Source organism: Ruegeria sp. AB11 (assembly GCF_056536325.1).
Map to the genome: position 1 here is coordinate 2273575 of NZ_JBQFJO010000001.1, position 54498 is coordinate 2328072.

At 57.1% G+C, this 54498-nt stretch carries 56 protein-coding genes (2 of these 56 cut by a window edge); 29 read left to right on the forward strand and 27 right to left on the reverse strand.

Going from position 1 to position 54498, the window contains the following annotated elements:
• The 5 genes from ihfA to ACR3EJ_RS11470 form a co-directional block, all read right to left on the reverse strand.
• A protein-coding gene (gene ihfA, locus ACR3EJ_RS11450) for an integration host factor subunit alpha (RefSeq protein WP_008755922.1) crosses the window boundary here: on the reverse strand, window positions 1-110 show its 5' end (the start). 193 nt of this gene lie to the left of the window's left edge; only the first 110 of its 303 coding nucleotides appear in the window; its start codon is at window positions 108-110; the stop codon falls past the left edge of the window.
• A gap of 96 nt (window positions 111-206) precedes the next feature.
• Window positions 207-1178 carry a beta-ketoacyl-ACP synthase III gene (locus ACR3EJ_RS11455; RefSeq protein WP_170470817.1) on the reverse strand — a complete coding sequence of 324 codons (972 nt, stop codon included), beginning with the start codon at window positions 1176-1178 and terminating at the stop codon, window positions 207-209.
• Between the two features lie 24 nt (window positions 1179-1202).
• The gene (plsX, locus tag ACR3EJ_RS11460) at window positions 1203-2288 is read right to left on the reverse strand and encodes a phosphate acyltransferase PlsX (protein WP_010440567.1); all 1086 of its coding nucleotides are present in this window, start codon (window positions 2286-2288) and stop codon (window positions 1203-1205) included.
• A 24-nt stretch (window positions 2289-2312) separates the two neighbouring features.
• Complete coding sequence (rpmF, locus tag ACR3EJ_RS11465; RefSeq protein ID WP_008756996.1) at window positions 2313-2519, reverse strand: 50S ribosomal protein L32; 207 nt, start codon at window positions 2517-2519, stop codon at window positions 2313-2315.
• Between the two features lie 205 nt (window positions 2520-2724).
• On the reverse strand, window positions 2725-3261 hold the full coding sequence (locus ACR3EJ_RS11470; RefSeq protein WP_170540305.1) for a YceD family protein: 537 nt from the start codon (window positions 3259-3261) through the stop codon (window positions 2725-2727).
• A gap of 84 nt (window positions 3262-3345) precedes the next feature.
• Between ACR3EJ_RS11470 and ACR3EJ_RS11475 the strand changes: the two genes are divergently transcribed.
• The 3 genes from ACR3EJ_RS11475 to ACR3EJ_RS11485 all read left to right on the forward strand — a co-directional run bounded on the left by ACR3EJ_RS11475 (window position 3346) and on the right by ACR3EJ_RS11485 (window position 6535).
• On the forward strand, window positions 3346-3822 hold the full coding sequence (locus tag ACR3EJ_RS11475) for an outer membrane protein assembly factor BamE (RefSeq protein WP_170470812.1): 477 nt from the start codon (window positions 3346-3348) through the stop codon (window positions 3820-3822).
• 101 nt (window positions 3823-3923) lie between these two features.
• A complete protein-coding gene (locus ACR3EJ_RS11480) occupies window positions 3924-4658 on the forward strand; it encodes a GNAT family N-acyltransferase (RefSeq protein ID WP_170540302.1) in 735 nt (244 codons plus the stop codon).
• A gap of 68 nt (window positions 4659-4726) precedes the next feature.
• Window positions 4727-6535: an ABC-F family ATP-binding cassette domain-containing protein gene (locus ACR3EJ_RS11485; protein WP_260022558.1), complete on the forward strand. Its 1809-nt coding sequence runs from the start codon at window positions 4727-4729 to the stop codon at window positions 6533-6535.
• A 196-nt stretch (window positions 6536-6731) separates the two neighbouring features.
• On the opposite strand, the gene ACR3EJ_RS11490 is transcribed toward ACR3EJ_RS11485, so the two are convergent.
• Window positions 6732-7205: a cupin domain-containing protein gene (locus tag ACR3EJ_RS11490; RefSeq protein ID WP_260022557.1), complete on the reverse strand. Its 474-nt coding sequence runs from the start codon at window positions 7203-7205 to the stop codon at window positions 6732-6734.
• A 130-nt stretch (window positions 7206-7335) separates the two neighbouring features.
• Between ACR3EJ_RS11490 and ACR3EJ_RS11495 the strand changes: the two genes are divergently transcribed.
• Window positions 7336-7875 (forward strand): TetR/AcrR family transcriptional regulator, encoded by a 540-nt coding sequence (locus ACR3EJ_RS11495; protein WP_139056599.1) that lies wholly within the window; start codon window positions 7336-7338, stop codon window positions 7873-7875.
• Between the two features lie 189 nt (window positions 7876-8064).
• Here the strand turns inward: ACR3EJ_RS11495 and ACR3EJ_RS11500 are convergent, their stop codons facing one another.
• The 3 genes from ACR3EJ_RS11500 to ACR3EJ_RS11510 all read right to left on the reverse strand — a co-directional run bounded on the left by ACR3EJ_RS11500 (window position 8065) and on the right by ACR3EJ_RS11510 (window position 10397).
• Window positions 8065-8607, reverse strand: a complete 543-nt coding sequence (locus ACR3EJ_RS11500) for a sugar O-acetyltransferase (RefSeq protein WP_170540296.1) — start codon at window positions 8605-8607, stop codon at window positions 8065-8067.
• Between the two features lie 9 nt (window positions 8608-8616).
• Window positions 8617-9372 (reverse strand): SDR family NAD(P)-dependent oxidoreductase, encoded by a 756-nt coding sequence (locus ACR3EJ_RS11505; protein WP_170540291.1) that lies wholly within the window; start codon window positions 9370-9372, stop codon window positions 8617-8619.
• Between the two features lie 74 nt (window positions 9373-9446).
• Window positions 9447-10397 (reverse strand): GlxA family transcriptional regulator, encoded by a 951-nt coding sequence (locus tag ACR3EJ_RS11510; RefSeq protein WP_010440542.1) that lies wholly within the window; start codon window positions 10395-10397, stop codon window positions 9447-9449.
• 132 nt (window positions 10398-10529) lie between these two features.
• Here ACR3EJ_RS11510 and ACR3EJ_RS11515 point away from each other — a divergent pair, with 132 nt between their 5' ends.
• The 4 genes from ACR3EJ_RS11515 to ACR3EJ_RS11530 are packed head-to-tail and all read left to right on the forward strand — an operon-like array spanning window position 10530 to window position 15002.
• The gene (locus ACR3EJ_RS11515; protein WP_170540288.1) at window positions 10530-11240 is read left to right on the forward strand and encodes a GntR family transcriptional regulator; all 711 of its coding nucleotides are present in this window, start codon (window positions 10530-10532) and stop codon (window positions 11238-11240) included.
• Window positions 11241-11247: 7 nt separating this feature from the next.
• A complete protein-coding gene (locus tag ACR3EJ_RS11520) occupies window positions 11248-12165 on the forward strand; it encodes a dihydrodipicolinate synthase family protein (RefSeq protein ID WP_170540285.1) in 918 nt (305 codons plus the stop codon).
• 3 nt (window positions 12166-12168) lie between these two features.
• Window positions 12169-13665, forward strand: a complete 1497-nt coding sequence (locus ACR3EJ_RS11525) for an aldehyde dehydrogenase (RefSeq protein ID WP_170540282.1) — start codon at window positions 12169-12171, stop codon at window positions 13663-13665.
• Complete coding sequence (locus ACR3EJ_RS11530; protein ID WP_170540279.1) at window positions 13662-15002, forward strand: NAD(P)/FAD-dependent oxidoreductase; 1341 nt, start codon at window positions 13662-13664, stop codon at window positions 15000-15002. The genes ACR3EJ_RS11525 and ACR3EJ_RS11530 overlap by 4 nt, the downstream gene beginning before the upstream one ends.
• Before the next feature lie 12 nt (window positions 15003-15014).
• Here the strand turns inward: ACR3EJ_RS11530 and ACR3EJ_RS11535 are convergent, their stop codons facing one another.
• The 4 genes from ACR3EJ_RS11535 to ACR3EJ_RS11550 all read right to left on the reverse strand — a co-directional run bounded on the left by ACR3EJ_RS11535 (window position 15015) and on the right by ACR3EJ_RS11550 (window position 19222).
• Entirely contained in the window at window positions 15015-15749 is a 735-nt protein-coding gene (locus tag ACR3EJ_RS11535; protein ID WP_170540276.1) for an SDR family oxidoreductase, read from the reverse strand.
• Window positions 15746-16477 (reverse strand): SDR family oxidoreductase, encoded by a 732-nt coding sequence (locus tag ACR3EJ_RS11540; RefSeq protein WP_170540273.1) that lies wholly within the window; start codon window positions 16475-16477, stop codon window positions 15746-15748. The genes ACR3EJ_RS11535 and ACR3EJ_RS11540 overlap by 4 nt, the downstream gene beginning before the upstream one ends.
• 12 nt (window positions 16478-16489) lie before the next feature.
• Window positions 16490-17593 (reverse strand): mandelate racemase/muconate lactonizing enzyme family protein, encoded by a 1104-nt coding sequence (locus ACR3EJ_RS11545; RefSeq protein WP_170540269.1) that lies wholly within the window; start codon window positions 17591-17593, stop codon window positions 16490-16492.
• 78 nt (window positions 17594-17671) lie between these two features.
• Complete coding sequence (locus ACR3EJ_RS11550; RefSeq protein ID WP_170540266.1) at window positions 17672-19222, reverse strand: trimethylamine methyltransferase family protein; 1551 nt, start codon at window positions 19220-19222, stop codon at window positions 17672-17674.
• A 306-nt stretch (window positions 19223-19528) separates the two neighbouring features.
• On the opposite strand from ACR3EJ_RS11550, the gene ACR3EJ_RS11555 reads away from it, so the two are divergent.
• Complete coding sequence (locus tag ACR3EJ_RS11555; RefSeq protein WP_170540263.1) at window positions 19529-20839, forward strand: YfiM family lipoprotein; 1311 nt, start codon at window positions 19529-19531, stop codon at window positions 20837-20839.
• Window positions 20840-21224: 385 nt separating this feature from the next.
• On the opposite strand, the gene ACR3EJ_RS11560 is transcribed toward ACR3EJ_RS11555, so the two are convergent.
• The gene (locus ACR3EJ_RS11560) at window positions 21225-22310 is read right to left on the reverse strand and encodes a DUF2652 domain-containing protein (RefSeq protein WP_170540260.1); all 1086 of its coding nucleotides are present in this window, start codon (window positions 22308-22310) and stop codon (window positions 21225-21227) included.
• Window positions 22311-22564: 254 nt separating this feature from the next.
• A complete protein-coding gene (tyrS, locus tag ACR3EJ_RS11565) occupies window positions 22565-23815 on the reverse strand; it encodes a tyrosine--tRNA ligase (protein ID WP_170540257.1) in 1251 nt (416 codons plus the stop codon).
• A 231-nt stretch (window positions 23816-24046) separates the two neighbouring features.
• On the opposite strand from tyrS, the gene ACR3EJ_RS11570 reads away from it, so the two are divergent.
• Window positions 24047-25126, forward strand: coding sequence for an anhydro-N-acetylmuramic acid kinase (locus ACR3EJ_RS11570; protein WP_480422942.1), 1080 nt, complete (start codon window positions 24047-24049; stop codon window positions 25124-25126).
• A gap of 101 nt (window positions 25127-25227) precedes the next feature.
• Here the strand turns inward: ACR3EJ_RS11570 and ACR3EJ_RS11575 are convergent, their stop codons facing one another.
• The gene (locus ACR3EJ_RS11575) at window positions 25228-25647 is read right to left on the reverse strand and encodes a cupin domain-containing protein (RefSeq protein WP_170470781.1); all 420 of its coding nucleotides are present in this window, start codon (window positions 25645-25647) and stop codon (window positions 25228-25230) included.
• A gap of 87 nt (window positions 25648-25734) precedes the next feature.
• Here ACR3EJ_RS11575 and ACR3EJ_RS11580 point away from each other — a divergent pair, with 87 nt between their 5' ends.
• Window positions 25735-27153 (forward strand): protein adenylyltransferase SelO, encoded by a 1419-nt coding sequence (locus ACR3EJ_RS11580; RefSeq protein WP_170540436.1) that lies wholly within the window; start codon window positions 25735-25737, stop codon window positions 27151-27153.
• On the opposite strand, the gene ACR3EJ_RS11585 is transcribed toward ACR3EJ_RS11580, so the two are convergent.
• On the reverse strand, window positions 27129-27986 hold the full coding sequence (locus ACR3EJ_RS11585) for an adenylate/guanylate cyclase domain-containing protein (RefSeq protein ID WP_170470779.1): 858 nt from the start codon (window positions 27984-27986) through the stop codon (window positions 27129-27131). The two genes, ACR3EJ_RS11580 and ACR3EJ_RS11585, sit on opposite strands and share 25 nt — an antisense overlap.
• Before the next feature lie 269 nt (window positions 27987-28255).
• Between ACR3EJ_RS11585 and ACR3EJ_RS11590 the strand changes: the two genes are divergently transcribed.
• The 6 genes from ACR3EJ_RS11590 to ACR3EJ_RS11615 all read left to right on the forward strand — a co-directional run bounded on the left by ACR3EJ_RS11590 (window position 28256) and on the right by ACR3EJ_RS11615 (window position 32604).
• On the forward strand, window positions 28256-28960 hold the full coding sequence (locus ACR3EJ_RS11590) for an endonuclease/exonuclease/phosphatase family protein (protein WP_170540251.1): 705 nt from the start codon (window positions 28256-28258) through the stop codon (window positions 28958-28960).
• Between the two features lie 72 nt (window positions 28961-29032).
• Window positions 29033-29446, forward strand: a complete 414-nt coding sequence (locus ACR3EJ_RS11595; protein ID WP_010440496.1) for a Fur family transcriptional regulator — start codon at window positions 29033-29035, stop codon at window positions 29444-29446.
• Between the two features lie 136 nt (window positions 29447-29582).
• On the forward strand, window positions 29583-30461 hold the full coding sequence (locus tag ACR3EJ_RS11600; protein WP_170470777.1) for a DMT family transporter: 879 nt from the start codon (window positions 29583-29585) through the stop codon (window positions 30459-30461).
• Window positions 30462-30605: 144 nt separating this feature from the next.
• Entirely contained in the window at window positions 30606-31883 is a 1278-nt protein-coding gene (gene eno / locus ACR3EJ_RS11605; protein WP_170540248.1) for a phosphopyruvate hydratase, read from the forward strand.
• A 135-nt stretch (window positions 31884-32018) separates the two neighbouring features.
• Window positions 32019-32336 (forward strand): hypothetical protein, encoded by a 318-nt coding sequence (locus tag ACR3EJ_RS11610; protein ID WP_170540245.1) that lies wholly within the window; start codon window positions 32019-32021, stop codon window positions 32334-32336.
• Window positions 32337-32436: 100 nt separating this feature from the next.
• Window positions 32437-32604, forward strand: a complete 168-nt coding sequence (locus tag ACR3EJ_RS11615) for a hypothetical protein (protein WP_010440483.1) — start codon at window positions 32437-32439, stop codon at window positions 32602-32604.
• On the opposite strand, the gene ACR3EJ_RS11620 is transcribed toward ACR3EJ_RS11615, so the two are convergent.
• From ACR3EJ_RS11620 to mazG, 3 genes are all read right to left on the reverse strand, one after another.
• The gene (locus tag ACR3EJ_RS11620; RefSeq protein ID WP_170540242.1) at window positions 32601-33050 is read right to left on the reverse strand and encodes a GNAT family N-acetyltransferase; all 450 of its coding nucleotides are present in this window, start codon (window positions 33048-33050) and stop codon (window positions 32601-32603) included. The two genes, ACR3EJ_RS11615 and ACR3EJ_RS11620, sit on opposite strands and share 4 nt — an antisense overlap.
• Complete coding sequence (locus tag ACR3EJ_RS11625; protein ID WP_170540239.1) at window positions 33047-33985, reverse strand: nucleoside hydrolase; 939 nt, start codon at window positions 33983-33985, stop codon at window positions 33047-33049. Before ACR3EJ_RS11625 ends, ACR3EJ_RS11620 begins: the two co-directional genes overlap by 4 nt.
• 63 nt (window positions 33986-34048) lie before the next feature.
• Window positions 34049-34906: a nucleoside triphosphate pyrophosphohydrolase gene (mazG, locus tag ACR3EJ_RS11630; protein ID WP_170540236.1), complete on the reverse strand. Its 858-nt coding sequence runs from the start codon at window positions 34904-34906 to the stop codon at window positions 34049-34051.
• Between the two features lie 66 nt (window positions 34907-34972).
• Between mazG and ACR3EJ_RS11635 the strand changes: the two genes are divergently transcribed.
• The 4 genes from ACR3EJ_RS11635 to ACR3EJ_RS11650 are packed head-to-tail and all read left to right on the forward strand — an operon-like array spanning window position 34973 to window position 38581.
• Window positions 34973-36136, forward strand: coding sequence for a M20 aminoacylase family protein (locus ACR3EJ_RS11635; protein ID WP_170540233.1), 1164 nt, complete (start codon window positions 34973-34975; stop codon window positions 36134-36136).
• Window positions 36137-36148: 12 nt separating this feature from the next.
• The gene (speB, locus tag ACR3EJ_RS11640) at window positions 36149-37117 is read left to right on the forward strand and encodes an agmatinase (protein ID WP_170540230.1); all 969 of its coding nucleotides are present in this window, start codon (window positions 36149-36151) and stop codon (window positions 37115-37117) included.
• Window positions 37118-37176: 59 nt separating this feature from the next.
• Window positions 37177-38124, forward strand: coding sequence for an agmatinase (speB, locus tag ACR3EJ_RS11645; protein WP_170540227.1), 948 nt, complete (start codon window positions 37177-37179; stop codon window positions 38122-38124).
• 55 nt (window positions 38125-38179) lie between these two features.
• Window positions 38180-38581: a DUF1499 domain-containing protein gene (locus ACR3EJ_RS11650; RefSeq protein ID WP_170540224.1), complete on the forward strand. Its 402-nt coding sequence runs from the start codon at window positions 38180-38182 to the stop codon at window positions 38579-38581.
• Here ACR3EJ_RS11650 and ACR3EJ_RS11655 read toward each other — a convergent pair.
• Entirely contained in the window at window positions 38507-38809 is a 303-nt protein-coding gene (locus tag ACR3EJ_RS11655) for a hypothetical protein (RefSeq protein ID WP_170540221.1), read from the reverse strand. The two genes, ACR3EJ_RS11650 and ACR3EJ_RS11655, sit on opposite strands and share 75 nt — an antisense overlap.
• A gap of 62 nt (window positions 38810-38871) precedes the next feature.
• On the opposite strand from ACR3EJ_RS11655, the gene prfA reads away from it, so the two are divergent.
• The 3 genes from prfA (at window position 38872) to ACR3EJ_RS11670 (ending at window position 41588) form a co-directional block, all read left to right on the forward strand.
• A complete protein-coding gene (prfA, locus tag ACR3EJ_RS11660) occupies window positions 38872-39927 on the forward strand; it encodes a peptide chain release factor 1 (protein ID WP_170540433.1) in 1056 nt (351 codons plus the stop codon).
• Window positions 39924-40781: a peptide chain release factor N(5)-glutamine methyltransferase gene (gene prmC, locus ACR3EJ_RS11665; RefSeq protein ID WP_170540218.1), complete on the forward strand. Its 858-nt coding sequence runs from the start codon at window positions 39924-39926 to the stop codon at window positions 40779-40781. The genes prfA and prmC overlap by 4 nt, the downstream gene beginning before the upstream one ends.
• A 228-nt stretch (window positions 40782-41009) precedes the next feature.
• The gene (locus ACR3EJ_RS11670) at window positions 41010-41588 is read left to right on the forward strand and encodes a DUF4167 domain-containing protein (RefSeq protein WP_170540215.1); all 579 of its coding nucleotides are present in this window, start codon (window positions 41010-41012) and stop codon (window positions 41586-41588) included.
• A 56-nt stretch (window positions 41589-41644) separates the two neighbouring features.
• On the opposite strand, the gene rsmA is transcribed toward ACR3EJ_RS11670, so the two are convergent.
• From rsmA to lptG, 5 genes are all read right to left on the reverse strand, one after another.
• On the reverse strand, window positions 41645-42487 hold the full coding sequence (rsmA, locus tag ACR3EJ_RS11675; RefSeq protein WP_170540212.1) for a 16S rRNA (adenine(1518)-N(6)/adenine(1519)-N(6))-dimethyltransferase RsmA: 843 nt from the start codon (window positions 42485-42487) through the stop codon (window positions 41645-41647).
• Window positions 42488-42568: 81 nt separating this feature from the next.
• The gene (pdxA, locus tag ACR3EJ_RS11680) at window positions 42569-43534 is read right to left on the reverse strand and encodes a 4-hydroxythreonine-4-phosphate dehydrogenase PdxA (RefSeq protein ID WP_170540209.1); all 966 of its coding nucleotides are present in this window, start codon (window positions 43532-43534) and stop codon (window positions 42569-42571) included.
• Window positions 43531-44784 (reverse strand): peptidylprolyl isomerase, encoded by a 1254-nt coding sequence (locus tag ACR3EJ_RS11685; RefSeq protein ID WP_170470756.1) that lies wholly within the window; start codon window positions 44782-44784, stop codon window positions 43531-43533. Before ACR3EJ_RS11685 ends, pdxA begins: the two co-directional genes overlap by 4 nt.
• Window positions 44775-46940 carry an LPS assembly protein LptD gene (locus ACR3EJ_RS11690; RefSeq protein WP_170540206.1) on the reverse strand — a complete coding sequence of 722 codons (2166 nt, stop codon included), beginning with the start codon at window positions 46938-46940 and terminating at the stop codon, window positions 44775-44777. The genes ACR3EJ_RS11685 and ACR3EJ_RS11690 overlap by 10 nt, the downstream gene beginning before the upstream one ends.
• Window positions 46940-48040 carry an LPS export ABC transporter permease LptG gene (gene lptG, locus ACR3EJ_RS11695; protein ID WP_170540431.1) on the reverse strand — a complete coding sequence of 367 codons (1101 nt, stop codon included), beginning with the start codon at window positions 48038-48040 and terminating at the stop codon, window positions 46940-46942. The genes ACR3EJ_RS11690 and lptG overlap by 1 nt, the downstream gene beginning before the upstream one ends.
• Before the next feature lie 219 nt (window positions 48041-48259).
• Here lptG and ACR3EJ_RS11700 point away from each other — a divergent pair, with 219 nt between their 5' ends.
• Genes ACR3EJ_RS11700 through ACR3EJ_RS11710 form a run of 3 tightly spaced genes read left to right on the forward strand, consistent with a single transcriptional unit; the run spans window position 48260 to window position 51279 of the window.
• Entirely contained in the window at window positions 48260-49738 is a 1479-nt protein-coding gene (locus tag ACR3EJ_RS11700; protein WP_170540203.1) for a leucyl aminopeptidase, read from the forward strand.
• A gap of 4 nt (window positions 49739-49742) precedes the next feature.
• Complete coding sequence (locus ACR3EJ_RS11705; RefSeq protein ID WP_170540200.1) at window positions 49743-50201, forward strand: DNA polymerase III subunit chi; 459 nt, start codon at window positions 49743-49745, stop codon at window positions 50199-50201.
• A gap of 31 nt (window positions 50202-50232) precedes the next feature.
• Window positions 50233-51279: an aldo/keto reductase gene (locus tag ACR3EJ_RS11710; protein ID WP_170540197.1), complete on the forward strand. Its 1047-nt coding sequence runs from the start codon at window positions 50233-50235 to the stop codon at window positions 51277-51279.
• A 78-nt stretch (window positions 51280-51357) separates the two neighbouring features.
• Here ACR3EJ_RS11710 and ACR3EJ_RS11715 read toward each other — a convergent pair whose 3' ends face one another.
• Window positions 51358-52344 (reverse strand): GlxA family transcriptional regulator, encoded by a 987-nt coding sequence (locus tag ACR3EJ_RS11715; RefSeq protein WP_170540194.1) that lies wholly within the window; start codon window positions 52342-52344, stop codon window positions 51358-51360.
• Window positions 52345-52476: 132 nt separating this feature from the next.
• On the opposite strand from ACR3EJ_RS11715, the gene bcoG reads away from it, so the two are divergent.
• Both bcoG and ACR3EJ_RS11725 read left to right on the forward strand, forming a co-directional pair.
• Window positions 52477-53400: a 3-dehydrocarnitine:acetyl-CoA trimethylamine transferase BcoG gene (gene bcoG / locus ACR3EJ_RS11720; RefSeq protein ID WP_170540191.1), complete on the forward strand. Its 924-nt coding sequence runs from the start codon at window positions 52477-52479 to the stop codon at window positions 53398-53400.
• A gap of 29 nt (window positions 53401-53429) precedes the next feature.
• Window positions 53430-54498, forward strand: partial view of a carnitine 3-dehydrogenase gene (locus ACR3EJ_RS11725; protein WP_170540188.1) — the 5' portion only. 398 nt of this gene lie beyond the right edge of the window; only the first 1069 of its 1467 coding nucleotides appear in the window; its start codon is at window positions 53430-53432; its stop codon lies beyond the right edge, outside the window.

Consider the following 54498-nt stretch of genomic DNA (forward strand, 5'->3'; position numbering starts at 1 on the left):
ATGTGGTTCAGAACGCTTTCGACAAGCTGCGCACTTTCATTGCGTGACAGGCCGACCTCACGAAAGACGGCCTCGCTCAGATCCATTCGGGTCAGTGTTTTATCGCCCATACTTTTTCCCCTGTTGATGAGCGAGCATATGGCGATGCGAAATTCACTGTCAATATCAATGAATTGCAGGCGGCTTCGTAAGCCGGATTGCGCCCATCACCAGCGTAGGGCAACCGCACCCCATGCCAGACCGCCGCCGATCGCTTCAGTTACAATCAGATCACCGGTTTTGATCTGACCGTTCTTTTTGCCTACCGACAAGGCCAAGGGAATCGACGCAGCGGAGGTGTTTCCATGATCCTGCACGGTGACAACGACATTTTCCATCGGCAGGCCCATCTTCTTGGCAGTGCCTTGAATAATGCGGATATTGGCCTGATGCGGCACAATCCAGTCGACATCGTCACTTGTCAGGCCTGCTCGCTCCAGCGCCACTTCGGCGGTTTTGGCCAGCTTCTCGACGGCATGGCGGAAGACCTGATTGCCCTGCATCCGCAAGTGGCCGGTTGATTGGGTCGAAACCCCGCCATCAACATAAAGCAGGTCTTTGTATCGCCCGTCCGAGTTCAGGTCGGTGGAGAGAATGCCGCGATCATCAGAAGTGCCTTGCCCATCCTGTAATTCCAGCACAAGTGCGCCTGCGCCATCGCCGAACAGCACACAGGTGGACCGGTCGGTCCAGTCCATGATTCGCGAAAATGTCTCGGCTCCGATCACCAGCACGCGCTTCGCTTGTCCAGACAGGATCAGAGCGTTGGCATTGCAAAGTGCAAAGACGAACCCGGCGCAGACGGCCTGCACATCAAACGCAAAGCCTTTGGTCATACCCAACCGCGCCTGCACCATAGTCGCAGCCGATGGAAAAGTCAGATCCGCCGTCGAGGTTGCCAGCACAATCGCGTCGATATCATCTGCCGTCAGTCCGGCATCGGCCAGCGCAGCCTCGGCCGCTTTGGTGGCCAGATCGGATGTGGTTTCGTCCTCGGCTGCGAAATGCCGCCGCTCGATACCGGACCGGGTGCGAATCCATTCGTCCGTCGTATCCAGTGTTTTTTCGAATTCGGCGTTTGGTACAACGCGCTCCGGCAAATAATGTCCGACACCTACAACAACTGAGCGGCCTGCCATGCTGGGGTACTGCCTTTTTTGTTATTATTCCGATTGAGACACGGAATGGGCCGCATCTTGTGCAAGTGCGGCAGTTGATGCAACCCGTGCCGCCAATTTTTCGGCAAAGCCGGATTCTGCCAAAGTGAAAGCAAGTTTGACCGCAGCCGAAACACCTGTCGCGTCTGCTCCGCCGTGGGATTTCACAACGGTTCCGTTCAGCCCGAGGAACACGCCGCCGTTTACGCGACGCGGATCGATCCGCTTTTTAAGGCGGTTTAGCGATGTGATCGCCAGAATCGATGCCAAGCGGGACAGGGGCGAATATTTGAATGCCTCGCGCAGCAGATCACCGATCAGGTTCGCAGTGCCTTCGCCGGTTTTGATCGCAACGTTGCCGGTAAAACCGTCTGTGACGATCACGTCAGCCTTATCGCCGGGGATATCACTGCCTTCGACAAAGCCCACGAACTCAAAATTCGCCTGATCGGCAAAGTCCGAGATCATCGCGTGCGCCTCTTTCAATTCGGCGCGGCCTTTGTGCTCTTCAGTTCCGACGTTCAGCAGGCCGATACGGGGGCGGCTGAGCGCCATACCGTTGCGCGCGTATGAAGCACCCATCAGAGCATATTGCAGCAAATCCTTGGCATCAGCACGTACATCCGCGCCCACGTCCAGCATCACATTGAACCCGTGTGGATTACGCGAGGGCCACAGGATCGCGATGGCAGGGCGGTTTACACCCGGCAGCTTGCGCAGCCGCAGCATCGACATTGCCATCAATGCGCCAGTGTTGCCGCAGGACACCGCGCCATGCGCTTCGCCTGCGCGCACCGCTTCCAGTGCCGACCACATCGATGTGTTCTTGCCGCTGCGCACAACTTGGCTGGGTTTGTCTTCCATCGTGACGACGTCGGGGCAATCACGAAAAACGACGCGCCCATCAAGGACACGTCGTTTGGCAACCAGCTTGCGCAATTCCTGTTCCTGGCCGTGCAGGATGAACCCGATCTTCGGGTTCTTGTCCGCAGACTTGGCAATACCCGCCACAACGACGGCAGGGCCCGAATCTCCGCCCATAGCGTCAACCGAGATGATGATCCGTCCGGTTTGCGTGGGCTGATCCGTCATGCCTTGGCCTGCGTCCAATCAGGCTTAGGCCGCGTCTTCGTCCAGGTCGATTTCGTCGGCCTGAGCGACGACTTCACGATCGTCATAGTGGCCGCAAGAGGCACAAACATGGTGCGGGCGCTTCAGCTCGCCGCAGTTCGGGCATTCGTTCGGGTTTGCAGCAACCAGAGCGTCGTGTGCGCGGCGGTTGTTGCGACGCGACTTGGAAACTTTGTTCTGTTGGACGGCCATGGTCTCAACCTTTGTCTGATATGGGCTGATAGATTCGCTGTCAGCCGGGTTACGTACTTTGTTTTCTCTTGGTTTGACGCGCGTTTAAGGGGCTTGCCCCGCAATGTCCAACCCAAATTCCAATGAGCGCGCGAAAATACTGCGATTCTCGTCATGTTCAAGCGGTTTTTCTGGCCGCCTGCTATGACAGGAAATCCCTTGCCTGTCACTCGTCTTTTTTCATCGCATCCCGCAGGTCAGCCAGCCCCGCAAAGGGTTTGACATCCTCGTCGGTCATCGCTTTTTTTCCGGGCTCAGTATAGTCGGCTTGCTCAAGTTCGGCACCGTCCTTGCGGGGATATTGCGGCAACGCAAGTGATAACGCTTCGATCATAACCTGCGCCGGATCAATTTCAGCGCCCAATGGTTCGGTCTCGTCATCTTCTGGGATTTCGAATTCGGGCTCGTCCGGATCGGTCCAATTCGCCAGAAACACACGAGTGACTGGCGTGTCGATCCGGGTTGTCACGGGTTCAAGCGTGACGACGCAGGGTTGGATCACCGTCGCACCAAGTTTGCCTTTCAGAACCCAGTCACGTTTGCCCTGGGCGCTTAGTTGCCCGACAAAGCTCAACTTGCGCAGACCCAGCAGGCCGAGCTCCCGTTTGATCGGTTCAAGCGTGTCGCTATCTGGGCGCAGTTCAAACGGGGTTGCGGCGTTCTGAGGCAGGTCTGCCACCCGTAATGATGTTTGGTTGCTCATAGTTGAGTCTTTCCTGTGTTGAACCGGAGCGCCGGTTTCTGTAATCGGATAGGGTCCGCAAGGGGCCATGGCAAGAGGGTGTCAATGTTGAAGGGTGTGAACAGGCTGAAACCAGCATCGAAAACGCTTGTCTTTGCTGTCTGTTTGGCAGTTGCGGGCGCGTGTTCGCCGATCTTCAAGAATCACGGCTATGTGCCGCCGCCGGAGGATCTGGCCAAGATCAAGGTCGGCGTCGACACGCGCGAAAGCGTCGAAGAAACGATCGGTGCGCCAACGGCATCTGGTGTTGTACGGGATTCGGGTTATTACTACGTCGCGTCTCGGATTCGTCACTATGGACCGAAAAAGCCCGAGGTCGTTTCGCGCCAACTGGTTGCTATCAGCTTTGATCAGCGTGGTGTGGTCCGCAATATCGAGCGGTTCGGTCTGGAAGATGGCTATGTTATTGTCCTCGACCGCCGTGTGACCGATTCCAATGTCGAAGACAAAGGATTCCTGCGGCAACTTCTGGGTAATATCGGCAACTTCAATCCGGCGAACATTCCGGGGGTCAGTCAGTAACTAAGCTGTGTATGGTTGATGTGGCGGTCATATGGCGGTCACATGCACTATATTAGTGTTCCAGATGATTGACCGGTCAGCCACGGCAGGAGGATGCGACCATGGCTGTTTTGTTGGAGAAGGGCCGTTATCAAGCGCGCTTAGCACAAACCGCGTGTGATGTGGCCGAGGCACAGAAGCTGCGGACGCTGGCCTTCGCGACCCAGGATCAGGATTGCGATGTTTTTGATGAGCACTGCAGCCACGTGCTGATCGAGGACATGCGTACCAATGGAGAGTTGGTATGCTGCTTCCGCATGCTGACGATGCAGGACGGTGACGAAGTAGGGCGCAGTTATTCAGCTCAGTTCTATGACCTGTCAGCGCTGCGTGGCTTTACGGGGCCAATGGTCGAGATGGGTCGTTTCTGTATTCATCCTGACCGGCACGATCCGGATATCTTGCGTGTCGCCTGGGGGGCAATGACGGCATATGTCGACCAGAACGGGGTCGAGATGCTTTTTGGCTGCTCGTCCTTTGCGGGGACTGAGACGGTTGAATATCTGGATGCTTTTGCCATGCTCAAAGACAAGCATTTGGCCCCAAAACGGTGGTTGCCAAGGGTCAAGGCGCCCGATGTTTTTCGGTTTGCCACACGGTTGCGTCGCAGACCAAATGCAAAACTGGCGATGCTGCGCATGCCGCCATTGCTGCGCACCTATCTGATGATGGGCGGCTGGGTGAGTGATCACGCGGTCGTGGATCGCCAGATGGACACGCTGCATGTGTTCACGGGGCTGGAAATCAGCGCAATTCCAGCCGCGCGTAAACGCTTTCTGCGGGCCGTGGCCGGGTGAGATGGGTATTATTCAAAAGGTGAAATACGGGCGTTGACGCCTTGCCCAAGCCAGTTTAGCTGGCGGGCATGGCGAGAATTCCTTTGTTGCAGATGTCCGGTATCTCTCTGACCTTCGGTGGGGATCCGGTGTTTTCCGGTCTGGACCTTGTGGTTCAGCCCGGTGATCGCGTTGCGCTGGTCGGACGTAATGGATCAGGTAAATCTACCCTGATGAAAGTAATGGCCGGATTGGTTGAGGCCGATCAGGGCGATATTGTCATCCCCCCGGGTAAATCTGTGGGTTACATGGAACAGGATCCCGATATGCAGGGGTTCTCGACGCTTGGTGACTATGCCTCAAGCGGGTTGGAGCCCGGCGAGCTCTATAAGGTCGAACGCGCTGGCGAAGGCTTAAAATTCGATCCCGCCCGTCCGGTTGAAACTGCGTCTGGCGGGGAAAGACGGCGGGCGGCATTGGCCAAGCTGATGGCCGAGGCACCAGACCTGATGCTGCTGGACGAGCCAACGAACCATTTGGATATCGAAGCGATCGCATGGCTTGAACGTGAGTTGGGATCGGCCCGTGCGGCTTACGTTCTGATTTCGCATGACCGGGCCTTCCTGCGTGCATTGACCCGCGCGACTCTGTGGATTGATCGCGGCGTTGTACGGCGGCAGGAGCAGGGGTTCGAGGCTTTTGAAAGCTGGCGCGACAAGGTCTGGGAAGAGGAAGATCAACAGCGCCACAAGTTGAACCGCTTGATCAAGTCCGAGGCGCGATGGGCTGTTGAAGGTATCAGCGCACGCCGTAAGCGCAATCAGGGCCGGGTCCGGGCGCTGCAGGCATTGCGAGCCGAGCGGGCAGCGCAGATCAAACGTCAGGGTTCTGCCGCTATGGCTTTGGAATCTGGTCCAAAATCCGGGCGTAAGGTCATCGAAGCCACTGGCGTTTCAAAGGCATTTGGATCTCAGCAGATCGTGCGCAACTTTGATCTTCTGGTGCAGCGCGGTGACCGTGTGGCCTTTGTCGGCCCCAACGGTGTGGGCAAGACAACGCTGCTGAAAATGCTACTGGGTCAGGTCGATCCTGATGAAGGATCGGTGGTTCTGGGCACCAATCTGGAGATCGCAGTGTTCGATCAAGCCCGTGCGCAGTTGGATCCGGGAATGAGCCTGTGGAACAGTCTGACCGGCGATCCCGAGATGCGTGTGTCTGGCAAGGCTGATCAAGTGATGGTGGGTGGGCAACCCAAGCATGTGGTGGGCTATCTCAAAGAGTTTCTGTTCGATGACGCACAGGCAAGAGCGGCTGTTAAGTCCTTGTCTGGTGGGGAAAAAGCACGGTTGCTGTTGGCCAAGCTGATGGCAAAAACCTCGAATCTGCTAGTGCTGGATGAACCGACAAACGACCTGGATGTTGAAACCCTGGATTTGTTGCAAGAACTGCTGGACGACTATGATGGCACGGTGTTGCTGGTCAGCCATGATCGGGATTTTCTGGATCGAGTTGCAACCACAACCATCGCGATGGAGGGCAATGGGCGCGCAACCGTTTACGCCGGAGGGTGGTCCGACTACATCGCGCAACGTGGAGAGATAAATCAGAAAAAAGAAGATAAAACGAAATCTTCAAAGCCGAAGGTGAAGCAAGAGGCAAAGCCGAAACACGGCCTCTCATTCTCGGAAAAGCACCGGCTAGAGAAGCTACCTGCCGAGATCGCGCGACTTGAGGCCGAGATCGCCAAGCTTGAGGAACTGATGTCGGACCCCGAGCTGTTCACCCGCGAACCGGTCAAGTTTCAGAAAGCGACAGACGCCTTGGTCGAACGACAGGAAAAACTATCAGCAGCCGAGGAAGAGTGGCTGATGCTGGAAGAAAAGGCTGAATCCGGTTGAGTCCGAGTTGAACACCGTCAAATGGGTAAATCCTCCGAGTTGTACAAAACCCGAGCTTCTGGATTGAACACGATTTATTAACCGCTTTGAGCCCCTTGCGGTCGATGTCAGTTTGGTCCCGTGTGTCAGGTTTAGCACATTTCTCTAACTCGTAACAGAAACGCTAATTTGCGGGCTCCCGTTTCAAAAATGAAGTTCAGGCAGGCGCACCTTGTGGCGCCAAAATTGTCATACCTGTCTTTTCGGCCACCGCCATAATGGCCGGAATGTCGGGTGGTCCGTCAGGAGCGGGAATGTCTATGGTGCCGTCTGGCATTGCTTCACCCGCTTCGGTGAAGAATGTATCGTGCATTGCTCCTGGGGCATTGACGCATAACAGGCGACCTGGGCTTTGTCCAATACAGGTAAACGCATGCACGGCGCCGTCCGGGACTTTCACGAAATCACCGATGCTTACCTTACTCGTTTCGCCGTTCAGGAAAAATTCAAACTCTCCTTCGAGCACATAGAAACTCTCGTCTTCGCCAGCATGATGATTGGGAGGCGCACCCGCTCCCGGGGCGGTCTTTATTTCGACGATGGTACAGCGATCTCCGGTTTCAGCAGGAAACGCGTGAAACGTCAGAAGATTACCAAGTAGGTGATATGTGCGTGGACGAGACTCTGTCATTTCAACGGCTCCCTTTACTTCGATGAATGCATCATTATGATACATATATCTACTCATGAGACAAGTGTATCATTAAGGAACGCGCGATTTGGCTCCTCGCACCAATCAAAAGAACAGAACAAGAGAGGCCTTGCTGTCGGCAGCACGTGAGCTTATGTCCGAAGGAGAAAACGTGACGCTTGCCAGAGTCGCAGAGCGAGCGAAAACTGGCCGCGCGACAGTGTACCGGTACTTCTCAGACCCCAATGTTTTGGCCTTGGATGCGACCCTCGACATAGAGGTGACTCCAACTGCAGGATTGCTGGAAGGACTTGAGGATGTGCGAAGCCGTGTGCACGCGGTGGCGCGCTACTATTTGGATTTCTCGCGCGAACATGAGGCTTACTTCCGTCAGTTTTTGGCTGAATCGCTAAAGGCATCACTTCAGGACGGTACTGTCAAAATGCGCGGCGCCAGAAGAGTGATAGCATTTGGCGAGGCCCTAGAACCTGTCCGCCGTTCGATGAAACGGAGTGATTACGAAGACTTGACTCTACGTTTGGCCATGACAACAGGCATGGAACAGTTTGTGATATTGGAAGACATTCTGCGAGTAGACCAGCAGAAAGGATACCGCTTGCAAGAAGGTCTCGTGGACGCTCTGCTTGATCAATACCTGCCGAATGTGTGAAACATACCAGCAAAGCAATCTTGGCTAAACGGACGCTTTGTCCGCAAAGGTGACACCTCTAAAGAAAGCAAAACAGCTTCAATCAGGCGTAGAAGTGTTTGACACGGCTCATTGTTTTTCTGTGGTCCGGGCCTACGAAAAAGAAGAAGTGCAAGGTATTCGGCATATGGCTTGCGGTCATTCGTGAGGTCAGATCGCGCGGGCTGGGTTGCCGACAACGGTCGCCCTTGGTGGGACGTCTTTCGTGACGATACTGCCGGCGCCAATGATGGCGCGGTCTCCGATTGTGACGCCGGGCATGATGATTGCGCCACCGCCGATCCAGACATTCTCGCCTATTGTCACAGGGTGGGCGAGTTCCAGACCTTGCGCGCGTAAGGCGGGGTCTTTCGCGTGCTCGGCGCAGTAGATCTGTACCGTGGGACCAAGCATCGTATCATTGCCGATGTGAACGGGCGCGGTGTCGAGAACGACACAGCCAGCGTTCAGATAAACCCGACTACCCAGAGACAGGTTTATTCCGTAGGCGCAATGGAATGGTGCCTCGACAAAGCAATCCTGACCGATATGGGTAAATAGCGCCGCAAGTTCCGGAGCCAAATAGCCCCTTTCATCTGGCGGGCAAGTGTTATGGGCATGGACAGCACGGCGCGCGGTGGCACGCAACGCATCGAGTTCCGGATCAAGGCAGCGATACCAGTCGCCTGCCTCCATTTTCTGCCGCTCGGTCATGGCATTGATTTACCTCATCCGGAGGGCACCGTCGATGCGGATAACCTCTCCGTTAAGGTAGCCCATCTCGACGATAAACCCGGCCAGCCGCCCGTATTCAAGGGGATCGCCAAGGCGGGCAGGGTTGGGGACGTCCGCTGCAAGTTGCTGCTGCACCTCTTCGGGCAGGCCAGCCAGCATGGGCGTCATGAAAATACCCGGTGCGATGGCCATCACGCGGATGCCAGTGGATGCCAGATCACGGGCCATGGGCAGGGTCATGCCGACCACTCCGCCTTTCGAGGCCGCATAAGCGGCCTGACCCTTTTGCCCGTCAAAGGCGGCGATAGAGGCGGTGTTGATGATCACGCCGCGTGCGCCGTCCGGTTCGGGATCGTTCTTTGCCATTTCGGCGGCGGCAAGGCGTGAGACGTTGAAAGTGCCGACCAGATTGATGTCGATGGTTCGCTGGAAGGCGTCCAGGGGGTGGGGGCCGTCTTTGCCGACGGTTTTGGCTCCGATCGCGATACCGGCGCAGTTCACCGCCGCGGTGATGCGACCCATCTTGTCCTTCGCCTGCGCAATGGCCGCAGCGACCGAGGCCTCATCCGTCACATCGGTCTGTGAAAAATACCCACCAATCTCAGCCGCGACCTGAGGGCCGCGCTCGGCATCACGATCAAGGATGGTTACTTGTGCGCCGCTCTCGGCAAAATGACGGGCTGTGGCTTCACCCAGGCCGGACGCTCCGCCGGTGATGACTGCAGCTGTGGTTGAGAGTTGCATGAAGGGCCTCATCTTGATCTGAACACTTGTTCAGATAATCGCAAGCAGGGGGTGCTGTCCAGTCACAGTGTTGATCAATCTAGCCTGCTACGCTGTTGCATGGGCGTGATCCCAAAGGTCGCACGATAGACGCGCGAGAAGTGACCGGCGCTTTCGAACCCGCAGGCAAAGGCGACCTCGGTCACTGAGGACTCGGTCTGCAAAAGCAGGTTACGCGCCCGTTCTAGGCGCAATTCCATGAAATATTTCTTGGGCGAAGTGTTCAGGAATTTTCCGAACAAGCGTTCGAGTTGCCGGGTCGAAATGCCGATATCGGCGGCAATGACTGATGGCGACAGCGGGCTTTGGATGTTTTCGGTCATGATGTTGATCGCCTTGGCCAAATGCGCATTGCGCATCCCGTTGCGTGATTGCAGTGATACGCGCTGATCAGCGGTGGCATTACGCACGGCGTTATAGACCATCTGATCGGCAACGGCGACGGACATGTCGTGGCCGTGATCCCGTTCGATCAGGTGCAGCATCAGATCGGCAGTGGCCGTGCCGCCCGATGCGGTCATGTGTTTTTCGTCAGCGACAAAAACGCTGCGAACTAGGTTGATTTCGGGAAAAGCCTCCATAAAAGAATCATGATATTCCCAATGAATTGCAGCCTGCATACCGTCCAGAAACCCGGCTTCGGCCAGCAACCAAGCACCAGAACACAGCGCGCCGATATTGGTCCCACGCGCGCGTTCACGGCGCAATGTGGCCAGCAGTGGCTTCGTGACATGATTTCGCATGTGAATGCCCGACAAAACAAACAACTGGTCGCATTTGGGCACGGACTGCAGCCCGCCATGTACCAGAGTTATTGATCCGTTGGAGCAAACCGCCTGCTCTCCGTGCTCTGACCGAAAGGACCATTGGTAGAGCTCTTCACCCGCCACCCAATTGGCAATGCGCAACGGTTCGACCGCGCATGAGAAGGCGAGGTGCGAGAATTCCTCGACCAGTATGAAAGTGAAGTGTTGCGGTTTGTGCATGGGGTGGACCGGAATCAGGGCGTTTCTGAATGTACCGGCATGCTGCACGAAAACTAACTGTATACAACATGTATTTTCTTGAGATACCACTATGCGCATACGCGATTCGAAAACGGCCATGGAAGGCTTGGGATGAAGGGCGAGGACAGATCACCGAAAGAGGCGTTGGCCGAACATCTCAAGATGTCGGTTCTGACCTTGCGCCTGAGCCCCGGAGAGGATCTGGACGAGGCGCAGCTGTCGCAGGCCTTTGGCCTGTCGCGCACGCCGTTGCGCGAAGTGTTCCGGCAGTTGGCCGGTGAGGGCTATCTGGAGCTGCGCACCCATCGCGGGGCGCGGGTGTCCGAGATGTCTCATACCACGTTGCGCGATTTCTTTCTGGTTGCGCCGATGATCTATGGCGCGGTGCTGCGTCTGGCCGCGGCCAATGCGACGCCTGATCAGATTGATCAGTTGAAAGAGGCGCAAGAGACGTTTCGGCAGGCCTTGTGTAAAGGTTCGGCTGAGGAGCGGACGCTGGCCAATACCCAGTTTCACGAGGTGACCGGAGAGATGGCGGGGAATGTCTATTTATCCCCATCGTTCAACCGGTTGCTGATCGACCATGCGCGGATCGGGATGACATTTTATCGCCCGCAGACCGCACGAATGGCCGAGAACTTGTCGGAGGCGAGCGACCAGCATGACGCCATCATCGCCGCCATCGAGGCGGGCGATGAGGCGGCTGCTGCGCAGCTTGCCGACGACCATTGGACCCTGTCACGCGATCAGATCGAGCTGTTCGTGATGCCTGAGGGTTTGGATTTTCCGCTGGGGCAAGTCCCCGGCAAGACATCTGCATGAGGGACACATGACTCCGATCTTCAGATTTGAGGGTATCTATACGCCGGTGGTGACACCCTACGCGGCGGATGGCAGCGTGAATTGGGACGCGCTGGCCGTGGTGATCGACTATCTGGTCGAACAGGGTGTACACGGTTTGATCTCGGGTGGATCGACCGGTGAGAATTATGCCCAGACCGTCGATGAACGGCTGCAACTTGCGCGCTTTACCCACGAACGTTTGAAAGGGCGAGTGCCTCTGGTTGTGGGAACCGGAGCGATGCTGACTGGCGATTCCATTGCATTGGCTTCAGGCGCGCGCGAACTGGGCGCGGATGCGATCCTGTTGGCCAGCCCTCCGTATTCGGTGCCGACAGACCGTGAGAATGCGCTGAACGCTCTGGCGATCGACAAGGCGGCTGATCTGCCGGTGATGCTTTACAATTATCCGCACCGGACCGGCACGATGATGGGGGAAGAGTTCCTGGATCGTGCGGGCCGCAGCCGGAATTTCTGCGGTATCAAGGAAAGCTCGGGCGATATCAACCGGGTACACCTACTGGCGCGGGATTATCCGCATATTCAGCTGGGCTGCGGCATGGATGATCAGGCGCTGGAGTTTTTCGCCTGGGGAGCGCCGTTCTGGGTCTGCGGCGGATCGAACTTTCTGCCCGCCGAGCACGTGGCGCTGTATCAGGCCTGCGTGATCGAGGGCAACTTTGCCAAAGGCCGCCGCATCATGAGCGCGCTGATGCCGCTGATGCGGGTGCTGGAGCAGGGCGGCAAGTTCATCCAGACGATCAAGCATGGCGTCACCATGAACGGGATCGATGCGGGTGTGGTGAGACCTCCGCTTAGAGGTTTGAACAAAGATGACAAACGCGCGTTGGAACAGGTGACGCGCGTTCTAAAACGCAAAATCGCAGATATCGTGGCGGAGGATTGAGGCATGAGCTTGCTGACGAAAGACGAATACGACTCCATCGCTGCGCATCTGGATTTGCCGACGGGCGCGTTCATTGATGGCGGCTATCGCCCGGCAATCTCGGGACAGGTGTTCGAGACCGTGAACCCCGCCACTGGCGCGGTGCTGACCAGTATTGCAGCCTGCGGTGTCGAGGATGTGGATTTTGCCGTTGAAAAGGCGCGTGAAGCGTTTGATGATGGGCGTTGGTCAAAGATGCACCCATCGGATCGCAAGGACGTTCTGATCCGCCTGTGCAAGCTGATCACCCGCAACGCGCGGGAACTGGCGGTGATGGAGAGCATCGATAGCGGCAAGACCATCTATGACTGCGAAACCGTGGATGTGCCCGAGACGATCCACTGTCTTAAGTGGCATGCCGAGGCGATCGACAAGATTTATGATCAGGTTTCACCGGCCAGTGATGACCACATCGCCATGGTCGTGCGTGAACCCATCGGTGTGGTCGGGTTGGTGCTGCCATGGAACTTCCCCTTGTTGATGCTGGCGTGGAAGATCGGGCCAGCATTGGCGGCGGGCTGTTCGGTGGTGGTGAAGCCCGCGACCGAGACCTCTCTGACCGCGCTAAAGGTGGCGGAGCTGGCTGCAGAGGCGGGGTTGCCGCGCGGTGTGCTGAATGTGGTGCCCGGCGGTGGCGCCGAGGTAGGCGAACCCATCGGGCGGCATATGGATATCGATATGGTATCCTTCACCGGCTCGACCGTGACGGGCAAGAAGTTCCTGAACTATTCCGCTGAAAGCAATGCCAAGGAGGTGGTGCTTGAGATGGGCGGCAAGAACCCGGCCATCGTGATGGACGATGCGGAAAATCTGGATCGCGTGGCGGCGCATGTCGTCAATGGCGCGTTCTGGAATATGGGCGAGAATTGCTCGGCCTCTTCGCGGTTGATCGTGCATAAGGACGTGAAGGCAGAACTGCTGGAACGGATCGCGCATCATGCCAAGCACTGGAATGTCGGCGACCCGCTGGACCCTGAAACTCGGTTGGGCGCGCTTGTCAGTGAAGGGCATTATTCCAAGGTGTGCGGCTATCTGGATCAGGCCGAAACCGTGCTGATTGGTGGCAAGGCGGAGAATGGGTTCGTCGAGGCCACGGTGGTCGAAGTGCCCGGAAACGATGCCACGCTGGCGCGCGAGGAAATCTTTGGCCCGGTCTTGTCGGTGATCGAAGTCTCTGGCTTTGACGAGGCGATTAGCATTGCTAATGACACTGAGTATGGCCTGTGTGCGTCGATCTTCACGGCCAACGCCAAACGCGCCATCCGGGGCGCACGGGCGATCCGGGCAGGAACCGTCACGGTCAACAGCTTTGGCGAAGGTGACATCACCACACCATTTGGCGGTTACAAGCAATCGGGGTTTGGTGGTCGGGACAATTCGGTCCATGCGCATGATCAATACACTCAGTTGAAGACTATCTGGATCGATCTTGCAGACGATGAAGATGAGGCGGTGGATTGACGAGTTTCGCGGCCAAACGGTTGCCCCGGCAGACCGGCGCGGCGGGATGGAATGCGATCCTGCCGCCGCAACAATCGCTGCCCCGGCTTGAGCAAGACCAGACCGCAGATGTAACCATCATCGGCGGTGGTTTTGCCGGGCTGACGGCGGCCCGGCGACTGCATCAGCTTGATCCGGGTCTGAAGGTTTTCGTGCTGGAGGCCGGGAGCTTTGCCGAAGGTTCGGCCGGGCGAAACTCGGGTTTCATGATCGATCTGCCGCATGATCTGGCTTCGGACAACTATACAAGCGATGGGTTGGAGGCGGACCGAGCCACGATCGCGCTGAACCGTCAGGCCATATCCTTTGCAACGGAGGTGGCAGAAGAGTGTGATCTGTCGCTTGAGTCGTTCGACCCGTGCGGCAAGATCAATGCCGCAGCGACACCAGATGGAGATCTGCACAACGCAGATTATGCAGCTCATCTGGCGCATCTGGGTGAGCCTTGCGAGCTGTATGATGCGCATCAGATGCAGGCGCTGACGGGCAGTCCGCATTACACTTCGGGTCTGTTTGCGCCGGGAACCGTGATGATTCAGCCCGCTGCTTACATCCGTGCCCTGTCCGCGTACCTTGCAGGACAGATTGGGGTGTTTGAGAATTCACCCGTGACTGGGTTCAGTAAGAAGGGCAGTGGCTGGGAAGTCGAAACCGAAAAGGCGCATGTGTCGACCGGCCGCATTATTCTGGCCAATAATGGACACATCGAGAGCTTTGGTTTCTACCAGCGGCGTCTGATGCATATCTGCCTCTATGCTTCGATGACCGAACCGTTGAGCGAGGCGCAGATTGCCAAATTGGGCGGGCAGCCGCGCTGGTCGGTGACGCCTGCGGATCCGATGGGCACTTCGGTGCGGCGGCTTTCGGGCAGCTATGGGGATCGTATTCTGATCCGGACCTGTTCCAGCTTTCATCCTGAAATTCACAGTAATGAGAGCCATTTGAAGCGGGCAGGAAAAGTGCATGACCGTAAGTTTCAGGAGCGGTTTCCGAATTTGTCCGATGTGGGGATGGAACATCGCTGGGCCGGGATGTTGTGCCTTAGCCGCAATGGTTCAGCCGCATTTGGTGAGGTTGATCAAGGGGTCTATGCCGCCTGCTGCCAGAACGGATTGGGCATCGCCCGCGGCACGTTGCAAGGAATGGGCGTAGCAGAGCTTGCGCTGGGGAAAGACTCCCAGATTTCAGACCATTTTCTAGCGCAGCCGATGCCGCCGCGCTTGCCACCCGAGCCCTTCGCATCAGCGGGTGCCAATGCGTATCTGCGCTGGAAAGAGTGGCGATCCGGGGCGGAATAACCCGCCTGCTGGTCAGGGCAGGCTGAGCTTTGCCATTCGCCCGCCATCGACGGTGTAAATCTGGCCGGTGACAAACCCGGCCTCATCAGCAGCCAGAAACGCGACCAGTGCGGCGACTTCTTTGGGGTCACCAGTGCGGCCTACGGGATGAATACGGGCGATATCCCGGCGGAACGCGGCGGGGTCGTCCATGCTGTCGATGAAATCGAGGTTGAGATCGGTGTCTATCCAGCCCGGTGCCACCGCATTACAGCGGATGCCCTCTGCGCCATGGTCGACGGCAACCGCGCGGGTCAGCCCGTGCAGCCCGGCTTTTGAGGCGCAATAGGCAGCATGACCGGGATTGCTGCCCAACCCTTCGACCGAGCCGATGTTGACGATGCTTCCCTTAGTTTTGCGCAGATGCGGCAGAGCGGCCTGGATCAGCAAGAAAGGGGCGGTCAGGTTGACCATGATGTTGCGTTGCCAATCAGCCAGAGACAGGTCGTCGACCGATGCTTCCTGCATCATGCCCGCGTTGTTGACCAGCACATCCAGCCGACCCGCTTGAGCAATGACCTGCTCGATGATCTGTGCGGGGCTATCGGGGTCTGAATAATCCGCATGGAAGGAGGGGAAGTCGTTGTCTTGCCCACGTTGAGCGGTGTAGACATCGGCCCCTTCGTCGCGCAGACGCTGGGCGATGGCGCGCCCGATGCCGCTGCGTCCGCCAGTAACCAGCGCAGTTTTTCCGACAAATCTGTTCATTGCACCGGCTTGCCTCCGTTCACTTCAACCAACGCACCGCACATGTACCGCGCGGCGTCCGAGGCCAGAAACAGGATCACGTCCGCGATATCCTCGGGTTCGGCAATTCGGCCCAACGGCACTGATTTTCCAAGCTCGGCAACGGCACTATCGGGATCAAACCCCCGTTTTGCAAAGCCGGAGCGCAGCATCGGTGTGTTCACTTCATTCGGGCAAACGGCGTTTATGCGGATGCCCTGATGCGCGTGATCCAGCCCCATGCATTGTGTGAGACTGGCGATGGCCGCTTTGGTCATGCAGTAGACCGCATGATCCGGGCCGGGTCGGAGGCCCCAACAGGACGCAGTGTTTACGATTGTTCCGCCACCTGCCGCGGCCATGATTGGAATGGCGGCCCGGCAGATGCGGAACGGCGCCTCGACATTCACACCCAACGACAGGGCCCAATCCTCATCCGAAGTCTCGGTCACAGCTCCGCGCGTAATGACGCCCGCATTGTTGACCACGATATCAAGACTGCCCAGAGCATCTGCGGCCTTCGCGGGCAGTGCGTCGGCATAGCTCGTGTCAAGAAGATCGCCGGGCAGATGCGCTTCTGCTTCGATCCCCTCCAGCGAGCGGTCTGCCACCGCCACTTGCGCACCTGCTGCGCGCAGGCGCTGCACGAGAGAGGTTCCGATACCCCCGGCGGCACCGGTCACCAGGGCTGTTTTTCCATTGAAATCCATGTTTGCCCCCAATCAGAACGATGCGACTGGCGCGCCAAATCGGCTTTCGTCAGGTGATACGCCAAGCCCCGGTGCGGTCGGAACGCGAATATGGCCGCCCTCAATCCGGATGCCGTTTTCGGGATCATAGTTGCCTTCGATATAGGGTGCAGCGAGCCATACACCTTCGAGCAATTCGGTCTTCACCGTAGCACCGATATGGGTGCAGGCCGCCGCGATAATGTCGCCGCCCCAGCTATCGTCACAGGTATGGGGCAGGTTGCGGGCCTCGCATAGTTCGCGAAAGGCACGCATATGGTGCAGGCCGCCTATACGGGTGACCTTCATGCCGAACCCATCGACCAGCCCGGTGCCCGCCGCCGTAATGACGGTGTTCAGGCTGGTGCTGTTTTCATCCATGTAGATCGCGTGAGTTACCTGTGGCCGGATTTTCTGCAGATCTTCGATTGTGTTGCAGGGCTGCTCCATGATGAAGGGAATGTCGGGACATTCGCGGCTGACACGCAGCGCATCTCGGGTGGTCCAGCCACGGTTGCCATCCACGGCAAGGCGCATGCCAGAGCCACCGATCACCTCCCAAACTTTGCGGATGGTTTCGATATCCAGCTCTACCGGGCGACCGCCGACCTTGATCTGGAGGCGAGGATAGCCTTCGGACTGCTTATCCGCAGACAACCGGGCGATGTCATCCGGTGCGCCGACGCCTGTTGCGTAATACGAGGGCACTTTGTCGGTTACAGCACCTCCCAGCAGGGTCGATACACTTACACCATAGTGTTTGCCCAACAGATCGTGCGCCGCGATATCAATTGCCGCTTTGGCGTAGTTATGACCGTTCAAAAGGCCGTCCATTTGGCGATGCAAGCCAAGCGGCGAGACCTCAGCGCCCAGCAGATCTGGTGCCATCTGCGCTAGCGCGGCCCGTGCGCCTGCCGAATGTGCTTCGGCATAGGTGGGACCGACCGGACAAGTCTCGCCCCATCCGACTAGACCGTTATCAGCAACCAGTTTGACCAGAGTTGTATCCAGAGCCCAGACTTGGGCGCGGGCCATGGTGTATGGGCCATTTTTCACCGGTAGAGCATGGCAGTAGATGTGGATTTCAGAAATTCTCACGTTTTGTGTTTCCCGATGTCTCTGAATGGAAAAGACCCGCCCAATAGTTCGGGCGGGTGAGTTTCAGGGGAGTGTATCTCAGTATGTTTGATTTAACTCATCGGCTGCTGGAATTTCTCGTTCACGCCTTGCGATGTAGTCCAGCAGCTCTTCGTTCTTTGCGATGTCGAGCGTCGGTTCTTGGTACTCAGCCAAAAGCTTGCGGGCGTGTTTGAGGGCGCGTTCGGTGATTTCGACACAGCCCTCGGCCTGCCATTGCTCGATCGAGTTATTGTCGAACATGTCGGGCATGAAGAACGCGCTTTGGAAATTGTCCTGCGTGTGGGGATGCCCCAGATAATGTCCACCGGGGCCGATATCGCCAACGGCAGAAACCGCCTGATCAAAATCGTGCCACTTTGGACCCTCGGCCATGCGATAGGCCATGGCGCATTGTTCTGCGTCGACGATGAACTTCGCGGTCGAGCAGTGCATCCCGGCTTCGTTCCAGCCTGCCGAATGCCAGATATAGTTCGCCCCTGCATGGATCACCGCTTGAAGAGTGGTCGCGGATTCATACCCCGCCTGCGCGTCAAAGGTTTTTGCCCCACCCAGCGTGTTCGAAGTGCGCCATGGTACGTCATAGTACCGGGCCATCTGTCCGATCATGAAGTTCATCAGGCTGATCTCGGGCGTACCAGCCATCGGTGCACCAGATTTCATCGAGACAGTCGACAGGTAATGCCCGTAAATCGCAGGCGCGCCTTTGCGGATCACCTGCGTATAGGCCAACGCGCTGAGTGCCTCGGCGTTCAGCTGCGCCACGGTGGCGGGTACACTGGCAGGCGTGTTGGCCCCGCCTAGTACGAAGGGCGAGCACAGCACAGGCTGCTTACGGCGACAGAAGGCCCGCATCGCGCCCAACATGGTTTCATCCCAGACCAGCGGCGAGTTGCCGTTGCAGTTGCCGGTGGTGACAGGGTGATCCTCAAGGAAATCCTCGCCAAACAGGATGGCGCACATCTCCATGACATCTTCGGCATTCTTGGGACTGGTGGTCATGCCCATGAAGGTCTTGTCCGAGTGTTTCATCGACGAATAGGTGATCCGCAGATGTCGCTGGCTGATCGGGTGGTCATAGGGTTCGACTATATGATGGGCCGACGAATGAAGCGCGGGTAACATGTGGCTGAGCTTGTGGAACATCGCCAGATCGTCCAGCGTCGGGTTGCGGCGCACATCGTCCAGATCGCGCAGGAACGGCGCGCCGGTCATCGGTACAAAAATCGAGTGTTTGCCGCCCAGCCGCACGTTCTTTTTTGGATTGCGCGCGTGGTAGGTGAAATCTGACGGAATGGTCGCGATCAGCTCACGTACCAGACCGCGGTCCAGATAGACGAGCTCGCCTTCGACCTTGGCACCAGCATTCTTCCAGTCTTCCAGCGCGATGGGGTCGCGGAACTGGACACCCACGTTTTCCAGAATATCCATCGAGGCCGCATCGATGCGATCAACCTGTGCGCCGTCCATCACTTCGCATAACGGAATGCCGCGGGTCAGCCCCGGCAGCATCTCGAAGTTTGGAGCGGTGCGCATGGCGCGACGGGCAGAGCGCCCTCCGGTACGTGTGGCAGTGGCAGTTCTGGTCATATGGTGCCTCCTTCCGGTTCAGAGTGGAACGGAAAGGGTGGGGCTCACATGCAGGAATGCGAAAGTCTGTTGCGAAATACGACGCCGGGAGTCGTCAATAATGCGGCAGTCCGAGGAAGGTTATTGATGCAGAGTATTGTTGTCGCACGTTTGACAGTCTCATGACCAATTTAAGCATTGGCATTTTCCGACGCATAGGCTGCATTATCCAAATTCGTTTCACAGGTTGGCGTTCATCGATTTCAGATGATTTCTTTTTTGAGGGCTTGCATACTTAAATAGGGTTGTTGGCCGAGTGGATTATGCATGTTGCGCAGGTTTCTAAAGATATTGATAATTTCATTTGCCGCAGTGTTGATGGCTTTGGTTGTGTTTGTCCTGGTCGTCGTCGAGGACGCTCCACTAGTTGAAACTGGAGCACCACCTTCTCCTAAAGATGTGACAGAAGCGCGTGAATTCGTACGAGGCCTGAGGTCCGCTATTCAGCCAAAGTTATCAGAAACGGCTTCATTCACTACGAACGAGGATCAACTCAATAGTGTCTTAAAGCTAGGAGGGCGCTTCGTTCCCGGATTTCGCGGCGAACTCAGTGTTGATGGTAAGAGCGTTTATGGAATTGCCTCAGTCCCGGTTCCGTACACTAACAAATGGATGAACCTGCGCGCATCTGTACCTGAATTTGAAGGCGCCTTTGTGCTTTCTAGCGTTCAACTAGGGCCCGTCACAGTTCCTCCAAGTCTCGCAATTAGCGTTGCGCGAATAGGCGGTAATGTAATTGTGGGAGAGCAGTTCGGTAATATCGTTCTGAACGTCGCGGATAGCATGCATATTCATGATGGCAACGTGGCCTTCCGTCTGACGATGAACGAAATGGGTAGTAACGGACTAATGCGAGGGATTTTTGGGAGCTTGCGTGGTTCCGACATGCCCGACTCGGGAGACATTGACCGCTATTATTTGAAGTTTCGTTCAGCAATGGATCTCGGCGAACTGCCGACAAGCGGAAGTTACCTGCCCTACTTGCTGTTTATGCTAGAGGCCGCTCACGAAGGAAGCCAATCCGAGGGTGTAGCGAACGCCTACACGTCCGCGATTATTGCCCTTACACTGATTTGTGGCGCGAAAGATTTTACCTTGATTGTTGGTGGTATGGTTGGAAGTGAATTTGCTGAGGACAATAACTGGAAAGCTGATTGTGGTGAATTGACTCTGAATGGACGCATTGACAGTCGCCGACACTTCACAACTGCCGCCGCGTTGCAAGCTGCAAGCAACCGTGGCTTTGCCGTATCAGTAGGAGAATTCAAGGAGCTCTACGACACCGTTAAGTCCGGAGGTTTCGACTTCACTGACTTGGCGGCGAATAATTCTGGAATTCGGATGTCGAACAAATTTATGTCTACACCAGCCCCTGATTGGGCTGAACTCATACATGGGATCCGGTCGGAAAATGATGTCATCATAGGATTCGAAGATATCCCCCAGATCATGTCCGAAGAAGATTTCAAGAATAACTACAAAGATGTAGAGAGCATCGAGTATCTTAAAATGCTGAATCTGATCGAGGCTCGGATCGATGAACTTGCATTGCATAGACGCGCTAATCGCATCGATTAAACGTCGATCACCTTTGGTGGACTTAGACGCAAGGAAATGCCCAGTCCGAACTCAAAGCGCACCTCTGCCAGTTGGGCGCTAATAAATTTCAGATCGAATTGTTCGATCCGAAATAACAGCTGCAAATCGATGGAAGCCCAAAAGTGGCCGTTCACCTAGATCAACCCAGTTTCACCACCGTTCCACTTTTTTCTGCACTTTGTATGATCGGCGTTGGCAGCACCGACGTGGTGACCATCAGGCCCGCATCTGCCACCTTGCGGGCAACCGGTACAATCTGGCTCTAGGTGAACAACCCTGATTGCAAAGATAGCATCTTGTTCGATCATGGTACGATATTCTCAGCCCATTAAGGTGCGTAGATGTCGTCAAAGATTCAGCGTTATCACTCTTGTTTCTTTTGATTAAACTCCAGCGCCATCTCATCGAGAATGCCAAAAGCCGCCGGATAAAAACTCTCGAATAATTCGATCACCGCAGCTTCCTCCGCCGGATGATGTTTTCCGTCAGAGTCTGTTAGACGGCCCATACGAAATACAATTTCGGTGCCTTCTTCAGCCGGGACCAATTCATAAGTCTCAATATTCGTAAGACCTTCGATGGAGGAGTTGTGCAGAATGTCGGTTACATATTCGAATGGCTGCCAGTCGACTATCAGCATCTGAAAATGTGCGGCTTCATGAATGCAGTGCAAACGAACGCCGACCGAGGTACGCGATGCATCTCCTTCGCGGTAGGCGTCCTTCAACATCATCCAGCGCATCTTGAGCCGGGGATCTGTAAGCATTTCCCAAGCCACTCCCGGGGGTGCGTTCAGCATGTGCCGAGTTGTGAATACGGCATCTTCGTCTGTAACGCGGACAGGTCCGGCGACTTCTCGGTATCGTTGCCAGGCTGCAGCAAGGTCATACACCCGCATCGGCACGTCGCCAAAGTGCTCGAACTGAGCGCTGTATTGCATGAGATCAGACTCGATGCCCATTGCCTGGAACGCGTCTTCCGAGAACAGCGCGTAGCTGAGGATACCAGTATCCTCTTTCACATCGGTTTTCGCCATCCGATGCACGAGTATGACGTCAGCACCGGAAATATCTTTCATCGGGCCAATCGAAAGCTCTTCAAATTTCCCGTGATGTGCAAGGATCTTCAGATCGAGATCAGCAACGTTGCGACATGCATTGCAGGGACAAGTTGTGTTCTGCACAATGTTCCGGCGGCGTTCGGCAAACGCCCGATAAAGGCTTTCACATATGTTGAGGAAAGTTTCACCTGAAGGGAACGGTCCACTCGAATACGCGAGAACGGCGTCACCCTCGAGGCCTCGCAACTTCATCGGGTCTTTCAGTTCCATCACAATTGCCTCAAGCAAAGAATGGATGATTGGGTTGGCATGCTCCAACTCAGACCGGGTCAAGTATCCTGTGTAACCGGTGATATCGGCGATTAGCAGGTAACCTGTCTGAACAGACATAATCACAATATCCCTAATTTCGAACGTCAAAACTCATGGTAGACTTTGAAACTATTTCGGGCAACGCAGTTCAAAAACAAGAGCTGAACGACCAGAAATGGCACAGGCTGATACCAGTTTCTGACAATTGATCTTCTCTTTCGGACCCATAGCGATCTTCGTCGCGTGAATGCAAAAAAAATTGCAGATCGAGTTACTCGATCTGCGACAATTTCTCCAAAGGACAAATGCTTGATAGAAGTTCTTTGACTGGATTAACCAAGTTTCACCAGCGCGTGGCGCTTCTTACCTGCGCTCAATTTGATGGGCGATGACAGTGCGCCTGCGTCGATCATCAGGCTTGTGTCGGTCAGCGGGGCATCATCCAGCTTGGCGCCGTTTTCGGCGATCAGGCGCTTGGCCTCTTTACCGGATTTGGCGAGGCCAGATTTAACGATCAACTGAACGATTGACATGCCGTCACCCAGTTCCGAAGCGCTGAGGGTTAGGGTCGGGAGGTCTCCGCCAACGCCGCCTTTTTCGAACACTTCGCGCGCGGTTGCCTCTGCGGTTGCTGCGGCTTCGGCACCGTGCAGCAGGGTGGTGACTTCGTTTGCAAGGCGCACCTTGGCCTCATTGACCTCGGACCCTTGCAGCGCGCCCATGCGATCACATTCGTCGACCGGAAGCTCGGTAAAAATTTTCAGGAACCGGCCTACATCAGCGTCGGTGGTGTTGCGCCAGAACTGCCAGAATTCGTAGGGCGACAGCATATCGCCGTTCAGCCACACGGCACCGCCCTGCGACTTGCCCATTTTACGGCCATCGCTTGTGGTCAGCAGGGGCGTGGTCAGGCCGTAGATTTCGTGATCCAATACGCGGCGCGTCAGGTCGATGCCGTTCACGATGTTGCCCCACTGGTCCGAGCCGCCCATCTGCAGAACGCAACTATACCGGCGGTTCAGTTCGAGGAAATCATAGGCCTGCAGGATCATGTAGTTGAATTCGAGGAACGACAGCGATTGCTCGCGATCCAGCCGCGATTTCACGGACTCAAAGCTCAGCATCCGATTGACCGAGAAATGCCGTCCGATATCGCGCAGGAAATCGAGGTAGTTCAGGCTGTCCAGCCACTCGGCATTGTTCAGCATCATCGCGCCGGTCTCGCTGTCATCATAGGACAGGTATTTCGAGAACACCTGTTTCATGCCCGCGATGTTGGCGTCGATCTGTTCGGGGCCCAGCAATGGGCGTTCGTCCGAGCGGAATGACGGATCACCCACTTTCGTAGTGCCACCACCCATTAGTGTGATCGGTTTGTGACCGGTCTTTTGCAGCCAGCGCAACACCATGATGTTCATCAAGTGACCCACATGCAGAGACTGCGCCGTGGCGTCATAGCCGATATATGCCGTCTGCACCCCAGAGATCAGCGCGTCGTCAAGGCCCTGATAATCGGTGCAGTCGGCGAGAAAGCCGCGCTCGATCATCGTGGCGATGAAATCCGATTTGGGGTGGTAGGTCATATCGTGCCCTTTGGGTTAGGATTGCGGAGCACTGTATAGGCGGCGTCAGAGGCAAGGAAAAGGCACCATTTCCAAGAAAAGTGCCGCTCGCGTGTGATGTGTCTTGCCTTGGCTTCGCATTACCGTGCAGGTTGTGCCCAGAACCCTGCGAAACGGGTGTATGAACGGAACAATGAGGTCGATGTGGGCAGGGTCATCAGCAAATCGGGAGCGATCAGATCATTAGGCGCCATGTCAGGAACCTCTCTGGACGGTGTCGACGCGGCAGTGATCGAAACCGATGGGCAGGAAATTCTTGATTTTGGACCAATTGCCTACCGGGCGTATTCAGAGGAAGAGCGTGAGACCTTGCGCTCAGCGCTCGGGCAGTGGCATGGTTCCAAAGTCGATACTGCAGCTGAATTGGTAACTCGCGCGCATGCTGAGGTTCTGTCTGAATTCGAAGAAGTTGACCTGATCGGCTTCCACGGCCAAACGCTGGCGCATGAACCACGTGGGCGTGGGACTTTGCAGGTGGGTGACGGTTTGGGCCTGTCGCAGGCCCTTGGATTACCAGTGGTTTGGGACTTTCGCAGCGACGATGTGGCGCTGGGCGGCGAAGGGGCACCGTTGGCACCGTTCTTTCACTTTGCCTGCGCCAAGTGGATTGGGGCGCAAGAGCCGATGTGTTTCCTCAACCTGGGAGGTGTGGGAAACCTGACTTATGTCGATCCGTCATTTGATGGACCCGAAGCACCTGGGGCGTTGCTGGCTTTCGATACCGGGCCGGCCAATGCGCCGGTAGATGACCTGATGCAGGCGCGATTGGGCCTGCCGATGGACCAGGATGGCGAGCTGGCGCGTGGTGGGACGGTCGAAACCGGTGCGCTGGAGCTGTTTTTGGCCGAACCTTTCTTTAATCGTATGCCCCCCAAGTCGCTGGATCGGAATGATTTCTCGGAAATGATCGATCTAGTGAAGGAACTGAACGATGCAGACGCGGTCGCCACGCTGACGGGCATGAGTGCAGCAGGTGTTGTGCAGGGAATGGAGCATTGCCCCAAGCCACCTTCGCGCATACTGGTGACGGGGGGTGGCCGCAAGAACCCGGTGTTGATGGAAATGCTGCGCGTATCGCTGGATTGCCCAGTAGGGCCGGTTGAGGCGGTTGGTCTGGACGGCGATATGCTTGAAGCCCAAGCATTTGCCTATCTTGCGGTTCGGGTAGCGCGGGGCTTACCGACATCTGGTCCGGGTACAACCGGGGTCAGTGCATTGGTTGGAGGCGGCGTAGTGTCGTCGCCAGCGCGGGGTAAGGTGGTTGGCGGGTAGGGGGCTCTGCCCTTGGTCGCTGCGCGTCCTCCCCCGGGGTATTTTGGGCCAGATGAAGAAGCGGATACCTTTGGCGCGAAATCCTGTGGGGCCAGTGATTATTATTTTGCGGGAATATCGAAGTCGGGTCCTGCAAGCTCGAAACCTTCAAACTCAAAGCCTGGGGATACTGTGCAGCTGACCAATGTGTAAGCTCCGGTGCTGCGCGCTGCTTGCCAATGCCCCTTGGGAACAATCAGCTGGGGTGCGCCGTTGGCCAAGTCCGGAGTGAGCGTGTAAGCGATTGCCGGACCCGCATCGGTTGCGCTGATCGACAAGGTCAACGGTGCGCCTGAATGGTAGAGCCAGATCTCGGTCGCGTCGACTTTGTGCCAATGGCTGCTTTGACCTTCGGTCAGCAGGAAGTAGATGCAAGTACCGGTGGCGCGGCCGGGATTGTCGGCCCGCCAGGTTTCTTTGAACCAACCTCCTTCGGGGTGCGGTTGCAGATCCAGGTGATTGATGATGTCTTGTGGGTTCATGGCGGCCTCGGGTTCGATTGCGCTGATTATGCACGGCGTCGTATGATCCGCTATGGCAATTGTGTAACCAGCGCATATGTTTGCCGCATGACCATGATGATCCCTTTTGACAATAGTTACGCCCGCCTGCCGGAGGGGTTCTTTGCGCGGCAGGCTCCTGTACCGGTCCGCGCGCCGCGTTTGATTGCGTTTAATACCGATCTGGCACAGCTATTGCGGATAACGCTCGATGAGGCTGAAGAGATGGCACAGGCGTTTGCAGGGAATATCGTTCCGGAAGGTGCCGAGCCCTTGGCGCAGCTGTATTCCGGGCATCAGTTTGGTACCTATAACCCCCAGCTTGGAGATGGACGTGCAGTTCTGTTAGGCGAGACCATCGGCGCAGACGGGGTCAGGCGGGATATTCAGCTGAAAGGCTCGGGCCAGACGCCGTTTTCGCGCCGGGGCGACGGGCGCGCCTGGCTAGGGCCGGTGTTGCGCGAATATGTCGTGTCTGAGGCGATGCATGCGCTGGGCATTCCGACGACACGCGCCCTGGCGGCGGTCGAGACCGGTGAGATCGTATTACGGGAAGGTCCGATGCCCGGTGCGATCCTGACGCGCGTGGCGCAGAGCCATTTACGCGTGGGTACCTTTCAGGTTTTTGCCGCCCGAGGACAGTTGGACAATCTGCGAAAGCTGACAGACTATGCTATTCAGCGTCACTATCCGGACGCACAGGGTCCGATGGGATTGCTGCGTGCTGTACGCGACGCGCAGGCGCGACTGATTGCCCACTGGATGAGCGTCGGATTTATTCACGGGGTGATGAATACGGACAACAGCTCGATCGCGGGTGAAACCATAGATTATGGACCTTGCGCCTTTATGGATTCCTATCATCCGAATACGGTGTTCAGCTCGATTGATCGGATGGGGCGTTATGCCTATTCCAACCAGCCTGAGATTGCGGTCTGGAATCTGGCGCAATTGGCGACTGCCTTGATCCAGCAGTTCGAAGACAAAGACGCGGCGGTTGAAGAAGCGACCGAAATTGTCCATGCCATGCCTGCCCTGATGCAAGAGCATTGGTTGAAGCGGTTCCGGGCCAAGATCGGATTGGTTCGAGCTGAGGAGGGAGACCTTGAACTGATCTCGGACCTGCTGGTGCGGATGGCGCAGAATCAGGCTGACTTTACCAACACGTTTCGTGCGCTGGGCGGTGATCATGCGCGGGACCAGTTCACTGATCCTGGCGCGTATGACGAATGGGCTGAAGGATGGCGCGCGCGCTTGCAGCGCGAAGATACTCCTGACGTCGTAATGAGTGCTGCAAACCCGGCTTTCATTCCGCGCAACCACCGGATTGAGCAGATGATACAGTCGGCCGTTCAGGGAGATTACGCGCCATTCCATCGTTTGAACGACGTTTTGTCACGACCCTACGAGGATCAGTCCGATGCGGTTGATCTGACACGCCCTCCATCCGAGAGCGAAGTGGTTCATGCCACGTTCTGTGGTACCTGACTGCGGCCCAAAAGCTCGAACTGCAGGCAGGTTTCGGACTGTTCAATGGGCAGCGCTGGAGAAATCCAGCCGCTGTCTGCCAACATGACGGATTCGCGCTTGAGCTGGATTTCACGACCAGCCTCAGATTTCAGATAGGTACCAGATGTGCTTCGGTCTGACAGGATCAGCTTGCCATCCTTGATACTGAGAACAGCATGCAGACGCGACACCCATGGTTGGGACAGCACGACGTCGCAATCTTGTGACCGGCCAATTGCCAGCTCGCCGTTCTCGTGGCAGCGCCATGAGCGCTCCCCATGGCTAAGCAAAAGGGTCAAACGTTCCGCTGGCTTCCAGTGATCTTCGGTGCGGCCATGGGACAGTGGCAATCTGGTTTGCGTGAACGGGTCCATGTCCGGGTTCATCAGCGAATAGACCATGAACCGCTCTGTCAGACCCTTGAGGTTGAGTTGCCCAAGCGGTTTGAGAATCTGGCGCAAGTTTTCCTGTAGCATCGTCGCGACGCCATTGCTGACACAGGCCTCTCCTGGGTTGGCGGCCGTGGCAAGACGGGCGGTCACATTCACCGCTTCGCCATAAACACCTTTTTCGGCGATGACGATCGGCCCGCAATGTACACCAACATGCACCGACAGTGAGGTTTCTGGGGACTGTTCGATCAGGCCCATCGCTGCATTCAACGCTGCGTTCGGATCCAGGAAAAAGCTTAGAACATCATCCCCTTTCTGGCCAACCTGTGTGCCACCATGGGTTGCAAGTACGCGACGTAGCCGATCAAGTTCCAATTGGATAAGACGCTGCGCTTCGCCTTCGCCCACTGCTTTGTACAATGGGGTGCTCCCTGAAATGTCTGCGATTACCAGGGTGGCGAATGTTGTATTCACGGTTGATCCTTAGTTTGGCTTTACGGGCACTTTACCCATAGAGATGCACGTGTACACGATATTTGCGTTTTGGTGGAGCGCATTGTGGTAAAAGCAATTTTAAGTTGATTGGTGGTGATTGAACCAAAGCGATCTATCTGGTTCCTGCGGGAATTTCATGTTGCACTAGGCGCTGAGCGTGGCACTCTTGGTGCTTGAGTAAACATCGGAATCCCATGGTCCTTCAGTCAACACTGCGTCTAGCCAGTTACAACATTCAGAAATGTGTGGGACTCGACTTCCGGCGGCAACCGCAGCGGATATTGCAGGTTATTGAGAGTATGCAGGCGGATATTGTTGTGCTGCAGGAGGCCGACAAACGTTTGCCACCGCGCCCTGCCGCGTTGCCGCATTTCATGTTGGACGAAGCCGGCTGGCAGATTGTCGATCTGGGTGGTGCGGGCAGTCTGGGTTGGCACGGCAACGCCGTCATCTGGCGTGGAGACACAATTGTGGTACGCCGGACCGGGCATCACGAGTTGCCGGGGCTGGAGCCGCGTGGCGCTGTGCGGGTCGAATTTGATACACAGATCGGGCCTTTGCGCGTGATGGGGATGCATCTGGGGTTATTGCCCGCGTCGCGACGCCAGCAAATCAACCATATCAAGCGCTGCGACTCCGATCTTGAGGATATGCCCACCGTCTGGGCTGGCGATTTCAACGAATGGTCGCGACAACCGGTTCTGGATCATCTGGCTCCGGACATGAGGTTTTTGCCGCCCGTGCCCAGCTTTCCGGCTGCACAGCCATTGGGCGCGCTGGACAGGATCGCAGTGGGACAGGGGCTTGAGGCAGCATTGCATGGGGTGCACGATGCGCGACCGGCGCACATCGCGTCTGACCATTTGCCGGTTTGGGCCGATTTGCGACGCGCTGCCTGATGCGTAAATCCTGTGTGGCGCAAGGCACTCAGACATACTATGACAGAGTTTCGAACAGTTCCGGGGGTCACCATGTCCGATACGATTATCGCCCGTTGCGAAGCCAAGGGCCTGCGCATGACCGGTCAACGCCGGACCATCGCCCAGGTCTTGCAGCAGAGCGAGGATCACCCGGATGTTGAAGAGCTGTATGCCCGTGCCTCGGCAGAGGATTCGGGGATTTCGATCGCAACGGTCTATCGCACCGTTAAGCTGTTCGAAGAGGCCGGGATATTGGAGCGGTTGGAGTTCGGTGATGGCCGCGCGCGATACGAGGACGCAGAGCGTGATCACCACGATCACCTGATCGACATGCAGTCAGGCGAGGTGATCGAATTCGTAGACCCCGAGATTGAAGCACTGCAAGAAAAGATTGCGGCCAAGCTTGGTTATAAGCTGAAAGGCCATCGCCTGGAATTGTACGGCGTACCGCTGGAAAAAGACTGACTCATCACGAAAATCGATTGGTCGGCGCACGGGAAATCATCGAACATGTCGCAATACTGCTTGCGACGTCGTGAAGGTTACGATTTTTGTGCTGGAAGGACTCGCCTGTTAGCGGTCAATTCCAACGGAAACGCGCATGAACAACGTAAACGGCATTTTGCTGATCATCGGCTCGATGGCAGCCTTCGCGCTTGAGGACATGTTCATCAAGTACCTTTCGGTCAGTGTCTCGACCGGGCAGATCATGATCGTGTTGGGTCTGTTCTGCGGAACCGTCTTTGCAATCATGTCGTTGGTGACACGTAAACGCATTTTCGATCCTGTCGCGTGGGAACCGCTGCCACTGCTTCGGGCAGGGACTGAGGCTTTTGGAGCGCTCAGCTTCGTGACCGCTTTGTCATTGGTCGATCTGTCGACCGTAGCTGCGGTTTTTCAAGCGATGCCGCTATTCGTTACGATGGGGGCTGCGCTGTTTCTGGGCGAGCAGGTCGGCTGGCGTCGTTGGAGCGCCATCGGCATTGGCTTTGTCGGCGTCTTGATGATCATTCGCCCCGGGCTCGAAGGTTTCCAGCCAGAATCTCTGTTTGTTTTGGTTTCGGTTGTTGCGATCGCAGCGCGTGATCTGATCACACGCAGGCTGGATGTTCGTGTAGCCTCGTCGGTCGTCGCATTGCAGGCCTATATCGGAGTAGCGCTGGCTGGTGCGGCCCTGATGGTGTTCACAGTACAGCCCATCGTGCCGCTGCAGCCTGCGCAGATCGGGCCTTATCTGGGTGCCATCGGCTTCGGCGTTTTGGGCTATTATGGCATCGTAACCGCGATGCGGATCGGCGAGGCTTCGGCGCTGACGCCGTTTCGGTATACCCGGTTGGTGTTCTCGATCATGGCCGGCATGCTGATGTTCGGCGAACGCCCTGACAGCATGACGCTGGCCGGTGCCGGTCTGATTATCGGATCAGGTTTGTACACCTTCATTCGAGAACGCCAGCTGGCGCAGGCGCTGGCAGCGGCCTAAGCACCCGCTACCTGTTGGCGCAAACAGCAAACTGTTAGCCCTAAAGGCTGAAAAATATACGTGTTAGCGATAACGGAAACGGTTTACTTTTTGCCGCGTGCTGCTATGAGGCATGCAACTGTTGGCATCATCGGGACCCATATCATGAGCACGATCATCGACATCCACGCGCGCGAAATTCTGGACAGCCGGGGTAACCCGACGGTCGAGGTGGACGTGATTCTGGAAGACGGCACTATGGGCCGCGCTGCCGTGCCCTCGGGCGCGTCAACCGGTGCCTATGAGGCAGTGGAAAAACGTGATGGCGACAAGGCCCGCTATATGGGCAAGGGCGTGCTGGAAGCGGTCGCTGCCGTTAACGGTGAGATAGCCGAAGAACTGGTGGGCTTTGATGCGACTGAGCAGGTGGCCATCGACCAGGCGATGATTGAACTCGACGGGACCGAGAACAAGGGCCGTCTGGGCGCGAACGCCATTCTGGGTGTCTCGCTGGCGACGGCCAAGGCGGCGGCGGATTTCACCACACAGCCTCTGTATCGCTACGTCGGCGGTACTTCAGCGCGCGTTCTTCCGGTGCCGATGATGAACATCATCAATGGTGGAGAACACGCCGATAACCCGATCGACATTCAGGAATTCATGATCATGCCGACCTCGGCCGCGAATATCCGTGAGGCCGTGCGCATGGGGTCTGAGGTATTTCACACGTTGAAGAAAGAACTCTCGGCGGCTGGTCTGGCCACTGGTGTGGGCGATGAGGGCGGCTTTGCTCCGAACATCGCGTCGACTCGTGAGGCACTGGATTTCATTCTGAAATCCATCGAAAAAGCGGGCTACAAGCCGGGTGAGGAAATCCATCTGGCGCTGGATTGCGCCGCGACCGAGTATTTCAAGGACGGTAAGTACGTGCTGGCGGGCGAGGGCATATCGCTGACATCCGATGAAAACGCCGCCTATCTGGCCGCACTGGTCAACGATTACCCGATCATCTCGATCGAAGACGGTATGTCCGAAGATGACTGGGATGGCTGGAAGGCCCTGACCGACGCTATCGGGGACAAGGTGCAGCTGGTCGGCGACGATCTGTTCGTGACCAATCCGGCGCGTCTGGCCGAAGGAATCGAGCGTGGCTGTGCGAACTCGATGCTGGTCAAGGTGAACCAGATCGGTTCGCTGACCGAGACCCTTCGTGCCGTCGATATGGCCCACCGCGCGCGATACACCAACGTAATGTCGCACCGCTCGGGCGAGACCGAAGACGCCACGATTGCCGATCTGGCGGTCGCGACAAACTGTGGCCAGATCAAAACCGGCTCTCTGGCGCGCTCGGACCGGTTGGCGAAATATAATCAGTTGATCCGTATTGAGGAATCGCTGGGCGAGGTCGCGGAATATGCAGGTTCGTCTATCCTGAAACGCTGATCTGCGTCTCTGCATTTGGACTTGAATGGGCCTCGGCGTTATCGCCGGGGCTATTTTTTTCTTTGTCTTGTCGTCGTTCCGTCTAATCTGTGTCAGATAGGCCATCACGCGGTGGTCGATGGGAGAGGACGTCATATGAGCCATCTAAAACTCATCGTGGGTGCAGTTTCGCTGTTGATCTTGCCTCAGTTGGTGTTTGCTGATCGACCGCCAGAGGCAGTGTGTCAGAAGATGGTGGAAGGTGATCCCAGCGGGCAGATCACGATGGAGGAATGTCTGTGTACTTATAACGTCGCCGATACGGTGCTGGACGATGACATCAAAGCCCTTTTGTTCGACTCCTGGTACACCGGCGAGAACATAACCGAGCAGCTCAACGCGTTGCCGCAGCCCAAGCGGGTGCCAAGGCAACTAAAAACCATGGAACAGACGTTCAACAAGAATTGCCTCTAAGCTAGAATATTCCGACATAAAAATCATTATGTGTGAACTTGTTCCTATTGCGGCGGAACAAGCCCCGATATTCTGCCTGTATTGCAGAAAGGGGGACGATATGTCTGCTTCAAAAATCTTTCTTGTAATTTCAATGCTTTCCGTCGGGCTTCTAGCCGCTTGCTCGGAGCCGGGGACCTATCCGATCACGGGGATGGAGGTCTCGCAGGATGATCCGGTGCAGGACATGGTGAACCCCGCCGTGATCTTCCGGGGTGAATCGCGCTAGAGCAATTTGCTCATCAGCATGTAGCGATCGCGCGGTTTGAAACCTGACCGGAGATAAAGTTTCTGCGCAGTCTCATTGGTGCGGTCGACTTCAAGATGCAGGGCAGTCAGGCCAGCTTCGGCCAGCGCTTTGGGGAGATCGTGTAGCACTTCGGTTGCGATACCGCGGCCTCGGACAGCAGGGCGGATGTAAATCTCATCCACAAATGCGTCCATGCCACCAAATTCGACCGACCAGCCGAAGGTGAGGATGACATAGCCCAGCGGCGCACGGCCCGGCCCGATCAGGTAGATGCACCCATGCGGTATGCCGTCCAGCAAAGGGGCCAGCGCGTTGCGGCGTTTCTCGTCATCCTGCGCGATGCCGGATTCCGAATGAAATGCTGCGACCAGTGCCATCAGGCGATCCAGATCGTCGGGACGGGCAAGGCGGAGTGCGGCAGTCATAGGCGGGCAAGCCTTTCTGTAAGCAGGTCGAAGAAGCCCTGAGCGTCCACGTCGCCTATGAACATGGCATTTGGTGCGCGGTCGGTGACTCGCCACCAGTCGGCCACGGTCATGCCCAAAGTCAGTTCTGATTGGGTTTCGATCTCAACATTGATGTGGCGGCCCGAGAACAGATTGGGCCGGATCAGATAGGCGGTCACGCAGGGGTCGTGCAGAGGCGCGCCTTCCGAGCCGTATTTTTCTTTGTCGAAGCGTTCGAAGAAATCGGTCATTTCTGCCACCGCATGACCGACCTTGCTGTCCAATGCTCGGAAGGCGTCATTGCGATGAGGCGTGACCAGCGCGTCATGGGTCACGTCCAGCGGCATGACTACGATGTGTATTCCGGATTTAAACACGATTTCAGCGGCTTCCGGATCGACATAGATGTTGAACTCGGCCGCCGGAGTGATATTTCCAACCTCGAAATAGGCGCCACCCATTAAGACGATCTCTTGCACCCGGTCGATGATATCGGGCGCCTTCAGAAAGGCCGAGGCGATGTTGGTCAGCGGCCCCAGCGGGCAGAGCGTGACCGTCCCGGGCTCATGCGCGCGCAGGGTTTCGATGATGAAATCGACCGCGTGTCCTTCGGCCAGAGGCATTTCAGGATCGGGGAGAACAGGACCGTCGAGCCCGGTTTTGCCATGAACATGTTCGGCGGTGACGAGCGGGCGTTTCAGCGGTCGGTCGCATCCGGCATAGACGGGGATATCGGTATGGCCCGCCAATTCACACACGATGCGTGCATTCTTGGCGGTTAGTTCCAGCGGAACGTTTCCGGCGACGGCGGTGATACCCAGAACCTCGATTTCTTCAGGGCTGGCAAGGGCCAGAAGTATTGCAACGGCGTCGTCCTGACCGGGATCGGTATCGATGATGATTTTACGAGGCATGGGGATCTCCGAGGGCCGTGAAGGTGGGACACTCGCAAGTGTCGCGGGACTTGTCTAGCCGAATTACGCCCCTGTCGGGGCATCCACCGGCGGGAGTTTGCCATTGGCGCGATGTTCTTCGATTTTCACCTCATCCCAGAGTGCGTCCATCTCGGCCAGATCACTTTGCGAGGGCGTTCTTCCGCGTTCGGCCAGCCGGGCTTCGACCTTCTCGAAGCGGCGGGTGAACTTGGCGTTTGTGCGGCGCAGGGCGGTCTCGGGTTCGATATCTAAGTGGCGGCCGAGGTTGACGATCACGAACAGCAGATCACCGAATTCATCTTCCAGCGCATCGGCATCCATGCTGTCGCGCGCCTCTTCCAACTCGGCGGCCTCTTCAGTGATCTTTGCCAGCACATGGCTGGCGTCGGGCCAGTCAAAGCCCACACGCGCGGCACGTTTTTGCAGTTTATGCGCACGTAGCAAAGCAGGCAGGTTGGCGGCGACGCCGTCCAGTGCGCCTTTCTGTTCTTTGCCCGCGCGTTCGGCGGCTTTGATGGTCTCCCAATCCTTCGTCTGTTGGTCGGCGGACTTGTCACGGGATTCGTCACCGAACACATGCGGGTGGCGGTCAACCATCTTGTCCGACATGGTGCGCACTACGTCCTGAAAGGTGAAATGCCCAGCCTCTTCAGCCATTTGCGCGTGGAAGACGGATTGGAACAGCAGGTCACCCAGCTCCCCTTTCAACTCGTCATAGGCCTTGCGTTCGATGGCATCTGCGACCTCATAGGCTTCTTCGATCGTATAGGGGGCAATTGTCGAAAAATCCTGTTCGATATCCCACGGGCAGCCAGTTTCAGGGTCGCGCAGACGGCGCATGATTTCCAGCAAACGCTCGATACCCGCGTCCGTGTCGTGGATCAGAGGATTTTCGGCCATTGCGAACCCTTTCGTTCCGGTGTCAGATGCATCCATCCCGCAGTCAGGATCAGGAGTCCACCCCAGATGCCCGTCGTCAACCGAATTGCCGATTACGCCGCCGATATGGCCAAGTGGCGCCAGCACCTTCACACCATCCCCGAACTGGAATTCGAATGCTATGAGACCGCTGCATTCGTGGCAGAGCGTCTGCGCGAGTTCGGCGTGGATGAGCTGCACGAAGGGATCGCCAAAACGGGCATGGTCGCGATCATCAATGGGCAGGGTGAGGGTCCGACCATTGGTCTGCGTGCCGATATGGATGCGCTGCCGATTACCGAGGAGACGGGCGTAGACTACGTCTCGAAGAACCCCGGCATGATGCATGCGTGTGGTCATGACGGGCATACCACCATGCTGTTAGGCGCAGCGCGCTATCTGGCTGAGACGCGGAATTTCGCGGGTCGCGTTGCGCTGATCTTTCAGCCCGCCGAGGAAGAAGGTGGTGGCGCAGGCGTCATGGTTGAAGAAGGCATCATGGATCGGTTCGATATCTCTCAGGTCTATGGCATCCATAACACTCCGGGTCGGCCTGAAGGTCTGTTCGAGACCACGCCGGGGCCGCTGATGGCAGCTGTGGATACGTTCGAGATCCATATTCAAGGTGTTGGCGGTCACGGGGCCATGCCACATGAAACGAAAGACCCGGTGATGGCGGCCTGCGGGATGGCGCAGGCGATCCAGACAATTGTCAGTCGCAATCACTATGCGCTTGACGATCTGGTGGTATCAGTGACGCAGATTCACACCGGAACGGTGAACAATGTCATTCCCGACACCGCTTATTTGAACGGCACTGTCCGCACCTTTGATCCTGTAGTGCAGAAAATGGTCAAAGAACGGATGGCGCAGATTGTGGCAGGGCAGGCGGCCTCGTACGGTGTTGAAGCCAAGCTAGAGTATCAAGAGGGTTATCCCGCCACCATTAACGATGCCGACAAGGCAGCGTTTGCAGCTGAAGTAGCGCGGGATGTTTCCGGTGCGGAACGTGTGAAGGATAATGCTGGACGCGAGATGGGGGCAGAGGATTTTTCCTATATGCTGCATGCCCGACCCGGTGCTTATCTGTTCATGGGACAAGGAGAGGGCGCAGGACTGCACCATCCGAAATACAACTTCAATGACGACGTCGCGCCGATTGGAGCGTCCTTCTTTGCGCGGATCGTCGAAAAGGCACAGCCGTTGGGCTGACAGGGAAAAGACATGGCACTGGAAGATGCAAAGAACCAGGTGGATGAGGCGTTCACCAACCCCGATCTCAAGGGGCTGTCCTATGAGAACACCTTTGGCGGCGCGACCTCATTTCTGCGGCGGCTCTATACCAAAGACCTGACGGGCGTTGATATCGCTGTTACCGGCGTGCCCTTCGATCAGGCGGTGACCAATCGGCCCGGAACACGCCTCGGGCCCCGCGCGATCCGCGAGGCCAGTGCGTTGCAATCGCCTGATGCGCCTTATGGCTGGCCTTTTGATGCTCTGAGTGAGCTGGCCATCGTGGATTATGGCGACATGGCCTATGACTATGCCAATATCCCGGCTTTTCCCGACACGCTGACCGACCACATCCGTACCATTCTGAAGGCCGATGTCGCTTCGGTCACGCTAGGTGGGGATCATTATATCAGCTTCCCGATCCTCAAAGCTTATGCCGAGAAATATGGGCCGATGTCGCTGCTGCAATTCGATGCGCATACGGACACCTGGGCCGATGATGACATGTCCCGCGTGGACCACGGGACTATGTTCTACAAGGCGGTGAAATCGGGGATCGTGGACCCGAAACGTTCGGTTCAGGTGGGGATACGCACCACAAATGAGGACACGCTAGGCGTCAACATCATCGATGCGCGCGAGGTTTACGAATCCGGACCCGCCGCCGTGGCGCAGAAGATCAAAGGAATATTGGGCGATAGACCCGTTTATCTGAGTTTCGACATCGACGGTCTTGATCCGGCCTTTGCCCCTGGAACAGGCACGCCGGTTTGGGGTGGTCTGAGTTCGATTCAGGCTCAGATCATCCTGCGGGACATTGCTGGGATCAACATCAAGGGTGGTGACGTGGTCGAGGTCTCTCCGCCCTACGATACCTCTGGTGCTACCGCGATCGCTGGGGCGCATGTGGCGACTCAGATCATTTGCCTTTTGGGATGGAACAAGCTGGTGAAACCTTAACCTTTGGTTAGGCATAATCCCGGTATCTGCTTGGTGAGGCACCGGATCGGAGACATCACATGACCCAATACAACCAACCCATTGGTGGCAATGATCTGGCACGCTTTTCGGGGCCGAATACGTTCATGCGTCTGCCGCAGGCATCTTCGCTGGACGGGCTGGATGTGGCGGTCCTGGGCGTTCCGATGGATATCGGCACCTCTTGGCGGTCGGGCACACGATTTGGACCCAAACAGATCCGCAGCGAAAGTGCGATGATACGGCCCTATAACATGGCCAACGGGGCGGCCCCGTTTGAGCATTTGCAGATCGCAGATATCGGGGATCTGGCGATCAACACCTTCTCTCTGGCGGACAGTCTGAAGATCATCAAGGACAGCTATGACGGTATTCTGGCGCAGGGTGTCATCCCGGTGGCAATGGGAGGTGATCATTCGATAACCTTGCCGATCCTGCGGGCCATGGCGGCCAAGCACGGGCCGGTGGCCTTGGTGCATGTGGACGCGCATGCCGATGTCAATGACGAGATGTTCGGAGAGAAGGAAACCCACGGCACCGTCTTCCGCCGCGCCTATGAGGAAGGGTTGATCGTCCCTGACAAGACGTTCCAGATCGGTATTCGCGGATCAGGCTACGCCGCCAGCGACTTTACCGAGGCGCAGGGCTGGGGGTTCCGTCAGTATCCCGCGTGGGAGCTATGGCAACAGAATCTGACCGAAATCGGCTCTTTGATCCGCAAGACGGTCGAAGATCATCCGGTCTATATCACCTACGATATCGACAGCCTTGACCCGGCTTATGCGCCCGGCACGGGCACGCCCGAGATCGCGGGTCTGACCTCTCCGCAGGCGCTACAGCTGATTCATGCACTGGCAGGAATGAACTTGGTGGGCTGCGATCTGGTAGAGGTTTCTCCGCCATATGATCCGTCGGGCAATACGGCGCTGACGGCAGCAAATCTGTTGTTCGAGATGCTGTGCATTCTGCCGGGCGTGACGCCACGATAGGGGTGTTGGTCGCCCTCGGACCGGGTAGGCTTTGCGCAAAGGGATCGAAGGGCAGATGAAAATGGTGCTTTGGCTGTTGATTTCGGTGGGCATTGCGATGGGCGCATATGTTCGTCTTGCGCCGTCTGACCCAACGCGCTGGCATGTTGCCCCCGAAGGCTTGGATCGAGATTTTAGGAACGGCGTAGTGCGGGTCGTTGAGGCAGCCCCGGAAGCGCTGGAGCAACTCGATCATATTGCCCGCGCGACGCCGCGCACGACCTTGCTGGCAGGTTCGATCGAAGAGGGAATGTTAACCTATGTCACCCGTTCCAGGGTATTCGGGTTTCCCGACTACACCACCGTGCAGCATGACGGGGACAAGCTGCGCATCTATGCGCGCTCAAGATTTGGTCGGAAAGATTTCGGCGTCAATCGACAGCGGGTCACCCACTGGCTTGCTTTGCGGCAGCCCTGACGACAAACACCCCTCCTGCACCTCTCGCCACATGGGCACGTTCAGTGACATCTGGCATTGGGCCATGAACATGCGGCCGTCGACCTGCAGACAGATCATCTCTCCCAATTCGACGCGGATGCCTGATTTGTCGGTGCAATAGCAGTCCTGCACCTTGCCCCCGGGGCCAACAACGTCGGCCATACCAGGGGTTGCAACAAGTGTCAGGGCCAGGATCAGTCGTTTCATGCGCTAAGCCTAGCACAAGGCAAGGCCTTGACCAAAGCCCCCGGATGATAGACACCGCGCGGATGATCCCCGAAGAACGCCTAGAACAGATCACCCAGCGATTCCAATACCTCGAAGCGGCCATGGCTGATGGCGCATCGGGCGGAGATATTGCGGCCTTGGCTAAAGAATACTCGGACCTCAAACCGGTGGTTGATCAGATCATGGCATGGCGTTTGTTGGTCTCCGATTTGGCCGAGGCCGAAGCGATGCTGGCCGACCCAGACATGAAAGAGCTGGCCGAGGAGGAAATTCCCGAACTGCAGGCGCGAATCCCCGAGGCCGAACATGCCTTGCAGCTGGCATTATTGCCCAAAGACGCGGCGGATGCGCGCCCGGCGATGCTGGAGATACGGCCCGGTACAGGTGGCGATGAGGCGGCTCTGTTCGCCGGAGACCTGCTGCGGATGTACCAGCGATACTCCGAGGCGCGTGGCTGGCAGTTTGAAATCATCGAGGAACAGGCCTCGGATCTCGGCGGGATCAAAGAAGTAGTGGCTCATATCAAGGGCGACAACGTCTTTGCGCGGATGAAATATGAATCTGGCGTGCATCGGGTACAGCGTGTGCCCGAAACCGAAAGCGGCGGGCGTATTCACACTTCGGCAGCGACCGTCGCGGTTTTGCCTGAGGCTGAGGATGTAGACATCCAGATCGACGCGAATGACATCCGCATCGACACGATGCGCAGTTCCGGCGCGGGTGGGCAGCACGTTAATACTACGGATTCGGCGGTGCGGATCACGCACCTGCCCAGCGGTATCGTGGTGACCAGCTCCGAGAAATCGCAACATCGCAACCGTGAGATTGCGATGCAGGTGCTGAAAACGCGCCTTTACGATCTGGAGCGGCAGCGGATCGACAGTGAGCGGTCAGCGGATCGCGCCAGCCAAGTGGGCTCGGGTGACCGGTCGGAACGGATCAGGACTTATAATTTCCCACAGGGTCGTATGACGGATCACCGCATCAACCTGACGCTCTATAAGCTGGATCAGGTGATGCAGGGCGATCTGGATGAGGTGATTGATGCGCTAACCGCAGATGATCAGGCCCGGCTGCTGGCCGAGATGGCGCAATGATTGCGGCACTGACAGCTGCGCAGGCCATGGTAGCGGCCACCGCGCGTTTGCGCGCGGCAGGGGTGCCCGATCCGGCGCGGGATGCGCGGGTGCTGCTGGCCCATGCGGCACGGATCGAGGCCAGCCGTGTGACGCTGATCGCACCCGAGGAACTGCCCGTTGATATCGCAGAGCGCTATGACCAGTTGATTTCTCTTCGTGCCATCCGGGTGCCGGTGTCGCACCTTCTGGGCGAGCGCGAATTCTATGGTCGTCGGTTCCGGGTCAGCCGTGATGTACTTGACCCTCGTCCCGAAACCGAAGCTTTGATCGAAGCAGCTCTAAGTGAACCGTTCGATCATGTTCTGGACCTGGGTTTGGGCTCGGGCTGTATCTTGATTACTTTGCTAGCTGAACGGGCGAGCGCCTCGGGCGTCGGGGTGGATTTGAGCGAAGCGGCCTGCCTGCAGGCCAGCGCCAATGCTGTTCAGCATCAAGTTCAGGCGCGTTTGGAGATTCGGCGGTCGGATTGGTTTGAAAACATTCGGGGGCAATTTGACCTGATTGTTTCGAATCCGCCTTATATTTCGGCGGAAGAAATGAATGAACTTTCGCCGGAAGTACGTGAGCATGAGCCGCGCATGGCTTTGACGGATGAGGGCGACGGATTGGATGCGTACCGTCGTATAGCGGCCTCGGCCCCAGATTATCTGATGCCTGGCGGGCGTATTTTGGTAGAAATCGGTCCAACACAAGGCGCTTATGTCTCAGCGTTATTTGATGCCGCTGGACTGACGCGCACGCAGGTGATCCCTGACCTGGACGGGCGTGACCGGGTTGTAGGGGCAAGAATGCCACCATCCAGGGGAATCTGAAGCTGAAAAATGCCGATTGATGTAAAAAAGCTGCGACAATTGTGAGAATCCTCTTGTCTGAGCGCTCAGGACATGTTTACTCAGGATTAGTCGGCGAGGTTGACGCTGTTTCAGCGCACCCCTGACGCCAAGCCCAAAAAGTCGATAGCGCGTAACGGCACAAAGCCACTGAGCAGCGTTAGATACGGGTTGATCGACAGTGAATTGATAAGGCTGACGTAAAGTAAGATGAGATCTTCCAAATCCCGCTCGCGGGCCAAGAACAACCGCAATCGTCCTTCTGGCGGCAACGTCGTAAACCGGGTTTTCGACAGCTCAGGCCCTGAGGGCAAAGTGCGTGGCACACCGCAGCAGATCATTGACAAATACAACCAACTGGCGCGCGACGCACAGCTGTCGAATGACCGTGTGGCGGCCGAGAACTTTCAGCAACACGCCGAGCATTACCTGCGCATGCTGAGCGAGGCGCAGCGCGAGATCGAAGCGCGCCGCGAAGAGCAAGAGCGCCAGAACCGCGAACGGCAAGCTGAACGTGACCGTGAGCGTGCCGAACGTCAGGAGCGCGAAGCGGCTCGTCAGGCGGACCCTGCCGAAGCTCCGCAACCTGATGTGATGGATTTCGCCTCGGCCGAACCGACACCTGAAAGCGGGTTGGTCGAGACACCCGAAAGCAAAGGTGCCGAAGCTCCGGCTCAGGAGAAGAAGGAAAAGCCGGCGCGTAAACCGCGGGCGCGCAAGCCCAAAGCACCGCCTGCAGCTGAGGATACGCCCCCCGATACAGGCGACGCACCAGAAGCGGCCGAATAAGATCGGCTCACGCCGACAAAAGCCCCGAGGTTTTTACCCGGGGCTTTTTATTGCGATCAGGGTTTCTGAATTTCGCGAGCCAAGGCACAGAAAGCTTCCAGCGGAATCTGCTCGGCGCGTTCAGTGGGTTTGATACCAGCGGCAAGCAGGCGGTCTTCGATATCCGGGGCCGTACCTTTGAGCGAGGCACGCAGCATCTTGCGACGTTGATTGAAGGCCGCCGCGACCACGCGGGACAGGGTGCGGGCGTCCGCTGGATACCGGGGCTCGGGCAACGCTGTCAGGTGAACCACCGCACTGGAGACCTTCGGTGGAGGTGTGAACGCTCCGGGCGGCAGGGACATCGCGATGCGCGCTTCGGCCCGCCATTGGGCGAGGATGGCAAGGCGGCCATAGGCCTTGCTGCCGGGTTGGGCCACGATCCGCTCGGCCACTTCACGCTGGAACATGAGGGTCAGGCTTTGCCAGAAGGGCGGCCATTCGGGCGGGGTGAGCCAGCGGACCAGAAGCTCGGTTCCGACATTGTAGGGCAGGTTCGCGGCCACGCGAATCGGTGGCGTCAGATGGGCCAATGGATCGATTTCCAGCGCATCACCGTTGATGACCTCGAGCCTGCCGGGATAAGCGGCGGCAATATCGTTCAAGGCTGCGATGCAGCGAGTGTCTTTTTCAACGGCGACGACTTTGCGGGCCCCCTCAGACAGCAGGCCACGGGTCAAACCACCAGGTCCCGGCCCGATCTCAAGGACATCGCATTCGTCCAGGTCTCCGGCCTGCCGCGCGATCTTTGCCGTCAGGTTGAGGTCGAGCAGAAAGTTCTGACCCAGCGATTTGCGGGCCGAGAGCTGATGGGTGGCGATAACCTCGCGCAGCGGGGGGAGGGAGTCGATGGCGCTCATGGCTTTATCGTTGTTCGGATTGGATTTGGTGCGCCAGATATTTTTTGCCTCCGGCGGGGATATTTTTGGCCAGATGAAGCATTAGCGAGATTGCGCCATCTTCTGGGCCAGTCTGAGCGCCTCGATCAGGCTGGTTGGGTTTGCGATGCCTTGGCCTGCAATGTCCAAGGCCGTGCCGTGATCTGGCGAGGTTCTGACGAAGGGCAGGCCCAGCGTCACGTTTACACCTCGGTCAAAATCCAGCGTTTTGATCGGGATCAGCGCCTGGTCGTGATACATTGCAATCGCCGCGTCGTAGCGCGCACGTGCCGCGGCGTGGAACATGGTATCTGCGGGGTGCGGGCCGGTCACTGAATAGCCAATGGGTGATAAATCGGCGATCAGCGGCGCGATCCAGTCGAGCTCCTCAGTCCCCATCTTTCCCTCTTCGCCCGCGTGGGGGTTCAATCCAGCCACGGCGATTCTGGGATTGGGGATGCCAAACTGGTCGCGCAAACCCCGTGCGGTGATCTCGATCGTTTCACGCAAAACTGCCGGAGTGAGCGCGCTTGTGACTTGCGATAGCGGAATATGGATGGTGGCTGGTACCACCCGCAATTGATCGCTCGCGAGCATCATCACGACGCGCGACTGTCCCGCCAGTGAGGCTAGGAATTCGGTATGTCCCGGAAACGCAAATCCAGCCCCATCGATCAGTGCCTTCTTGTGGATCGGTGCTGTACAAAGCGCCGATGCTGCACCGGATTGGACCAACTCGACACCCCGTTCAATAGCATCAACGACAGCGGGCGCATTTTGGGCTTCGGGATGTCCGGGTGTATTTATAGACGAAAACTCGACATGCAGAACGGGCAGGGCAGTGGCGCTTGCTGCACGGGCTTCTGCTGGGTCGGATATCCGAGTGATCGGAGTGCCTGCCGGGAGGTGCGAGGCATCGCCGATATAGAAGAACGGGCATTCATCGCGCAATGATTGCCAGGCTTTGGCCGCGATCTCGGGGCCTATTCCTGCAGGTTCGCCGCAGCTGAGTGCGATAGGTGGTGTCATTGCTCGATGATGACGGCTTCGGCTCGGAGCTGTTCCAGCAGGCTGTCAGCAAGAGCCTGCAAGCGTTGTTGTGTCAGCGCGTTGGCTACGTCCACTCGGGTCGTTTCTTCACCCAGATCGCGGGTTCTGTTGCACAGCATCAGGAACATCAGCGTCTGACCGTTGTTTCGCGTCAGTGCAGTTGAAACCTCATTTGGATCAAGTTTGGCCAGTTCCAATGCAACATCGCGTGGTATCTCAGACGGTTTAGCGGTGTTACGATCAAGAATATCCGGCGACTGACCCTTGGCCAATCCATAGAGATCATCGCAGGTGTCGATCTCTTCCTTGAGTTTGGTGGCTTTTGCGAGCGTATCTGTATTGCGGCCACCTGGGAGGTAATAGATGGCGTAGTCGATTTCGGAATATCGCGGCGCGCTGCCCGCTGTTTCACGGATACCCCTCATCTGGAATAGCGCCACAGCGTTTGGCAGCGCAAGCGGATCGGTAATCTCGCCGTTTTTCAGGCCCAGGATGACCGGCTGCAGAGCGGGTGGCAGATTTGTGATCGAAAGCCATTCGAGCCGCCCACCATTTTCACGTGTAGCCGCTGCTGAGTACTGTGTTGCGGCGGCCGAAAAGCTCTCCTGATCGGGGAGCAATGCAATTTCGTCGGCCAGAGCCTCGGCTTGAGCCAGTGTTTGTGGGGTTATTGGAATGATGATTTCTGACAATAAAACCTGCAAGCCGCCGCCGCCGCCCTGTCCCAGTGCGCGATTGATTTCATCCTCGCTCGGCCGGGCCTGCGACAAAAAGCGAGTGGCGACATAATCCCGCCAGGATAATTGATCGGCCACGAAATCCCGTACGGTTTCCGTGGAAACACCCTCTTCGTTCAGTAGTCTTAGAAACTCGTCCGTGCTTAGGTTGCCGCGTGAGGCGAATTCATCAATTCCAGATTGAACATCTTCCGGCGTCGCCTGAATCCCGGCATCACGCATAGCCTGTTTACGCAGCCTGTCATCGATCAATGCATTGCGGACTTCTGTGTCGGAACTGCCGGGGATACCCAGAAGATCCAGAAACTGTTGGCGCTGTTGCAGTTCATACCAAGTGACAATGTCTTGATTGACCCGGATTGCAGGAGAGAAAAGGCTTTGACTCTGGGCCGGGGGTGTCGCCAGGGCAACAAACGCGGCAGCCAACACCGGCAGGACCGAATTACGATAGCCCGCGCGAAGAGATTTTGTGAAACCTGAGATCAACTGCATCTTCTCTTAAACTTTTGTCCATTGCCTTCGACGGAGTACCCTGTCAGGGCTACGGTAAAGCCGAATTCCGTCGAAGGCTCAATACTTGATGTGGATGTAAAGCGTCTGTTGACGTTCACATTCACCTGCACGCACTCATTCTGGTAGGTCAAACCAAACCCCAGGCGGAGCGGCTCAGATTCGCTGAAATCATAGCGCGCGCTGGCGCGGGTCAGCCAGTTCTGATCCACGCGATAGCGACCCGATATGCGCAGCTCTGATATTTCGTCATTGTTAGCTTCAGCCGGGTCCGGTTCCAGCCAGATATAGCCGCCAGATAGTGCCGTATCTCCTTTGACCCACGCTGCGCGCAACTCGGCTTTCGTAAAACTGAAGTCATTATTCAGCAGTCCACGTGCCGCCAGTGTCAAACCTTTGCCATTGTTAAGTTGACCGGCCAAAAGAATGTCCGATTTGGTCCCCTGCAATCCTGATGTCAGCGTGAAATCCGGATCGGCTTCTGACCGAAAAACTTGCCCAATTGTTGCGAGCGCACGCCAACCATCAGCGTTGTAGCGGGACCAATTCAAGCCGACCACGGCGGTTGTGCCATCTTCACGCCGGTCAGGCGCAGGAAATCGCGAAAGTGCCAGCAGATTGCCCTGATCGAGCTCTTGAAATGTGCTTTCGTCGTTGGGCACATCGTTATCTGAAACATGTGTCCAGCCGATTTGTGCAATAGGTTCCAGGATTTGCGTCGCGCCAGATTGCTCGCGTCGCAACATTGGGTAGCGCAAAGTAAAGGCCGCGCGCGGCGTCGAGCGCGTCACATTGTTCGGATAACTGCTGTCATTTCTGATGTTGAACGTGTCAATTGCCGCGCCCAGCTGGGCCTCGGCACGTAGCCCGGTTGCGAAAGTCCAGTTGCGCAGCCATTCTGCGTCAAAAGTCGCGCGGGCGACATCGCGCCCAACAATATCCTCATCGCTGGTGCGAGTGTGAGTGTGGCCAAGAAAGGCCAGTTGAACTTCGCCTCCGAGGGCTTTGGGAAATAAACGTTTTCGATAGTTAAGGTCGAAGATACGCGATGGGATCTCGTCCTGATCTTCGCTATCCCGCAGAGTCTTATAGTGGATGAAGCCGGTCCTGAATGCAGTGTCGCGTTTTATCCTTTCAAGGGCGATCTCGCTGCGCAGGCGATCAAAATCGGGCAGGCCATAGTCGGCCAGATACGAGTCGTCCGAGGTTGTTTTGATGTCAAACGTCAGTCGATAGCTGTTTCCCAGGCTGAAGCGACCATCTGCAAAGAGGTATCCGCGATCTTTGCCAGGTCGAAGATCGTCTCGCGTATAGGCGCCTCTTAATCGGATGCGACCGGATTTGAACGCCTGTCTGTACCGAAATCCGAGGGTGCGGGTTTTGGATGACAGATAGGGCGTCAGCGTCAGGTCTTTGTGATCCCCGATCTTGAAGAAATAAGGGACCTGTAGGCCAGTATCCAACTGCGAGGTCGTGCGGATCGATGGCACCAGGAAACCTGTCGCGCGTTCGAGAGTTGGATCGGGCAGGCGCAGGGTGGGGAAATAGAAGACAGGTACATCCAGAATGCGGAACTGGGCGCCTTCGAAATACAGCTGCCTTTCGAGCTGATCATGCGTGACTTTGCGTGCGCGAATTTGCCAGATCGGAGGGGTGCCGTTGGCGCAGACATGACATGAGGTTGCCGCCACTTTGCTGAACTGTGTGTATCGCCCCGCCGCGCGGGTAGCTTGGACCGAAGCGATCTGAACCTGCTGCTCAAATACCATACGCGCGCCCATCAACAGGCCATTCTGGATGCCGCTATCCAATTGTGCAGAATCGGCAAGCAATGTGCTGTCCCCACCTTGATCGATCCGGATCGGGCCGACCAGAGTCAGCTCACCTGTTTCACGATCATAGGTGACGCTTTGGGCTGTGAGTTTCACGTCGCCCTGAAAAGCTTCGACATTTCCTTCGGCGACCAGTTTGCGGTCCGGGGTGATGAAAATCTCATCGGCCACAAGTAGGGCTGGTTGATTTTGCTCAGCCGTACCGGTGTCGTTGGTGGCGCCTGGCACTTCCGACTGTGCCATAGCAACAGCAGGCATGGACAGGATCAATGCGGTCGAAAGTAGTAAGGAGAGGATAGGGCGCATCAGCCGTCCTCCGCATGAAGCAAAAGACCCAGTGACAAAAGGATACCCGCAAAAGGTGGAGCCCAGGCCGCAACAAGGATCGGCAATTGTCCGTTCTCGCCAAGAATTTGCGCAAAGTTTCGAATGAAATAAATGCCGAACCCCAGCAAAACGGCAGTTAGTACAGCAACACCCGTGCCACCAAACCGGACATGGCGCATTGTAAAGGCCGCACCGATCAAGACCATTGAGACCAGAAACAGCGGCCGCGCAAGTTGTACCTGCAACCAGACTTCATACTGTTTGGTGGAAAATCCGGCCTCTTCCAGATCTCGGATCAATTGCGGCAGGTCGTAGACGGATACTGAATCCTGCTGTCCCAAAGTGTCCAGAATCCGATCTCGTGTCAGCGTTGTCGGGAGGTTCAGTACCTCGTGCATGCTGGAATTTGCTTCGGGGTTGAGGTCATCCTGAATAGGCCAGATCTTGGCCTGATGCAGGGTCCAGAACCCATCCTCAAGATCGGCCTGTTGGGCTGAAATTTGTTGGTTCGGTTTACCGTCGGGTGCGAATGTGGTGATGGTTACGTCTTTCAAGGCGAACCTGTCTCCGTTGACCGTGCCCGTTGCGTGGATCACCGACTGGCCATTGGCTGAACCCTGGCGCAGCCATAGCCCTTCGCGGCTGATCGAAAGGGCCGAACTGCCTTGGTTTCGGTAGCCATCCGACAGACGCTGAAATTCTTCTGAGGTGGCAGCGGCAATCGGGTTCAGCAAAGCAACCGCGAGTGTTCCGATTATCAGCGCCAGCAATACCGGGGCCAGTAACGCGCGGATTCCAGACCGGCCGATGGCTCGGGTCACGACCAATTCGGAACTGCGGGCAAGGCCAACGAACAAAGCAATAGTGGCCAAGATCATCAAAAGCGGTAGCATCTCGCTAATCGCCGCTGGCGTGTTTAGAAGCGTCAACTGCAATAGCTGACCAAAGGACAGGCCAGTACCATCGAACCGGCGCACCTGCTCGATCAGATCGATCAGGATCATCAAAGTCAGAAAGATTCCGCCGATTATGAGAAAGCTTTGGATAAAGCGGCGGGCAAAATAGCGGTCGAGGATCACGCGCGTGTCCCCATCAGGCTTCGGCAAACGAGAATCACAGCCGGGCATGGATTCATGCGCGACGGCCTGTAGCTGCCGATTGATCTCACGTTATCTCCCCCGAGCCTGCCGTTGTTTTCGCGCGACCATAATGCAATTGGTCGACGGGGAAAACTGCTATCTGGTCAATGGTGGCTGCGCGGGCTAGGTCTTATGCAACGCATTTTTCAGGAGAATGATATGAGCAGTCTCATGCCCGTCCGTTTCACCCCTTTTGACCTTGATGCGATGGCGCAGGCCGAAGGGCGCGTGGCCATTCTCATTCCCGCCGATGGCAAGATGAGCCCTGCCGCGCGACGGGCCAATCGTTTGACCAAAGGTGGTATTGCGCGGCTGGTCGAAAGCGAGCGTTTCAGCAAAGTGAAATCGGGTGATGTGATTTCGCTGGCATGGCCGGCAGGAATGGAGGCGGAGGCGCTGGATATTTTGGTCCTGCCGCGCCGACCCAATTTCGACGAAGCACGAAAGGCCGGGGCTAATCTGGCAAAGCTGTCTGCTGGTAAATCCGTGCTGGTCATGGCCGCCAACCATGCGCGAATCGAAGAGTTGGCTTTGGGCATGGTTTTGAGGGCCTACGATTTTGATGTCCACAAAACCAAGGAATCTGATCCGTTGGGCGAGATTGTCATCGGTCATTCAAAGCCCGAGGAGGCCGAGGCCACATTTGCGCCGCTCTATGCCGTCGCGGATGGGGTGCGCATGACACGGGATCTGACAAATGAACCCGCAAATGTGCTGACGACAACCGAATTCGCGGACAGGTTGGTCGAGATGGAATCGCTGGGCCTGAAGGTCGAGGTTCTGGAAGAAGACAAGTTGGCCGAACTGGGCATGCGCACGCTGCTGAGCGTCGGGCAGGGCTCAGTCAGTCCCTCGAAAGTTGTGGTGATGCAGTGGGATGGTGGTGACAAGGATGACGCGCCGCTGGCCTTGGTCGGCAAGGGTGTTGTGTTCGATACCGGGGGTATCTCGCTGAAGCCCGCGGGTGGCATGGAAGACATGACCATGGACATGGGCGGCGCGGGTGTTGTTGCCGGAACCATGCGTGCGCTGGCCAAGCGCAAGGCCAAGGCAAATGTCGTTGGGCTTGTCGGGTTGGTCGAGAACATGCCGTCGGGCAATGCTTCACGCCCCGGTGATGTCGTCAAATCGATGAAAGGCGACACTGTTGAGATCATCAACACCGACGCCGAGGGTCGTTTGGTTCTGTGCGACGTCATGTGGTACGCGCAGGATCGGTTCCAGCCGGTGGGCATGATCGATCTGGCCACTTTGACGGGGGCAGTGATCATTGGACTAGGGCACGAGAATGCCGGTGTGTTTTCGAACAATGACACGTTCTGTGATGCCTTCCTGAAATCTGCCAAGGCCGAGGATGAAGGCGCATGGCGGCTGCCATTGGGCGAAGGTTATGACAAGCAGCTAAAATCACGCATTGCGGATATGAAGAACGTAGGGGGACGTCCAGCCGGTTCGATCACAGCGGCGCAGTTCCTACAGCGCTTTGTCAAGGAAGAGACACCTTGGATTCACCTCGATATCGCTGGTGTGGCCTCTGTGTCCTCCGAGACGTCTTATGCGCCCAAAGGGGCCACCGGCTGGGGCGTCCGTGCGCTAAGCCGCTTCGTACAGGACAATTTCGAGACCACGGGCGAATAGATCCGTGGGCGCGGTCTATTTCTACCACCTGACTCGTCAGCCGTTGGAGCACACCCTGCCTGTGCTGTTGGACAAGGCGCGGCAGGCCGGGTGGCGGATTGCCGTGCGGGGGATTGAACCAGCGCGGATGGACTGGCTGGATGAAAAACTGTGGCTGGGTCCCGAAGAGGGGTTCCTGCCACATGGCCGTGAAGGTGGTGCGCATGACGCAGCGCAGCCGATTTTGCTGACGACCGGACCAGAGGCCGCCAATGGGGCGACTTGCGTGATGGCCGTCGATGGGGCACCGATTGAGGCGGACGAGGTTTCGGCGTTGGAGCGTGTCTGTATTCTGTTTGATGGCAACGACCCGAAGGCGGTGCAATATGCGCGCGGACAGTGGAAAGCCCTGACTGGGGCGGGGTGCTCGGCACAATATTGGTCCGAGGAATCCGGTCGATGGGAGAAAAAGGCCGAGGCGTGATCGGTCACAAAATTATTTTAGGAGATTTCAAATGGATATGAAGCCTTTGGGCCGCACCGGGATTGTGGTTTCGGATTTATGTCTGGGCACGATGACCTTTGGTACTCAGACCTCAGAAGCGGACGCGCATCGCCAGATGGACGTGGCGCTTGCGGGTGGGATCAATTTCGTAGACGCCGCCGAGATGTATCCGGTGAACCCGATCTCGGCAGAGACGGTTGGGCGGACCGAAGAAATTCTGGGCAATTGGAATGCCGCCAATCCATCACGGCGCGGTGACTATGTGCTGGCGACGAAACACTCCGGTGAGGGGTTCGTGCATGCGCGCAATGGGGCTCCGATCTCGAAAGAAACCATTCCTGAGGCGATTGAAGGATCATTGCGTCGATTGCAGACGGATGTCATCGACCTCTATCAGTTCCATTGGCCAAATCGCGGCAGCTACATGTTCCGGCAAAACTGGGACTATGCGCCCTTGGGGCACGACCGGGATGAGATCGTGGATGAGATGCGCGAGAGTCTGATTGCTCTGCAAGCGCAGGTGGACAAGGGCAATATCCGCGCCTTTGGTCTGTCGAATGAAAGTGCTTGGGGCACCGCGCAATGGTTGCGGGCATCGGACGAGGTCGGCGGACCTCGGGTCGCGTCGATCCAGAACGAGTATTCGCTGCTCTGCCGGTTGTTCGATACGGATCTGGCTGAATTGTGTCTGCTCGAAGATGTCGGGTTACTGTCATTCTCACCCTTGGCGGCGGGTTTTCTCACGGGGAAATATCAAGGTGGTGCTATTCCAGAAGGATCACGCATGGCGTTAGTCCCGAATATGGGCGGGCGCAAAACGGATCGCGTGTATGATGCTGTGGCTGCTTATCTGGATATCGCGCAGCGACACGGGATGGATCCGGTGCACATGTCCCTAGCGTGGTGTTGCAGCCGGCCGTTTATGGGATCGACTATTTTTGGCGCGACGACGGTGGCGCAGTTGGAGCATATTCTGGTGGGCAAGGATCTGAAGCTTTCGCCCGAAGTGATGGCCGAGATCAGTGCGGCGCACCGGGCGTTTCCGATGCCATATTGAAGGGATGGGGGCTATGCCCCCGTCGCCTTTGGCGACTCCCCCGAGGTATTTTTTTTGGCCAGATGAAGCTGGATTGCCTCAGTGATGGGTGGGTTGTGTGCGGTCTTGCCTGAGGTCGCGGGCCGATAGGCCATGCGCGGTGCGGAAGGCGCGGGCGAAGCTCGATTGTGACGCGAAGCCTGTGGCGAGTGCCACATCCATCAAAGGAATGTCGGTATCGGTGACGAGTCGGCGTGCCTCGGCCAGTCTGAGTTGCAGGTAGTGGTCTTGCGGTGTGGTATTCAGGCGTAGCCGGAATTGCTGCTGTAGGGTGCGGGCGCTGGTGCCGAGAGCGTCAGCGATGTCAGCCAGTGGAAGGGGTTCGTCCAGAGATGATTCCATCAGCGAGTTTGCCTTGGCGGTCAGGGCAGTATGGCGATGCGGTGCGCCAGTACGGCTTTGCGGTTTTGAGGGTTCGGATGTGCCTTCGTAGAGGAACAGTCCGGAGACCCGGGCAGCAAATCCTGCACCGTGGCGGGCGGCGATGATGTGCAGCATCATATCGATCGCCGGGACAGCACCGCCCGAGGTCAGGCGGTTTTCGGACACGGTGAACCGGTCGGGTCGCACATCGACATTCGGGAAGCGGCCAGAAAAATTCTCCAAGTCCTCCCAATGCGTCGTCGCAGCGTGACCATCCAGCAGTCCAGCCTCGGCCAGCAACCAGGGGCCGCCATCTATCCCAGCCATTGTAGCGCCAGAGGCGGCGATCCGGCGAAGACCGGCAAGCAAGCTGGGCGTTGCGTGACGCGCGAGTTGGAAGCCCGCAACGACAATCATTAGGTCGCAACCCTGCAGGCGTGCCAATGGGATGCCTTGTACATTCAGAGCGCTCGTCAACATGGCGGGCTCAGCAGTGGCGGTGACGTAGTCCCAGTCAAAAGCGGGCCGGTCTGCCAATCGGTTGGCTGCGCGCATCGGGTCGACCGCAGCAGCAAAGCTGAGCGTGTTGCATTCGTCCAGCACCAGCACCGCCGTTTTCAGGGCGCGATGTTCAGGTTGGAGTATGTTTTTTGCGGATTTCATCAAGTCTGATTCGCATTCTGCCAAGTGGTTTGTCCAAGGCTGCGCCAGAGTTGGCGTTGACGCAAATCGGAATCCGGGGAGAAGCCTGGGGAAAACCCAAGGTAAAACCGGGTATAAGCTGGGGAAAACGCCATGCCTTTGGAAATGAACCGCGAAGTCTTTATCACCTGTGCCGTGACTGGGTCGGGCGGAACACAGGATCGCAGCCCTCATGTCCCGCGCTCACCCAAGCAAATCGCCGACAGCGCGATTGCTGCAGCCAAGGCCGGTGCGGCGGTGGTGCACTGCCATGTGCGCGACCCTGAGACGGGTGCACCGTCGCGCGATCTGGCGCTGTATCGTGAGGTGACGGACCGTATACGTGATGCTGAGGTTGATGCAGTGCTGAACCTGACGGCTGGCATGGGCGGAGACATGGTGTTCGGCGGGATCGAAAATCCGCTGCCATTGGCGGAGGCCGGAACCGATCTGGTTGGTGCTACCGAGCGTGTGGCACACGTGGCCGAGTGCTTGCCGGAAATCTGCACCTTGGATTGTGGCACGATGAACTTTGCCGAAGCCGACTATGTGATGACCAATACCCCCGGCGCCTTGCGCGCGATGGGGCAGATGATGACCGATCTGGGAGTGAAGCCCGAGATCGAGGCCTTTGATACCGGTCATCTGTGGTTTGCCAAACAACTGGTGAAAGAGGGTGTTCTGGAACCGAATGCGCTTGTGCAACTGTGCATGGGTGTGCCCTGGGGCGCGCCGGATGATCTGAACACCTTCATGGCGATGGTAAACAACGTACCCGATGACTGGACGTTCAGTGCGTTTTCATTGGGTCGGAATGAGATGGCCTACGTGGCGGCATCGGTTCTGGCGGGTGGCAATGTGCGTGTCGGGTTGGAGGACAATCTGTGGCTCGAGAAGGGTGTATTGGCCGAGAACTGGCAGTTGGTCGAGCGTGCGGGCAGCATCATCGAAAACATGGGTGCGCGCGTGATCGGGCCGCAGGAAGTGCGTGAGAAACTGGGTCTGGTCAAGCGGGCACCGGCAGGAGTGGTGGGCTGAAGCCCGTCCTACGAGTAAGGTCAAGCGATATGAAAAAGATTGCTGCAATCATTGGTGGCGGTGTGATCGGCGGCGGATGGGCTGCGCGGTTTCTCCTGAATGGCTGGGATGTTCGGGTGTTTGATCCGGATCCGGAGGCGGAACGCAAGATTGGCGAGGTGCTGGTCAATGCACGCCACTCCCTGCCGGGCCTGAGCGATCTGCCCCTACCGCCGGAGGGGGTGCTGAGTTTTCATGATGAGATTGGTGACGCCGTGGACGGCGCCATGTGGATTCAGGAAAGCGTACCGGAGCGGCTCGACCTGAAACTGAAGGTTTACAAAAGTCTGCAGGAGGCATGTGACCCTGGTGCCATCATTGGGTCCTCGACAAGCGGGTTCAAACCGTCTGAGCTGCAGGAAGGTGCGCCGCGGCCCGAGCAGATCGTGGTCACGCATCCATTCAACCCGGTTTATCTGTTGCCGTTGATCGAACTTGTGCCGACTGACAAAAATACGCCTGAGATGGTCGCTAAGGCGAAGGAACTGCTGACCTCGGTCGGGTTCTTTCCGTTGCATGTCAGAAAAGAGGTCGACGCGCATATCGCGGACCGTTTCCTTGAGGCCGTCTGGCGCGAGGCGCTGTGGCTGGTCAAGGACGGTATCGCAACAACCGAGGAGATCGACGAAGCCATCCGCATGGGGTTTGGCATCCGCTGGGCGCAGATGGGGCTGTTCGAAACCTATCGCGTGGCCGGGGGCGAAGCCGGGATGCGGCATTTCATGGCGCAGTTTGGTCCGGCGCTGAAATGGCCCTGGACCAAGCTGATGGACGTGCCCGAGTTCACCGATGAACTGGTTGATATGATCGCAGATCAGTCGGATGCACAATCGGGCATGCACTCAATTAGGGAGTTGGAGCGCATTCGCGACAACAACCTTGTGGGCATGATGCGGGCGCTGAAGGCGCAGAACTACGGGGCCGGGGCGGTGTTGAACCAACATGACGCTGCGCTGAAACCGGGAGCCTTGCCGAACCTGGATCAGGCGGATCTGAGCCAACCCATTCTGACGCTATCGCGCGCCGTGCCGCTGGATTGGACGGATTACAACGGCCATA

Excerpts from the sequence above, each read along its gene's own strand:
- ACR3EJ_RS11710 (WP_170540197.1), top strand. The coding sequence starts at position 50,233 with ATGGATATGAAGCCTTTGGGCCGCACCGGGATTGTGGTTTCGGATTTA.
- ACR3EJ_RS11560 (WP_170540260.1), bottom strand. The coding sequence starts at position 22,310 with ATGTCTGTTCAGACAGGTTACCTGCTAATCGCCGATATCACCGGTTAC.
- ACR3EJ_RS11570 (WP_480422942.1), top strand. The coding sequence starts at position 24,047 with ATGTCAGGAACCTCTCTGGACGGTGTCGACGCGGCAGTGATCGAAACC.
- ACR3EJ_RS11520 (WP_170540285.1), top strand. The coding sequence starts at position 11,248 with ATGACTCCGATCTTCAGATTTGAGGGTATCTATACGCCGGTGGTGACA.
- ACR3EJ_RS11555 (WP_170540263.1), top strand. The coding sequence starts at position 19,529 with ATGTTGCGCAGGTTTCTAAAGATATTGATAATTTCATTTGCCGCAGTG.
- plsX (WP_010440567.1), bottom strand. The coding sequence starts at position 2,288 with ATGACGGATCAGCCCACGCAAACCGGACGGATCATCATCTCGGTTGAC.
- ACR3EJ_RS11715 (WP_170540194.1), bottom strand. The coding sequence starts at position 52,344 with ATGAAATCCGCAAAAAACATACTCCAACCTGAACATCGCGCCCTGAAA.
- ACR3EJ_RS11540 (WP_170540273.1), bottom strand. The coding sequence starts at position 16,477 with ATGGATTTCAATGGAAAAACAGCCCTGGTGACCGGTGCCGCCGGGGGT.
- prmC (WP_170540218.1), top strand. The coding sequence starts at position 39,924 with ATGATTGCGGCACTGACAGCTGCGCAGGCCATGGTAGCGGCCACCGCG.
- rpmF (WP_008756996.1), bottom strand. The coding sequence starts at position 2,519 with ATGGCCGTCCAACAGAACAAAGTTTCCAAGTCGCGTCGCAACAACCGC.
- ACR3EJ_RS11505 (WP_170540291.1), bottom strand. The coding sequence starts at position 9,372 with ATGCAACTCTCAACCACAGCTGCAGTCATCACCGGCGGAGCGTCCGGC.
- ACR3EJ_RS11595 (WP_010440496.1), top strand. The coding sequence starts at position 29,033 with ATGTCCGATACGATTATCGCCCGTTGCGAAGCCAAGGGCCTGCGCATG.
- ACR3EJ_RS11670 (WP_170540215.1), top strand. The coding sequence starts at position 41,010 with ATGAGATCTTCCAAATCCCGCTCGCGGGCCAAGAACAACCGCAATCGT.
- rsmA (WP_170540212.1), bottom strand. The coding sequence starts at position 42,487 with ATGAGCGCCATCGACTCCCTCCCCCCGCTGCGCGAGGTTATCGCCACC.
- ACR3EJ_RS11525 (WP_170540282.1), top strand. The coding sequence starts at position 12,169 with ATGAGCTTGCTGACGAAAGACGAATACGACTCCATCGCTGCGCATCTG.
- ACR3EJ_RS11480 (WP_170540302.1), top strand. The coding sequence starts at position 3,924 with ATGGCTGTTTTGTTGGAGAAGGGCCGTTATCAAGCGCGCTTAGCACAA.
- pdxA (WP_170540209.1), bottom strand. The coding sequence starts at position 43,534 with ATGACACCACCTATCGCACTCAGCTGCGGCGAACCTGCAGGAATAGGC.
- ACR3EJ_RS11510 (WP_010440542.1), bottom strand. The coding sequence starts at position 10,397 with ATGCACAAACCGCAACACTTCACTTTCATACTGGTCGAGGAATTCTCG.
- ACR3EJ_RS11470 (WP_170540305.1), bottom strand. The coding sequence starts at position 3,261 with ATGAGCAACCAAACATCATTACGGGTGGCAGACCTGCCTCAGAACGCC.
- ACR3EJ_RS11650 (WP_170540224.1), top strand. The coding sequence starts at position 38,180 with ATGAAAATGGTGCTTTGGCTGTTGATTTCGGTGGGCATTGCGATGGGC.
- prfA (WP_170540433.1), top strand. The coding sequence starts at position 38,872 with ATGATCCCCGAAGAACGCCTAGAACAGATCACCCAGCGATTCCAATAC.
- ACR3EJ_RS11700 (WP_170540203.1), top strand. The coding sequence starts at position 48,260 with ATGAGCAGTCTCATGCCCGTCCGTTTCACCCCTTTTGACCTTGATGCG.
- speB (WP_170540227.1), top strand. The coding sequence starts at position 37,177 with ATGACCCAATACAACCAACCCATTGGTGGCAATGATCTGGCACGCTTT.
- ACR3EJ_RS11655 (WP_170540221.1), bottom strand. The coding sequence starts at position 38,809 with ATGAAACGACTGATCCTGGCCCTGACACTTGTTGCAACCCCTGGTATG.
- ACR3EJ_RS11615 (WP_010440483.1), top strand. The coding sequence starts at position 32,437 with ATGTCTGCTTCAAAAATCTTTCTTGTAATTTCAATGCTTTCCGTCGGG.
- ACR3EJ_RS11550 (WP_170540266.1), bottom strand. The coding sequence starts at position 19,222 with ATGACCAGAACTGCCACTGCCACACGTACCGGAGGGCGCTCTGCCCGT.
- ACR3EJ_RS11500 (WP_170540296.1), bottom strand. The coding sequence starts at position 8,607 with ATGACCGAGCGGCAGAAAATGGAGGCAGGCGACTGGTATCGCTGCCTT.
- speB (WP_170540230.1), top strand. The coding sequence starts at position 36,149 with ATGGCACTGGAAGATGCAAAGAACCAGGTGGATGAGGCGTTCACCAAC.
- bcoG (WP_170540191.1), top strand. The coding sequence starts at position 52,477 with ATGCCTTTGGAAATGAACCGCGAAGTCTTTATCACCTGTGCCGTGACT.
- ACR3EJ_RS11515 (WP_170540288.1), top strand. The coding sequence starts at position 10,530 with ATGAAGGGCGAGGACAGATCACCGAAAGAGGCGTTGGCCGAACATCTC.
- ACR3EJ_RS11620 (WP_170540242.1), bottom strand. The coding sequence starts at position 33,050 with ATGACTGCCGCACTCCGCCTTGCCCGTCCCGACGATCTGGATCGCCTG.
- ACR3EJ_RS11590 (WP_170540251.1), top strand. The coding sequence starts at position 28,256 with ATGGTCCTTCAGTCAACACTGCGTCTAGCCAGTTACAACATTCAGAAA.
- ACR3EJ_RS11600 (WP_170470777.1), top strand. The coding sequence starts at position 29,583 with ATGAACAACGTAAACGGCATTTTGCTGATCATCGGCTCGATGGCAGCC.
- ACR3EJ_RS11575 (WP_170470781.1), bottom strand. The coding sequence starts at position 25,647 with ATGAACCCACAAGACATCATCAATCACCTGGATCTGCAACCGCACCCC.
- ACR3EJ_RS11690 (WP_170540206.1), bottom strand. The coding sequence starts at position 46,940 with ATGCGCCCTATCCTCTCCTTACTACTTTCGACCGCATTGATCCTGTCC.
- ACR3EJ_RS11535 (WP_170540276.1), bottom strand. The coding sequence starts at position 15,749 with ATGAACAGATTTGTCGGAAAAACTGCGCTGGTTACTGGCGGACGCAGC.
- ACR3EJ_RS11475 (WP_170470812.1), top strand. The coding sequence starts at position 3,346 with ATGTTGAAGGGTGTGAACAGGCTGAAACCAGCATCGAAAACGCTTGTC.
- ACR3EJ_RS11610 (WP_170540245.1), top strand. The coding sequence starts at position 32,019 with ATGAGCCATCTAAAACTCATCGTGGGTGCAGTTTCGCTGTTGATCTTG.
- eno (WP_170540248.1), top strand. The coding sequence starts at position 30,606 with ATGAGCACGATCATCGACATCCACGCGCGCGAAATTCTGGACAGCCGG.
- ACR3EJ_RS11625 (WP_170540239.1), bottom strand. The coding sequence starts at position 33,985 with ATGCCTCGTAAAATCATCATCGATACCGATCCCGGTCAGGACGACGCC.
- ACR3EJ_RS11485 (WP_260022558.1), top strand. The coding sequence starts at position 4,727 with ATGGCGAGAATTCCTTTGTTGCAGATGTCCGGTATCTCTCTGACCTTC.
- ACR3EJ_RS11490 (WP_260022557.1), bottom strand. The coding sequence starts at position 7,205 with ATGACAGAGTCTCGTCCACGCACATATCACCTACTTGGTAATCTTCTG.
- mazG (WP_170540236.1), bottom strand. The coding sequence starts at position 34,906 with ATGGCCGAAAATCCTCTGATCCACGACACGGACGCGGGTATCGAGCGT.
- ACR3EJ_RS11455 (WP_170470817.1), bottom strand. The coding sequence starts at position 1,178 with ATGGCAGGCCGCTCAGTTGTTGTAGGTGTCGGACATTATTTGCCGGAG.
- ACR3EJ_RS11580 (WP_170540436.1), top strand. The coding sequence starts at position 25,735 with ATGACCATGATGATCCCTTTTGACAATAGTTACGCCCGCCTGCCGGAG.
- tyrS (WP_170540257.1), bottom strand. The coding sequence starts at position 23,815 with ATGACCTACCACCCCAAATCGGATTTCATCGCCACGATGATCGAGCGC.
- ACR3EJ_RS11635 (WP_170540233.1), top strand. The coding sequence starts at position 34,973 with ATGCCCGTCGTCAACCGAATTGCCGATTACGCCGCCGATATGGCCAAG.
- ACR3EJ_RS11685 (WP_170470756.1), bottom strand. The coding sequence starts at position 44,784 with ATGCAGTTGATCTCAGGTTTCACAAAATCTCTTCGCGCGGGCTATCGT.